Consider the following 57,671-nt stretch of genomic DNA (forward strand, 5'->3'; position numbering starts at 1 on the left):
CTCCTATTTATTCACTTACTTTTACTAAAGATGCACGAATAACGCGATCTTTTAATTTATATCCTTTTTGTAACTCTTCAACAATCATATTTGATTTAAAGTTATCATCTTTTACAGTCATTACTGCTTGATGGAAGTTGGGATCAAACTCTTCATCTTTGGTTTTTATCACTTCAACCCCCTGTGATTCTAAAACCTGCATTAACTGATTATAAATCATTTCATATCCTTTTAAGAAATTCTTTATTTCTTTACTAGGATTTTCAACTGCTAATGATCTTTCAAAATTATCTACTACTGGTAGTAATTGTTCAATAAAAGACTGCATCATAAATTTCATTGTATTAGCATGTTCATTTTGTAATCTTCGTTTAAGATTCTCCATGTCTGCAAATACTTTATAATAATCAGTTTTCCAAGTATTTACTTCTTCTTCTAGAGCTCTCAACTGCTCTTCAACAGTAACTTCTTCAGTTTCTTTTTTTTCATCTTTTTGATCAACTGTCTCATCTACTGACTCTTGATCCATTACTTTTTCTTCAGCCATTACATTCACCTCTATTCATCGTTTGAATCATCCGATTCATCAAAGAAAGCCTGTTCAATATTCTTTGAAATATACTCTACTAACGAAACTACTTTTTCATAAGGCATTCTAGTTGGCCCTATTACTGAAATAGATCCTTTGGTTGTTGCTCCTGTTTTAAACGAAGCAGATATTACCGAAACATCATCAATATCATTGATTGGTGAATCAGTTCCAATTCTCACCGTTACCCCTTCTTCATCAGATAAAGGCTGTAAGGCATTCCATACTTGAGAGTTTTCAAATGCACTAACGATTCTTCTTAATTTATTTACATCGTTATATTCAGGTTGATATAACATATTCTCTTTTCCAGAAAAATAAACATTGCTTGAAGCAAATCTCACAAAAGCTTCTAGAAAAGCATTAAATAATTCCTCATGCTCTTTAATCTTAGCTGATAAGACTGGTTTAACATCACGTTCAAGCCTAAAAGCTACTCGATCAATTGGCGTTCCAACTAATAAATCATTCATAACATTAACACAGCTTACCAAATCATCAATATTATGATGACGATTTAGATCAAAGACTTTATTTTCAACATACCCTTGATTAGTAATGATAATTGCAGTAACCCGATTTTCACTTAAAGGTACAATATTAATTTGTTGTAAAGTATCTTCACTAGAATCAGGACCTAAAACTACAGAAGTTAAATGTGTTAATTCACTTAACATCTGGCAGCTTTCATGAATTATTTCATCAAGTGTTCGATGGCGATCACTAAATATTTGTGCCACCTGATTTTTTAAGCTTTCATCTAAATCTCTTTTAGCAAGATTATTAACATAGAATCGATATCCTTCTACAGAAGGGATTCTTCCAGAAGAAGTATGGGTCTTTTCTAAATAACCATATTCCTCAAGAAAACTCATCTCATTACGGATGGTTGCACTAGAATAAGGCAATTGATAATTTGTCATCAGAGCTTTAGAACCAACTGGTTCAGCTGTTTCAATAAACTCATCAACTATACATTTGAAGATTAATAATTGCCTAGCTGTAAGCATCATTTTCACCACCCTTAGCACTCTTTTACCCTTTGTGCTAAATACATTATACATCAATTATTAGCACTGTCAACACCTTTGTGCTAAAAAAGCAAAAAAAAGACAACCGAAGTTGCCTAAATCTTTTCAAACATACTGCCAGGCTGCTTACAAATTGGACAAATATAATCATCCTGCTCTAAAGCATAGTCGCAAACACTACATCTCCAGCCATGTTTACTTATATCCGCCTGATACCTAGATGCATTCTTAGGGGTACTTCCCTTTTTTATATTATGATAATTAGTATAAGTTAAAACTTCACCACCATCATCAATAACCTTACAATCTATCACATCACCAGCAAACATAATATGACTGCCTACATCAAGCATCGAAATTACTTTAACACTAAACGATGCTGCAATCCCTTTAGTAATCTGCTTAACATTTTGCTCATCAACAAAATATTCTATACCATTAAATTTATTAATATCATTGCCAGATTGAAAACCAAACCTTCTAATAACATCCATTTTAACACTATCCAATAAAACTCCAACACTATACACACAGCTATCTTCAATTAATTTAGTTGTATAATTATTTTTATTTAATGTAATACAAACTCGGGCTGGATTTGATGTTATCTGGATAAATGTATTAGCAATACATGCACTATCCTTACCATTATAATTACTTGATACTACATACAATCCATAACTTAAATAATACTTTCTTATCCATTTTATCATCTTCCTTATTAATAATGATCTTTAATGAATAAAATCTAATAATATTGTATTTAATAATTTTATTGAATCATTTGTACAACGCAAATAACCATCTTCAATAACCAGTGTTTTTAAGCTAAGATGCTTATTTATAGCACGTGGATATAAATCTAATATTTTTATTCCATAACGTTTTTCAAACATATTTAAATCAAGTCCCTTAACCAGACGTAATGACATCATTAAATGATTAAACATAGTTTCTTCTTTAGAATTACATATTTCATTCGTAATATCTTTAAACCTTAGATAAGAATTTAAATTACGGTTATGTTCTATGATCCGATCATCAATTTTACTGCTGGCCCCTAAACCAACACCGTAGTAATTATCATATTGCCAGTACGCCAGATTATGAAGTGATTCAAAATCTGGTTTAGAATAATTACTGATTTCATATTTTACAAACCCCATTTGTAGCAATCTTTCATCAATCAAATCATTAATATTAGCTTCATCTTCTTCATTTAAAGGAAGATAATTTTGATTTTTTAAAACTGTATGATCCTCTAGAATCAAAGCATAGTATGATACATGTTGAATATTTAATAATTCTATCATCTCTAGATCTTTTTTTATATCTTCAAGTGTTTGTCCAGGTAGACCATACATTAAATCAATTGAAATATTATTGAAACCTAATCGTTGAGCATAATCAATAACTCTTTTAACTTGCATACAATTATGTTTACGATTTATAGCTTTCAACAAATCATCATTAAATGTTTCAACACCAATACTTAATCTTGTAATACCACCTTTTTTTAAGATATCAAGCTTATAATAATCAAGTGTTTCTGGGTTAACTTCGATCGTTACTTCTTGAGTATCATTGCTTATATACGGTTTAATAATATCCATTAACCATTCTAACTGCTCATCATCTAAACTAGTTGGTGTCCCACCGCCAATATAGATTGTTTTTAAAGGCGATTCAATTTGTAACAAAGCTAATTCTTTTTTTAAAACCGCTAAATAATCATCTACTTGTTTTTGCTGATAAAATACTTTACAAAAATCACAATATGAACAAATATGCTGACAAAAAGGGATATGAATATATAGAGCTCTAGTTTCCATCTTCAAATCCAAATTCTTTAGCCAATCCTCCTAAAGAAGTTTCCTTATAAGCACTATTTAAATCTTTACCAGTTTGTTTCATCACCCTTACTACCGCATCAAACGATACCTTATTTTTCCTTAGATATCCTAACTGTTTGGCATACATTGCAGCATCCATAGCCCTTAAAGCCCCAAAACCATTACGTTCAATACAAGGAATTTGAACATAACCACCTACTGGATCACAAGTTAATCCTAAATTGTGTTCCAATCCCATTTCAGCAGCATATTGAATTAGGTTATTATTCAATTCTAAAATCCAACCATATGCTGCCGCTGCCATTGCACAAGCACTTCCAATTTCAGCTTGACACCCTCCATCAGCTCCAGATATCGTAGCATTAGTCTTAATAACATTACCAAATATTCCCGCTACTGCAATGGCCTTAACTATTTCTTTTCTAGGTATATTTAGCTGTTTAAAACAATAATACATCACCGCTGGCAATACACCACTAGCTCCACAAGTTGGAGCTGTTACAATTTGATGACCAGAAGCATTTTCCTCACTAACTCCATAAGCATAACTGCTAACTAAAAGCCGATCTCGCTCACCACTACGATGAGTATTTATTGCTTGTTGATAAATTGATTTGGCCACTCTTTTTAATTTCAAACGTCCAGGAATAACTCCGGTTGTTGAAAGCCCTCTTTCAACACACTTAAACATCGTATCTAAAATTTCATATAAATAAATTTTGAAATCTTCATCTTCAAACTCCAATACATAATCATATAAATTTATTCCATTTTGATCACAATATTCTAATATCTCATTTAAATTATGATGCGGGTATACTTGGTTTGGTTGTTGCAGCTTATCGTCTTCATATAATAGTGCCCCACCTCCAACTGAATAAACTGTTATTTTATCAAGTAATTTATTCTCTTGATAAACCTCAAATACCATCCCATTAGGATGCTTTGGTAAAGCATCGCTAATAAAATGAATCTCAACATTTTCTTTACCAAAAGTTTCTTCAATAATTTGGTCAGTTAAATGACCTTTTCCAGTCAAAGCCAAAGATCCATGCAAATATACTACAAAATGATCTGCATTATTATATGCTTCCTTAATCTTCATAGCTGCCCTTTGAGGACCCATAGTATGTGATGATGATGGCCCAACACCAATTTTATACAATTCTCTCAACGATTCCATAAATTCTCCTATATTCTTACCATAAATAATTCTAGACCCATTTTTTTATCTATTTTACCTGTTTTTATTTGAACATCTAATTTTGATAATTCATCTAAACACTTCAAAAGCTCATTTAAATCAAAGTCTTTGCCTTCTTGTCTGATATATTTTAAACGATAAGGGTTTACACCTAAAAACTTTCCAATTTCCTTATCATTATACCCTTTTCGATCCAATAATTTCACTTGATAAATAAGACGCATTTGTCCTGCAATCAAAACAATCAATTTAATTGGTTCTTCATTTAAAATCATTAAATCTTGATAGATTGAAAACATTTTTTGTCTATTTTTTTGAAGAATTGCACTAGTAAGTGCAAAAACATTTTCATCCAAAGGTTTACTAACTAATTTGTCAACTACATCATATGTTATATGTTTATTATATAAACATAGCTTCTCTACCTCTAAAGCAACATTATTTAAACTATCACCCAAACGACTTAATAACAATTCTAAAGCATCATCATCAATCGTAGCCTCACGACGTTTCACTGCCTGACGAGTACTATCTGATAGTTTATAGTGATTGACTTTGTCTATTTCAAAAAATTTAGCTTCTTTTCGTAATCTTTTAACTAACTTTTTTCTCTCATCAAAATCCTTACCAACATTATAAATTATAAAAAGTGTTTCCTCATTATCATTATCTAGACACTTTTCAAAAAAAACTAGCTCATTATTATCTTTCTTCATTTTTTTGGTAGTTAAAAAAATCGGATTTTTTAAGATAACCATCTTTTTATCACTAAAAAAAGGTGGTGTAATTATATCTTCATATACCGTTTCAATACTATCTTCATCACCCCGATAAACAGATAGATTCATATTTTCTTCATTACAGCCATACTCTTTTTTTAGCGACTGTAACTTCTGCTCCATTAAAAAACTTTCTTCACCATAAATTACAATTATCATCAAACATCACTCCAATTGTAACTATTATAAACTACTTTGATAATAAAGTCATGGATAAATATAATTATCATCCCCATAATAAACAATCTTTACCATTCCCATTAAATCGCTTCGATAAATTTTAACATCATAATCCTCTAACCGCTCTAATACACCTTTATTAGGATGACCATAACGATTATTCTGCCCACAGCTTATTAAAGCTATTTTAGGTCTAATAGCTTCTAAAAACTCACTGCTAGTTCCTGTTATACTTCCATGATGGGATACTTTTAAAACATCGACTTTTAAATCAGGATAATTTTCTATTAATTTATGTTCAACTCTATTAGATGCATCACCCATAAACAAATAAACTAAATTATTAATCGTTGCTTTGATAATTAGAGATTTATCATTAATATCATCTGTTCCTATTCCGCTTTTAAGCATTTCTATTTTAACATTGCCTATTTCTATTTCTTCTTGATAAGTTGTAATTGTTTGTTTTATTTCAATCTGCTCAAAAAGCGAATCATAAGCACCACAATGATCAAAATCATTATGAGAAATAAAAACATAATCTAATCTATTAATTCCTTGCGATCTTAAATATGGAACTAATGTAAGTGAGGCTATATCTTTATTTTTCAACCCACCTGTATCAATTAAGATATTCCCCTGATTAAATGGCTGTTGAACTAAAAAACAATCTCCCTGTCCTACATCAATCATTACAACTTTTCCCTCAATACTATAATATGGTTTAAAATAAAACACTAATAACAAACTAGCTAACAGCAATATTTCTCTAGTAACTTTTTGCTTGATATTTATTTTTAAAATTATTTTAAAATAAATAAAATAATAACTAAGAATAAAAAATAATGTTGGTTTAGAAAAGTTAATAAAAATAGAAAAATCACTACAAAAAGTGATAATATTATTTAAAAAATAAATAATCCAATTTACTATTGGTTTTACTATATCCCCTAATATTACATAAATCCATATCATTTGATACAACAAGCTTATTAAGGGACCTAAGATAATTCCTAAAAATAATGATAAAATATTAATTCGATATTGAATCGTTAATATTATAGGAAAACTCCCAAAGTATACTAATAAATTAAAATACTGATTTCTATTTAACAGTAAAATAATAAAATAAATAAAATAAGAAAAAATAAATGATAAGCTAAAAATAACATACGGATTTATTAATAACATTAATACCGTTACAATCGATAAACAATCCAATTTATTTAAATATCTTTTAAACAAAACCGATAACAGCATAATTAAATACGATCTAATAAACGAAATATTAAATGGAATTATATAAATATATATACCAATTATAATTATTACAAAATAATCAATAAATTTATCTGGTAAAATAAATCTTAATACCTTTTTTAATAAATTATTTAAAATATGAATATGTAAACCAGAAAGAGCAAATAGATGAACTATTGAAAGATCTGTTAACTGTTGATAATAATCTTCGATCATTTCATCTTTTATTCCTAAAATAAACATTGAAGCATAGCTATCAACAAGATCATTATCTGCTATTCTTTTTTGTAATTTTTTAAATAAACTTTGAGTAGAATTAACATCTAATAATCGTTTGATCTTGGCATTATTAGTAATCCCTTGGCTATATAAATAATTACGGTAATTAAAGGCATTATCATTAGTTGGCTGCATAATATCAAAGTATGTTACTTCCATTTTTAAACTATCACCAATTTGATATCCAGTAAATTCTCCATACACTTTGACCTTTGTTTGGCCTGTTTTAATCACTATACTATTTTGATCTAAAGCCGCTATTTTACCTTTAATGATGGGATCATTAATTGGCGTAGGCCAATTAACAAATAAAGAAAAGAGAATTGTGAAAATAAAAATACTAATAAAACTTATCAAATTCATTCGATAAATTATAAAAGCCCCATAAGCTATTAAAAATACAAAAAAAATTGGATGCACCAATATGCTAATAATCAATAACAAACAACTTATACCATAATAAATGAAACAATTTCTTATAAACATAATAATCCTCTAATTCTTAAATATGTCTTTTGACCAATCCCTGATATTTTAGTAATATCTTCAATCGTACAAAATGGTGTTTTTTGACGATATTCGATTATTTTATCAGCAGTTTTAGGTCCAATTCCCTTTATCATCATCAATTGCTCTTTTGTTGCCTTATTTAGAGAAATTAAATTATCTCCTTCAGGAATAAAAAAAACTGTTCTTGCAGGTAGAACAGTTTTATTATCAAAGCCATATATATTCTTAATATCTAACTTTTTAAAAACAGCTTCAATAGTTGGAGCTTTATCAAAAGTAAGAGTCTGATTATATTTACCTTCAACAATAATCTTAATTTGAGGATCACTTGTAATTTGTTTTACTTCACTTTCAGGTAAGCTCAAAGAATAAATTGTAGATACAATCATTAATAATAATAATCCTATAACCTCATGCTTTTTCATTACATTACCTCACAAAAAAAGACTAGATAACTAGTCCTCCATTTGAATATCTAAATGTTTGTATGCTTCAAAAGTAGCAACTCTTCCTCTTGGTGTTCTTTTGATTAATCCGATTTGTAATAAATATGGTTCATATCCATCCTCTAATGTTTGAGGTTCTTCACCAATTGAAGCAGCTAGTGACTCTAACCCTACCGGTCCTCCTTTAAAACGATGAATAATTCCTAATAAATACTTATGATCAACATCATCTAAACCTAATTGATCAACTTTTAAACGATCAAGCGCTTCAATCGTTCTTTCTTTTGTAATAATATCTTCACCATTGAATTGAGCAAAATCACGAACCCTTCTGAATAATCTATTAGCAATTCGTGGAGTTCCTCTAGAACGCATGGCTAATGCTGTTTTTGCATCATCATCCATCGGCATTTGATAAACTCGACTAGTTCGATCAATTATCGTTTTTAAATCTGTTTCATCATAATATTCTAATTTAGAAACAATTCCAAAGCGATCACGTAATGGTGCAGACAGATCTCCCGCCCGTGTAGTAGCACCTACTAAAGTAAAAGGAGGCAGATCTATTCGCACTGACCTAGTTGAAGCTTCTTTACCAATTACAACATCAACACAAAAATCTTCCATAGCAGGATATAATATTTCCTCAACAACTTTATTTAAACGATGTATTTCATCAATAAATAATACATCTCCCGGTTCCAAAGCTGTTAGTATAGCAACTAAATCACCTGTCTTTTCAATACTTGGCCCAGTCGTAATCTTAATATTTGTTCCCATTTCATTAGCAATGATCATTGACATTGTTGTTTTTCCTAAACCTGGTGGTCCATATAACAAAACATGATCAAGTGATTCATCTCGTAACTTTGCTGCACCAACAAAAACTTTTAAATTTTCTTTTAAATTTGTCTGTCCAACATATTCATCAAACGATGAAGGCCTTAAGCTGCTTTCATCATCTTCACATATATTAGCATCAAGAATTTCATTTCTGCTCATATGCTACCTCCTTATTTCACTAATAAGCTAAGTGCTCTTTTTACATATCCATTAGTATCCAGCTTTTCATTTAATAAAACTGCCAAAACTTTATCTACCTCGGCTTTCTTATATCCTAATGCTATAAGCACCTCTGATGCTTCATCTAGATCATTATTGTTTATAATTGTAGTAGTCGTATTTTTAAATTTTCCTTGGAGATCTAATATAATCTGTTGAGCTGCTTTTGGTCCAATACCTGGTATTTTTTTCAAATAAGCTACATTACCTGTTTCAATTGCACTAATAATGCTCAACACATCACCAGTAGCTAAAATCCCAATCGCTGTTTTACACCCAATCCCTTTAACTAAGATCAATTTTAAAAACATTTCTTTTTCTTCACTATTTTTAAATCCATATAGAAGTAAACCATCTTCTTTAACATATTGATACAAATAAACCTTAACCTCTTTACCCTTAATAAATTCATAAGGATTACTTACATAAACCAAATATCCAATACCATTATTTTCAATTACAATATGATCAATATTAATCTCTACGACCTTTCCAATTATATAACTATACATGCCAGACTCCTTTACCCTAATATTATACTACAGATTTTTTATTTTCTAATCTCAACTTTATATCAAAAGTTTCTCATCAATTATAGCATTGAACATCAAAAATTCCAACTCAAATAAAATCGAGATAATAAAAAGTATAATAACATATCAAATTTAATTATATCTCAAATAAATCAGCTAAAAAATCGTATCATTTTACATGATACGATAATATAACAATATACAATCAACTAATTTCAGTCTGTAAACACCTTGCTGTAAGCGTATTAGAACTATTGACCATCTCTGTCGGTGTACCTTGAAACACTATTTTTCCGCCATTTTTACCACCCTCAGGACCCATATCTATAATCCAGTCAGCCTGTTTAATTACATCAAGATTATGTTCAATTATAATTACAGTATTTCCTTTATCTACTAATTTATTAAACAATTCCATTAATTTAGTTATATCTGAAGGATGTAGTCCTGTCGTTGGCTCATCCAAAATATATATTTTACCTTTTTTATTTAATGCCTGTGCTAATTTAATTCTTTGAATTTCTCCACCTGATAAAGTATTTAAAGATTGTCCTAAAGTCATATAAGATAAACCAACATCTACTAATTGTTTAAGTTTATTACTGATTTTTATATTTTCAAAAAAAATAACTGCCTCTTCAACTGTCATAGACAATACATCTAATATACTTTTATTATGATATCGTAGTGATAAAGCAAAGTCATTATAACGACTGCCATTACATGCCTCACAAGTTGATACTACCGGTGACATATGTACTAGTTCAGTAACGATAACACCCTTCCCCTTACATTCAGGACATGCACCCTTACTATTAAAACTCAAGTAACTTTTATCAATATTATTTGCCTTAGCAAATAAATTTCTAATCTCATCAAATATTCCTAAAAAAGTTACTGGTGTAGAACGACTCGATGTAAATATTGGCTTTTGATCAACGATTATTACCTCATCAGCATACTTTTTAGCAAACACCTTAGAAATCAACGTACTTTTGCCAGAACCCGCTACACCTGTTATTACATTGAGAATTCTTGCAGGAATCCGCACACTAACGTCTTGAAGATTATTCATCTTAGCATGTTCTATCATAAAGTAATCCGATACAGTTCGAACATTCTTTTTAATTGGAATTATTTTTTTAAGTGCCATCGCAGTTGGTGTCTTCACTTCAAGAAGCTTTTCATAGTTACCTTGAAATACGATCTGTCCCCCTTTTTTCCCCGCATACATTCCAACATCAATTATTTCATCTGCAATTTTAATTACATCTTTATCATGTTCAACTACTATAACTGTATTTCCACGTTCTTTTAAGTCAATAATCAATTGGTTAATTCTTTTTACATCATGAGTATGCATTCCCGTACTTGGTTCATCAAATATATATAACATATCTGTCAGACTGCTTCCCATGTATCGAACTAATTTTAATCGTTGTGCTTCTCCTCCCGATAAAGAATCAGTAGGACGATTTAAATTCAAATATGGCAACCCAATTTTAATCATCCTTGTTATCCCCGCTTTTAAAGACTCTAATAATGAAGTAACCGATCTATTTTCAATTTTATTGATTATAGCAAGCAATTCCGTTAATTCTAATTCACACATATCAGCAATTGAATAACCAGCGATTCGACATTCTAATACCTTTGTATTTAACCTTTTTCCATTACAATATGAACATGGTTTAAACTTAGTATATTTTTTAGCTTTAGCTTTCATCGTCTTACTCATAGCACTCATATCACGCTTTAAATAAATATGCTGATACTTATTTATTAGTCCCACCACTTTAGGATTTTCCAATTCACCATTTTTTGTTTTTGAACCATATAATAAAAGATTTAATTCTTCATCATTATAATCTTTTACCGGCTTATCTAAATCAAACAATTTAGATTCTGCTATTTGGCGCCAGTACCAGCTACCTGGAGTATACGCAGAATCCATAATACAGCCATCATTTAAAGATTTATTAAAATCAATAACAGCCTCTATATCTATTGTCATAATTTGCCCTAATCCCGAACATTCCGGACACATTCCTTTAGGGTCATTAAAAGAGAAATACGAAGCACTTCCAATCTGCGGCTTTCCAATACGTGAAAATAAGACTCGTAAATCTGTATAAAGGTCACTGATTGTACCAACTGTTGACCGGATATTACCGCCTAATGAAGATTGATCAATGACAACTGCAGGTGATAAATTTTCAATCTTTTGTAGATTAGGTTTTGCATATTGTGGTAGTTTTCCTTTAATGAACGCTGGAAAGGTTTCATTTAACTGACGACTTGACTCTGTGGCAATCGTATCAAAAACAATACTTGATTTTCCTGAACCAGATACCCCTGTAAAAATAACTATTTTATGCTTAGGAATATCTAAATCAATATTTCTTAAATTATTTTGGATTAATCCTCTTATTTTTATCTTATCCATTGAGTACCCCTTTTATTGTTCATTAAATAATGGTTCTATATAACTTTTAATAAACTCAACTCGATCATTTACATCAGGTTTAAAAAGTGCAGCGATTGCAACTACAAGATCTTTCTTTGGATTTACATAAATAACATTACCACCATCACCCATTGCCATATAGCACTCTTCATCAAGCCACCATAAATATCCATATGATAAATCCAATTCTTTCCAGCGACTTTGTTCCTTAGTACAATCTTCTACCCATTTTGCAGATACAATTTGATGTCCATTATAATCACCGTGATTTAAATATAACTGTCCGATTTTAGCCATATCCATTGCCTTGAGAGTCAATCCCCATCCTGCACTATTCGTTCCACACTTATCCATGACCCAGCCGCTAATATTTTTAGCATTTAAAAAATTCATTTGCTCTTCTTCGCTATTAAAAATTATTTTATTTTGCACCTTAATCCCAAGTGGCGTAAACAAATATTTTTCAGCAAAATCAAAAACTGACTGACCAGTAACTTTCATAAGAATCCCTGATAAAATATCTGGTCCAATAAGCGGGGCATAGCGAAATTCACCAATTTCATTTTTTCCACCTAATAAATCTAATGAGAAAGTAACCCAATCTTCACTTGTAAAATATTCAATATATGGTCCTTCTTGATACTTATAAGGAGCTGTCATTGTCATCATATCTTTAATCGTGATTTTTTGAAGTATTTCTTCGCTATCTTTGATTGTATACTCTGGAAAAAATTCTATCACTTTTTTTTCAAGACTTTCAATATCCCCTCGATCAATGGCAATTCCAAAAAGTATTGCAATTATACTCTTTGTTACTGAGGCAACATGTATAGTACTTGCAGCGGTACAATCATTAAAATAATTTTCATATTTTATTAAACCACCCTGTAATATTACTATTCCTGCTATATTAGTATAATCTTCATTAATTTTCTTTTCTAATACCTTTAAATTTACTTGCTTCATTGGATTCTCCTTTTTCTATTTTTAAACAGTTCTCTTTCTAACTGGATAATAAACCTCAGTAACTAGTTCACTTTCATCAGATACCTGTGTTGGGTCATTTACATATACTTCATATAAAGCATCAGTATTTTCGTAGCCTTTTTTCTCTGCCCATTCACGCTGTTTAGTATATACTGATGATAAATTTGAATAGGAACCATAAACAGTTGTCTTTAAACACAAACCAGGGGCAAACTTCCTTGTTCCTATATTCGTTTCTTCAACCACAATAGCAAATTCAGTGTCTAAACCAAGCGGAGTAAATTCAGAACTATGAAAAAGCACCATTGGTGGCATGAGAACTGTAAGTTTATTAGTCGTAATATCTCTGAATAATTTACCAAAACACTCGACATAGGCGGTTTCAAATTCATCTTCTTGAACCATTTTTCTAGTTTTCAAAATATTCATCGCTGGTACCTCGACAAGTTCTACTTCAATAGTATCTAAATATGACATAATTGATTTCCCTTGCTGTAATAATGATAAATCATCATTTAATTGTTTTAATGTTTCTTGAAAAAGCTGTACTTGACGAATCATTTCTTTTTTCTTATTTGTAAGAGCTAAAGATAATTTTTCATCTTGAGATTCCTCTGTCTCTAAAATCATCTTGATTTCATCTAAAGAAAAATTATATGATTTTAAACGATTAATAAATAACATAGTTTCTAATTGTTCAATAGAATAATATCTATATCCATTTTCAGGATTGATTTCTTCTGGTAGAATTAACCCAATTTCTGCATAATAACGAAGCGTTTTTGTAGAAACTTTGCAAATATTTGAAAATTCTCCAATTGTTAACATTAATCTATACCTCCTTCTAGTGTTTATCACCATCTTACACCTTGCCCTAAGGGAAGAGTCAAGATAATAATAAAAATTAATTCATAGATTCTAAAAATTATGACATATAAGTCTCATTTCCATACACATCTTTCAATTATCAAGTCTTCATCATAATTTCTACACCAACTAAAAAAAGCTAATCTCTAATTAGCTTTTTAATTATTCAAAATAATCAAATTCAAAATCAGCAATTGTTACATTATCTCCATCTTTAGCCCCAGCAACTCTTAAAGCCTCATCAACACCCATATTTCTTAGCTTGATTAATAGACGCTTTAATGAGTCATCACTAACTAATGAAGTCATAGCAACCATTCTTTCAATCCGTTTACCAGTAATTTTCCAGTTTCCATTACCTAAATTATGTAATTCAAATGGTTTTTCTTCTTCATCGTCCATTGTATAAAGAACAGTATTTTCTTCATTATCTTCTTCCAATGTAAATACCGGTGTAGTCGCCAAAGTATCTGCAATTGCATATAAAACCTGATCAACACCATCATGGATAATAGCACTAATTGGAAAAATCTTAACTTCCTCACCTGCTAATTCTTTGAAACGAGCCAGATTTTCCTCAGCTCCTTCTTCATCCATTTTGTTAGCAACAACAATTTGAGGACGTTCTAATAAACGATATTGATATTCACCTAACTCTTTATTTATCGTTACATAATCTTCATAAGGATCTCGACCATCAACTGCACCCATATCTATAATATGGACAATTACTCGACATCTTTCAATATGTCTTAAAAACTGATGACCTAATCCTTTACCTTGAGCAGCCCCCTCTATCAATCCAGGTAAATCTGCCATAACAAAACTACGACCATCCTTTACCTGAACAACTCCTAGATTAGGAACAATAGTAGTAAAATGATAATCAGCTATTTCTGGACGAGCTCTAGATACTACTGAAAGTAGTGTTGATTTACCAACTGAAGGAAATCCGACTAACCCTACATCAGCTAATAGCTTTAATTCACATTGTAAATCAAATTTTTCACCTGGTTCACCACGTTCACAAATTTGCGGTGCTGGATTTCTAGAAGTTGCAAAGCGAGCATTCCCGCGACCTCCACGGCCACCTTTAGCAATTACCACACGCTGTTTATCTTCTGTTAAATCTGCCATGATCTTATTTGTTTCTTCATTGATTATTACTGTTCCAACTGGTACTTTGATCAATGTATCGATAGCATCTTTACCATGCATCTTTTTAGCCATCCCGTTTTGTCCTGCAGGAGCTTTATATAAACGATTATATTTTAAATCTAATAATGTTGAAAGCGATGTTGTTGCTTCAAAAATAACACTACCACCTTTTCCACCATCACCACCAGCTGGTCCACCTTTAGGGACATGAGCTTCTCGTCTAAATGCAACAGTTCCATCTCCACCTTTACCAGCTTCTACTCTAATTTTTGCTTTATCAATAAATTGCATAAATCCACCTCTTTTCTTATTATTCTCCAATTGACACAAAAAAATCCCTTTTCAGGGATTAAATTATGCAGCTGGATAAACTGAAACTTGTTTTCTATCTCTACCAAGTCTTTCGAATTTTACAACTCCATCAACAGTAGCGAATAAAGTATCATCTCCACCTTTACCTACGTTAGTACCTGGATGAACTTTAGTTCCTCTTTGTCTATAAATAATAGACCCTGCAGTACAAAATTGCCCGTCAGATAATTTAGCTCCTAATCTTTTTGATTTAGAATCACGACCATTTTTAGTTGACCCTACCCCTTTTTTAGAAGCGAATAATTGTAAATCTAATTTGAACATCATATGTTACACCTCCACTTTAGATATCTTAATAAATCGACCATAGCTTTCAACCATCGTTTCTAAAGTTACAACAAGTGTCTCTAGCACCACTTGACAAACTTCATCAGTATGATTGACAACTACATTTATATATCCTTCATTAATCTCAATCGTTCCTAAGCCTTTAGCTAAGAATCCTTTTTTTGCAAGCATATTCATTGCTCCAATACCAACAGTAGAAACACCAGCACAAACTAAATCTTTACCATATTCTCCACTGTCAGCGTGACCTGTAATACTAAGATTAACAATTTGATTATTATTTTGTTTTACTAAAACCTTAATCATTTGATTAAGCTTCTGCAGTTTCTTCAGCAGCTTTTTTAGCAGTTTTATTAATTGTATTGATTACTAATTTTGTATAAGGTTGTCTATGACCTTGTTTTTTGTGGTAATGTTTTTTAGCGTTATATTTATAAATAACAACTTTCTTTTCTTTACCTTGTTTTTCAACAGTAGCTTCTACAGTAGCACCTTCAACATAAGGAGCACCTAATTTAGTAGTTTTATCACCAACTAATAATACTTTATCAAAAACCACTTTTTCTCCTGCTTCAACATCTAATTTTTCTACAAAAATAGTATCACCAGCTTCAACTTTAATTTGTTTTCCACCTGTTTCAATAATTGCGTACATATCGCACCTCCTATTAATATTCTAAGACTCGCCAACCAAGGCAGCATTGCTTTAATACCTTTTATGTGCGGTTGTAGCTAGAGGTCTACAACATTAGTCATTATATTAAATTTATCTAATAAAGTCAATCTGTTTTAAGTTTTTTTATTAAAAATTGTAGAACTTGTTCTTCTTTATAAGTCTTACCATCAATTATATAAATATTATTATAGGGTCGATAAAAACTATACTTGTGATTTATTTTATAAAGTTTATATTTATTTTGATGTAATCGGTTTAAATAAAGACGAATGATCATATACCGAAATTCTTTTATATACTCATAATTTGCATATAATAAATAAAAATATACAAGTAAATAACCAATTTCATTATATAAAACTATTAATACTGATAAAGATAGTAATGATAGTTTTATTTGCATCTTAATTGCCTGATAGTAATCTTTAACCAACGATAATAAAAGCAATAATATTTTAGAACCATCTAAAGGATAAATAGGTAAAAGATTAAAAATAAATACTAAACGATTTACCTCCAATAAATATTGGCTTCCAATAAATATTTCAATAATAAAATAAACAGGTAAATGAACAGCTAAACCCGCCATCAACATGATCAATTCTTCACATATATGATGAACCCCATAATCATTTACACTCAAAAAAGCTCCAAAAGGAAAGATTTCAACTTTATCAATTTCAAAATCAAATTTTTTAGCAAAATAATAATGACCATATTCATGAACACAAACAATAGTCAATGCACTGATATAATTAAAAAAATTATTATTTAAAACACTAATTAAAAGATAAATCAAAGTAAAAGGATGGATATACCAGTTATTCCATCCTTTGATACTCTTCATAACTTATCTCTTTACCAAGATGCTCAAATTGTAAAATAAATTTTTTATCATAACTCCCTAGTACCATCCCTTGATCAACCTCATCATACAATGCCACCATTATATTATTAATTTCACTATAAGTAATTGATACATCATTTTTACCCAAAATAACTACATAACCACCTAAACTTTCATCTGTTCCTGTTTCAATAACACGCCCCGCTTCCATACTTAATACCTCATTACTATTATTTTTATAATAATCACCTTCTACATGCTGATAGCTTATTTCACTTGACACATTTACATCATCTGAAGGTAGAAAGGAAAACAATGTATCCGATATCCAGCTTGTAACCATCTTATAATTAGCATCATTTAAAATCATTTTTTTTAAATTTGAATCTGGGTTTAATTTAACATATGACATCGAAACTAAAACCACTAAAATTACAACCATAAATTTAACCATAAAATTATAAAAACGTTTAAAATTATCATCATTCAATGGTTGTTTAGTTTGACGTCTTTTTTGCATTCGTTTCCTTACATCATCAAGATCATTCATCATATCACCTAATTCATTATATGAAAACAATTAAATTAAAGACTTGATTTATGAGTAAAAAAATCGACGAATTAAACTCTTCTTTTTATATTTTAAATACGGCACCTGATGTCCTAACAAACGTTTAGATATATTAATAAAACAATTATGTAACAAATGATGTTCATCCAAAAAAATCGGTACACCACGATTATTAGCTTCAATCATATCATGGCTATCATATACGATCCCAAGTAATGGTAATGATAATATTTCTTTAGCATCATTAATTGTTAGTGAACGTGAACTTTCAATATCATCAACATTTACCTTGTTAATAATCATATTAATCGTATTAATTCCTTTTTTCATCAATAATCCAACTACACGATCTGCATCTCGCAAAGATGAAACATCAAGATTTACTACTACAATTGCTTCACTAGCTAATGAAGCAGAATATTCAAATCCTTTTTCGACTCCAGCAGGACTATCCACAATAATAAAATCAAAATCTTTGTTTAATCTTTCGATTAAGGAATTCATTATTTCAGTATCTAAATTTTCAAATGATAATGACTTACAAGATGGCAATAAACTCAAACCAGCTATCCTCTTATCTTTTACCAATACTTGTTCAATCGTACAACGACCCTCAACAACATCATTTAAATCATAAACGACCCTGTTTTCCAAACCCATCATGACATCAAGATTTTTAAGACCAAAATCACCATCAATTAAACAAACCTTAAACTTAGAAAATGCTAGGGCACTAGCTAAATTAACACTTATACTACTTTTACCTACCCCGCCTTTACCAGAAGTAACTACAATAACTCTAGACATAAATCATGTCCCCCTTATCTAAGAATATTTCATTGTCTTTATAATAAAGCATTGTAAGCTCAGAACTTGTATAACTTTGTCGAGAAACTCCATTAATTCTAATATGAGCATTTTTAAAACACTGACCACTAATTCTTGATCTTGCGTTAACCCCCTCAACAAAGCCACTTACACGACCCATCACATATAATTTTCCACTAAATCGTACAATCGCGCCTGGATTTATCTGTCCAATTATTAATGTATCTTGATCTATCTCTAATACTTCACCTGAATGAATTGTCTTTTTAATGACTTTAATATCATTTTTTTGTTCTTTTTTTATCATATTAATACCATCAAATAATAAAACTTGTTTTTCAAATAATAAATCTAATAATTTTGATAGTTCATGAACACTCAAAATTCGACTTTTAAAGTCAAAAAAAGCCCTTGGAAAATAACCATCACTTTTAAGTAATGGAGACTCTAAAAGGCTTTCTAACTCACTCATTAAACTATTAAATTCTTGACTATCATCAAAAACAAAAACTAGATGACCACTAACCCCTTTTACTTTGATATGCATTGACTTTTCCCTCGAATCCTAATTTCTTATGAATAAAATATATCGGAGCAATCAAAAACATATTAACTGCTACTGTTGGTAGCAGACGATTTATTGCAAATGTCGCAATTGAAAGCTGCGTTATATTAGTTATCCACACCAACCAATATAACACAATCTCTTGCACGATTATTGTCACAATTACAGTAATAAACATTTCTAAAAGGGTAAAAGTAGCTAATTTTGTATATCTTTTCCCTAAAAAAGCATACAAACAATATAATAAAACATAAATTAATAAACTATTAGCATAAACAACTGCATAATACAATCCAGTAACTGTTGCAAAAATATAACGATGCTCATCACCAATCGTATTATTCAATAATGTAAACATCATTAAACCAATACAGGGAATAATTGTAATTCCTGATTTATCAAAATTAAACGGGATATAATAATTGATTACACTATCAACCATAAAACTTAAAGCCATCACCAAATAATATCGATATAATTTCTTATTCATCGACATTTCCTCTAAATACTACTGATACATAACTTAAATCACTAAAATCTTCCGCCGGCTTAACCTTAAGTGTTTTTGTCATTCCATCACTAGAAGAATCAATTCCCTCAAAAGTACCAATATATATTCCTTTTGGTGCTTTTTGATCACCACCTAATCCAGAAGTAATAACTTTAGCATTATCTTCTAATTTATCAACATTGCTTAACAATGTAACCTCATAACATTTACTTTCAACATCATAACGCTTTAACAAACCATAAATATTCTGATCACCATTTATAATTTGAACAGGTAAATCAGATACCGGTTTTTCAGTTGTCAATAATTGTACAGTAGCACTAACTTCAGTAACTGATGTTACCTTTCCTACCATTCCTTTAGAAGCAACAACAACCATATCTTTACTTACTCCTGCCATACTTCCTAAATCAATTGTTATCTCATTAGTCCAGCTGCTAGCATCACGAGCAATTACTGTAGCTGTCTTTACATTATATTCGGTAGGTAAGTGATCTAGCTTTGTGATTTTTTTCAAGTCTTCAATTTCGTTAGATAATACATCTGTATTAACCTCTACACTTGCATATGCTGCTAATTTAGCTCTTAAGATCTTGTTTTCATTATATACATCTTTTAATTCATTATATTCACTAAACAAATTACTCACAAATTCTATAGGTTTTTTTATTACATAATACTCTACCACGGCTATTGAATCACTGATCATTCTTTCAATTCCCCATTGTGTTCTAGAAAATATTAAGGAAATACTTGAAAAAACAATGATAGCAACCGTAATTATCAAAATAATTCTTCTATTTCGTTGTTTTTTTCGATTATTCAAATTATCACCTCACACGTCCATTCCATTATAAGGCATTAATATAAAATAATCAATTAACTTTAAACTTCAATGATCTCTTTTGATGCAAAACTATAAAATTTATTTCTCCCAATTATCAAATGATCAACTATTTCTATCTCTAATTCATCTGCCATTTTGTATAACTTTTCAGTCGTTTCAATATCCTGTAATGAAGGAGCTGGATTACCAGAATGATGATTATGAATGATCATGATTCGACTGCTGCCACAAATCAAAGCTTCTTTAAATATCTCCCGCCCACTAATAATAGAGATATTATTACTGCCTATAAATACTGTCTTTTCCTTCATTACTTCTAATCTTGAATTTAAACAAAGAATAATTACACGTTCTTGTTGTTCAAACATTAATTTATCTTTAACCAACATATAACCATCTTTAGGTTCTTTAATAACCGTCATCATTATTTGAGTATTTTTTAATCTTTTAGTAAGTTCAATTACTGCTAATATTTCAATTGCTTTAGCTTTTTTAATTCCATTAATTAAAACAAGCTGATGATAAGTAATATCCTTTAAATAATTCAGACCACCAACTTCATTAATAATTCGTTGAGCCAATTCCAAAACTGACTCTTGTCTACTACCAGTTCTTAAAATCAAAGCTAACAGTTCAACATTATTTAAACTTTCTATTCCAAAATGATAAGCCTTTTCACGTGGTCGTTCTTCTTGAGGATAATTTTTTATCTTCATGAACTTAACTCTTTTATTATTGCTTCATAGTTTTGCTGTTCAATAACTTCTTTAAAGTCATTAGCAAATTTAACTTGTTTAATAACACAAGTTATTCCCTTTTCACTAATACTATTTCCCATTTTTTTAGCCTCCTCTTCATTTAAAAACACACCTGTAATAACAACAAAATTATTATCTTTTTGATATTTATAATTCGGTTGTTGTAAATCAGTTAATTTTTTAATCATCTCATTTGCGTTTTCTTCCTGTTTATAAATTCCAATCTGTACTATGTAAGCATTAATATTACTTCCAATTGATGAAAAAAACTTTAAATAGAATCCCCCAAACAATATTGATAACGCTACAGCTAACACTACAATAAATCTAATTATCTTCATATTCTACCTCCAATAAAGAATATGCAAATAATTATAAAATATGAAAGGCTTTTAGCCTTTCATATTAACGATGTCGTGTAATTGAATAATGTCCTTTAAATAATCTTGCAACATTAACCGCTGTTGCAACAGCTATTACTGAAACAACAAACGGAATCACAAAACCACCACCAACTTGCATTTGTGATGAAACAGGCAACTCCCTCATTCTATCGCCACTCAATTGAAATAATCCTTGGAATAGATAGCCGTCCAGCCGTTGACTTAACCATCTTATAAACCGCTGCCCCCATAACTACACAAAAGAATACTGTCGTAAATCCACCACCAGAAATTTGCATCTGACTACATAATTGTAATTCATTCATCTTTCATTTCCTCCTCTTATATTTTAGGCCACACATCCACTAAACCTCTCACTATTATTTACTATATAATTATTAATTTTACTTGATAAAACATTAATTTTAATTTAAATAACTCTATATAACTAATTACATATTATATATAAAAAGCTATTGATAATATCAATAGCTTAATTATTACATCAATTCAATTTTTTCTTTTACAGCATCATATTTAGATTGATAATCAATCAGTTTATTCTTTTCTAATTCAACCTTTTCTTTAGGGGCTTTAGATGTGAATTTTTCATTAGAAAGCATATTTTGACAACGTTTGATTTCACCTTCAAGTTTTTTCAACTGTGCCAATAATTTTTCTTTTTCAGCATCTTTATCAATATAATCACCTAATTCTACAAGTAACGAATTACCACCTTTAATCGTAATATTTGCCACTTCACCATCAGCAGTAAGATTATAACCTGAGCATATAGCATTACATAATTTCTTTATGTATGGTAAACATTTATCTAATAATCCCTCAAGCTCATTGTTTTTAGTATTGATTAGATATGGTACTTCAATTGCATTCTTAATCGTATACTGTGTTCTAATTTCACGAATTCCTTTTACAATATCAATTAAATATATAAATTGATCATTAATCTCTTCATCTGTAAAATCAGCATTAACTTCTGGCCAAGAAGCAATACATATAGATTCTTCTAAATGAGGGATTGCCTGAAAAATTTCTTCTGTTACAAATGGCATGAATGGATGCAGCATTTTAACAATTGCATTCAAAACATAAACTAAAGTATTTAAACTAGCTTGTTTTTCTTCATCATTATCACTATTTAAATGAACCTTTGTAAGCTCGATATACCAAGAACAGAAATCATCCCAAATAAATTTATATAATTCGCTACCTACATTAACAAACTCAAATTTATCCATATTAATATCAACTTCACGAATAACTTCATTTAAACGATTTAAGATCCATTTATCACAAAGATTTAAATTTTCAAACGATAGATCTTCATATTTCATCTCATCATCAATATTCATTAAAACAAAACGAGCACTATTCCAAATTTTATTAATAAAATTCCATGAAGCTTCTAATTTTTCTGGGATATAACGAAGATCCATTCCTGGTGCTGAATTAGTTGTTAAAAAGAAACGTAAAGTATCTGCACCATATTTATCAATAACATCCATTGGATCGACACCGTTACCTAATGATTTAGACATCTTTCTACCTTGCTCATCACGAATTAACCCATGAATTAAAACATGTTCAAATGGTCTTTGATCAGTAAAATGTAATGATTGGAAAATCATTCTGCTTACCCAGAAGAAAATAATATCATATCCAGTTACAAGGGTATTAGTAGGAAAATATCGCTTGAATAACTCACTGTCGACATTAGGCCATCCTAAAGTTGAAAACGGCCAAAGAGCACTAGAAAACCAAGTATCTAAGACATCTTCATCTTGTTTCCAATTTTCAATATCTTCTGGAGCTGTTTTACCTACATAAACTTCTCCCGTAACTTTGTGATACCAGGCTGGTACTTGATGTCCCCACCATAATTGTCGTGATATACACCAGTCTTCAATATTTTCCATCCACTGATTAAATGTTTTTTCAAATCGTTCAGGTACAAAGTTTACTTTTGAATCTTTTAATTGATTTTCTAAAGCTGCTTTAGCAAGTGGTTCCATTTTAACAAACCATTGTTTTGATAAATACGGTTCAACGATTGCATTACTTCTTTCTGAATGACCTACTTGGTGTAGATGCTTTTCAATATGATCAACTACTCCAGCTGCTTCGAAATCAGCTACTAATGCTTTACGACATTCAAAACGGTCCATTCCTTGATACTTATGAGCCATTTCATTCATTGTACCATCATCATTCATACAAATTGGCATTTCCAAGTTATATTTTTTTGCTAAAGCAAAGTCATTAGGATCATGAGCAGGTGTACATTTCATTACTGCTGTTCCAAACGACATATCGATATAACTATCAGCCATTATTGGTAAGGGTTCACCATTAGCTGGATTAATAGCTTTTTTTCCAATTAAATGTGTATATCTTTCATCATCAGGATGAACAAAAATCGCTTGATCGGCAAACATCGTTTCTGGACGAGTTGTTGCAATAATTAATTGTTCATCGCTATCGACGATTTGATATTTAAAATAATACATCGCTCCTTCAATTTCTTTATGTATTACTTCAATATTACTTAAAGCTGTTCTTTGAACTGGATCCCAGTTAATAATTCTTTTTCCTTGATAAATCAAACCTTCATTATATAACTTAACAAATACTTCCTTAACTGCATCACTCAAACCATCATCCAAAGTAAAACGCTCTTTAGAATAATCCAATGATAAGCCTAATTTTTCCCACTGGGAACGAATAATTGAAGCATATTCTTCCTTCCAAGACCAGGCTTTTTCTAAGAAACCTTCACGTCCCAGATCATAACGCGAAATACCTTCTTCGCGCATTCTAGCTTCTACTTTAGCCTGTGTTGCAATACCAGCATGATCCATTCCTGGTAACCATAACGCATCATATCCCTGCATTCTTTTATAACGAATGATCATATCTTGTAAAGTTGTATCCCAAGCATGTCCTAAATGTAATTTTCCAGTTACATTGGGAGGGGGAATTACTATTGCATAAGGTTTTTTACTAGTATCACCAGCTTCAAAATATTTTTTATCGATCCAATGCCGATATTTCCCTTCCTCAACCTTATGGTGATTATATTTTGGTTCTAATTGTTTACTCATCTGTCTTTACCTCCATATCAATAAAATCATTTTTATTCTCTCTAATATATTTTCCTGTTTTCGATACAATATCCAATGACTTAAACATCGGCATTAATTCATTAGTAAAATCAGCAAAATTGTATTTACCATAATCACTGTCATCATCTATTTCTGTATCCTCATCTTTTTCAATCATTACTGCTAACCTTTCAGCAGCTTCCATCAATTCTACAACATCATGACAACCAATAGCTTCAAACGCTTCTTTAACATAAGGACGATATGTACAATAAGGCTCTTGAATAAAAAAAGTATGGATTGAACCCTGGTTTCCTTTCATTGAAGCTTCAACCTGATAAATCGTATAAATCAATAACTCTCCATGAGTTAAAACATCTTTTAAACTACCTTTAATTTCTTCCCCTTCATACAATTTATCTTCTTTTGCCATAATATGAAACATTACCGCTTGTGTCAGTTTATCATCAGGGGTTTCATCAAACATCTTCCTTGTAAAATTACGATACTTGACTAAATTCTCCTCATATTCAATTCGTTGTTTCTGTTGGGTCTTCATTTTTCCATTAGCAAAATACAACCAGAAAATACAAGCTCCTGCAAAAAATATCCAAATAATTGAACCTTCCATATTTTCCTCCTTAAAATAAAAAAAGCACCGTCATAAGGACGAATGCTCGTGGTACCACCTTACTTTGCATAATAATCTATGCCTCAAAACTTTAACGCAGTTATACGTGTCTACCTACTACTTTCAATAAACATGCTCCTAGGCTACCTTCAATCTATTATCTTATCCCATTTCCACCTTAAGGGACTCTCTATCAAGCATCTAGATTTACTCCTCCTAATCATCGCTAAATTCATTCTAACAAAATCCTAACTACTAGTCAATTGAAAGCTTTTTATTTAACGAAGAAATAGAGTCTAAATAATATAACAGCCTTGACATCATAATAATATTATTTATTTCATCATGATCTAATTTAATAATTGGAACAACATGTAATAAACACTGTAACAATAATCTTTCTTCTTTTAATAACTTTAATTTACAAAAATAACTATCTAAAATCACATCAAAATCAAAAATAAGCTCTGGTATTTTTTGATACATATTATAAATATCATAAATACATAAATTAATTTTGATATAATCAATTGAAATCAATTTACTTTCTTTCATCATAATATGATTATAATTAAAATTATTATAAGTTAAACATAACCTTATTGTATCTAAATTACAGACATAATTCTGATAACAATCCAATAACTCTAAAGCATTATTTAAACAACATTCTATTCGATGATAGTTTAAAACAAACATCCATCCAGTAGGACTACGATATGATAACGTTTCAAAATTTTTCATCAATTCATCATAATATAATTTCCGTTCACAAATAATCTTTTCAATATCTTCAATTTGACGTTTAAAAAAACTTTTAGAAACACTATAATTAAAAAACGAAGTTGTATGAAGATAAGCAAGACATTCATAATAAAACTTTAACTTTAACTCTTTAATAATTACATTATCATTTGCTAACCAAGGACTGAGATAAAAAGTCTTACCTTCACTAGTTGTCAATATTTGTTGACGAGAATTTTTAATAATTGGTAAAAAACACTTTAAGTGTAAACTTTCAATATGATCCCATACAACAGTAATACTATTATCTTCTACAAACTTTAAGCAAAAAAAACCTTCTTTACATTTAACTTTATAAACTTTTTTAGATACCTTTATATAGCCTATAACCTCTAGTGAATAGGCTTCTTTAATTACCTTATTGACATACATATGGGATAATTAAAACACTGCCAGGTTCCAATACTTTATCCTGGTTATAGTCTCGAATTACATTTTCGTCCACACTGTAACGAGTAGCCACATCACTATAACTATCATTTTCTTTTACAATGTATAAATAATAAGTACCTACACTATCACTAGTATCTTGAAAGATTGGTCGTGATTTGCTTTGATAAACTTTTTCTTGCAACTGCTCACTGATTTCCTTAGCCACTGCTGCTTCTTTTGCCACCATTGCCTCCTTTGTTATTACTGTTTCTTTTGATGATACTGCCTTTGATGCAGTAACTTCTTTAGCCTTAACTTCAGGAACGATCGTTGCACTATTTTCAACTACGATTTCCTGATAAGCTGGTCGAGGTTTTTCAATAGCTTCTACTCTTTTTACTACCTCAGGCTGTTTAACTGGTTTTACTTCAACAACTGGTTTACTTTCTTCAACTGCTTCTACCTCTCTAACAGCTTCTTTTACTGGTGTTGCAACTGGTTTATCATCTCGAATTAGATTTTCAATTTCTTCTAAAGTATCCTCATTTGCAAAACTATCGTCTCTTACATAACGATCTTCACCTTCAACTACCCCATGAATCCCAACTTCAATTTTAATCTGTACATTTCCATCCTTAACAAAATAATCAAAATCTTCAACTTTAATATTAAAATCTCGTTGATCTACAATCTTATCAAAAGTAGCTAAAACATCCATTTCAATATTTTCTTCAAAATTCTTACCTTCGTTATACTCTCCTTTAACGATCAAACTTCCTATTGCTCTAACCCCAACACTTTCGATCTTGTAATTAATCGACTCATCAACTGATAAAGATAATAGCTCTTTTAACTGATGATTTAAATCAACCCACTTTTCAAAATATATCTTTTGCATAATTACCTCCCACCAAACTATATGCAAAAAAAACTAAAATATGAAAAAAGACAGTCAAGCTGTCTAATTAAAATCAATATCACATAATTCATAAATAAAATTCCAAGCATCTTCTATTCCTGTTTTCTTTAAACTTGAAAAACGAATAAATTTATCTTCAGGATGAAATCCTAATGTATCTTTAATTATCTTTTCATTTTTCTTTAGATCATTTCTTTTAAGCTTATCTTCCTTAGTTGCCACTACCAAAACAGGAACATCATGATGTTTAACAAATTCATACATCAGCACATCATCTTTAGTTGGTTTATGACGATAATCCATTAATAAGATAAAACCTCTCAATGTTGAACGTAATGTAATATATTCATCCATTGTTTTACCAAATTGTTTTGTAATATTATCATTTACCTTTGCATATCCATAACCAGGAACATCTACAAAATATAAAGCATCATTAACATTAAAGAAATTTAATGTTCTTGTTTTCCCTGGAGTACCAGAAACCTTAGCTAAACCATTACGATTTAACATTGCATTTATAAAACTACTTTTCCCTACATTACTCCGACCCGCAAGACACATCTCAGGATAATTTTCTTCAGGCCATTGACTTTTCCAAGCTGCAGAAAGTACATATTCTGCTTTTTTGATTTTTACCATTTTTATCACCTCTTTCATTGTACCACAAGATATGAAAAAAGGGTTGTTTTTTAACCCTTTTATTTAACTAATGCATGTTCTAAAACTGTATCAATATGATCAGCTAAAACAATTTCCAAATCATCTTGTACTGATTTTGGGATATCATCAATATCTTTTGCATTATCTTTAGGAATAATAATCTTTTTAATTCCTGAACGGTGGGCAGATATAGATTTTTCTTTTAACCCTCCGATTGGAAGCACATTACCTCTTAATGTAATTTCACCTGTCATTGCAACATCATTGCGTACAGGTTTATTTTTAAATGCTGAATAGATTGCTGTTGTTAAGGTTACCCCCGCACTAGGACCATCTTTTTTAACTGCTCCTTCAGGTACATGAATATGAATATCTTCTTTATCAAAAGCAATTTTATCAAGACCATATTTATCTTTATTTGCTTTCATATAATCAAGGGCAATAGAAGCTGATTCTTTCATTACATCACCTAATTGACCTGTAATTATAAATTTACCTGAACCTTGGAAATGATTTACCTCAATCGGTAAAATGTCTCCACCAAATTGTGTATAAGCCATTCCTGTTACAACTCCAATTTGACTATGATCCAATTTCTTAGTATGTTCAAATGGTGCCTTACCAAGATACTGTTCAAGTTCTGGAGTCACAACGATTTTCTTTTCTTTTCCTTTTAAAATAACTAAAACTGCTTTACGACACACTTTAGCAATTAACCTTTCTAAATCACGTACCCCAGCTTCACGAGTATAATGACGAATAATAGTCATTATTGCATCATCTTCAAAAATTAACTGCTCAGAATTTAAACCATGTAACTCTAATTGTTTTTTTATTAAATGATTTTTAGCAATCATTAGTTTCTCTTGTTCTGTATATGAAGAAAGTTCAATTATTTCTAAACGATCTCTTAGTGGTGCTGGAATATTTCCTAAATCATTAGCTGTTGCAATAAACAGTACTTTAGATAAATCATAAGGTTCTTCTAAATAGTTATCAGAAAATTGACTATTTTGCTCAGGATCAAGCACTTCTAACATTGCACTAGTCGGATCACCTTTATAATCACTTGACATCTTATCAATTTCATCTAACAAGAAGACTGGATTAACAACCCCAGCTTTTTTCATACTTTGGATAATTCTCCCTGGCATAGACCCTAAATAAGTACGACGATGTCCTCTAACTTCAGCTTCGTCTTTAACGCCTCCTAATGACGCTTTAACAAATTTACGATCTAATGCTCTAGCAATGCTTTTAGCAAGAGAAGTTTTCCCAACCCCTGGTGGCCCAGCTAAACAAATAATTGGAGCTTTAAGATTTTTAGTCATTTGTTTTACAGCTAAATGTTCTACAATTCTTTCTTTAACTTTTTCTAAACCATAATGATCAGTATTTAAAACATCCTCAACTTTCTGGATATTCTCTACATCTTTAGTTTCTTGATACCAAGGTACTTTTAACATCCAATCAATATATGTTCTAACAACATTCGCTTCTGATGAAGCCGCAGGCATTGTTTCAAAACGTCTTAATTCTTCTTCAATCTTATCTCTGACATATTGAGGATAAGGATTATTTTCTAACTCCTCACGAATAGATTCAGCATCATCCTCTTTAGGCACACTATCACCTAGTTCTTCTTTTATCGCTCTTAATTTTTCGCGTAAATAATACTCACGTTGATTTTCATCAATACTTTCACGTACTTTACGATTTATCGTCTCTTCAATCTCACCGATTACTTTTTCAGATTCAATTGAACTAGCAACTAATAATAATCGTTCATTAATATTTACTGTCTCTAAAATTTGTTGTTTTTGTTTAAAATCAATCGGTAGATACTGCCCAATCGTATCAGCTAAAATACTCGCAGACACTCCGCTAGTTAGGCGATTGATAGAATCTAATGGCATGTTAGGCATACTTCTTTTTGCCTGCTCAAAATATGAAGTAGTTTTACGAACTAAAGCTATTTCTTCATTACGATCACCAGATTCATCTTCAAGAACTGTGGCTGTAGAATAAATAGTACCTTCTTTTTCAATAAAATTTTCTAATTTAATTCTTTTTGCACCTATTACAGTTAATTTAATTGTACCAGAACTATCACGGCGTACTTTACGATCAATTTTACAAATCGTACCAATATGATACACATCATCAAAAGAAGGATTATCCACTAAGGGATTGATTTGAGAGACAAAGATTATATTGTTATCATGCTCTCTAGTACTTAACTCAAGTGCTTTTAAACTCACAGGACGTCCAACATCTAATGTCAATTTGTTTTCCGGGAAAACAATCATGCCCCTAGTACAAACTACCGGTAAAGTTAATACAGTTTGTTCGTTCACTTTAATTCCTCCTATTTTCTATTTTACTAAAAAGACGCATGAGCGCCTTTTATTATTTCTTTAAGTTATCTTTTACTAATTCAATAGCTTTACGAGTTAATAAATCATTTTCGATTCGGCTCATATTTCCTTCGAAAATTTTCTTAACTTCATCTAACTCTTTTTTATAATACTCTGCAATTGTTTGTAATTCAGCTTCTAATTCTTCATCACTAACAACTAATTTTTCTTCTTCGATAATGGCAGTAAGAATAGCATTTATCTTAACTCGTTGTTCAGCTTGAGGTTTAATATCCTCCTTAATTGCATCTTTATTCTTACCAGTAAATTGTTCATATACTTCAAAGTTCAAACCTTGTCTTTGTAAATTTTGTTCAATTTCTTGTAACATCATTTCTTGTTCTTCTTTTAATAAAGCTTCACTAGTTTCAACCTTTGAATTTGCAATCAATGCACTATAGATATCATCCATGAATTTTTGTTCATTTTCATTTTCTTTACGAGTTTTGATATTAGCTTTGATATGATCCTTTAATTGTTCTAAAGTTTCTACACCATCAATATTAACATCTTTAGCTAATTCATCATCGATTTCAGGTAAATGTTTTTCTTTGATTTCATGTACAGTTACTTTAAAAACAGCTTCTTTTCCAGCTAAATCTGCAGCTCCATAATCTTCTGGGAATGTAACTTTAATTTCTTCTTCTTTATCAACACCCATACCAACTAATTGCTCTTCAAAACCTGGGATAAATGATCCACTACCAATTTCTAATGGATAATTTTCACCCTTTCCACCTTCAAAAGCAACACCATCAACAAATCCTTCAAAATCGATCACAGCAGTGTCACCATTAGCAACTTTTCCATCTTCTTTTACTGATAATTCAGCAAATTGACTTTGATAATTTGTTAATTGTTCTTCGATTTCTTTTTTTGTTACTGTTACACGTGTTTTCTTAACTTCTAATCCTTTATATTCACCAAGCTCAACTTCAGGTTTTACAGGAACTAAGATTCTTACTTCTAATTCTTCTTCACTTACTTTATTAACACTTAAAGCTGGTTGTGCTAATGGTTCAACTTCAGCATCATTTAAGATTTTAACAAAGTTTGCTTGTAAGATCATATCAGTAGCTTCTTCTAAGATACTACCTTTAGACACTCTTGCTTTAACCATAGCAATAGGTGCCTTACCTGGTCTAAAACCATCAATTTTAACTTTTTTAGCTAATTTGTTTAATGCTTTTTTTTGAGTTTCTTTCCATTCATCTACATCAAATGCTACTGTTAATTCAACAATGGCATTTTCTAATTTTTTATTATCAATTTTCATACTATTCTCCTTCTTTAGTTTCATCACGTATTATATACTAACAATATCATTAATTCAACTTTTTTGAACATTAATATCCCAATTTTTGTGAGTTTAATATTCAATTTGTTTAATTTCATTTAATTTTTCTAAAATTTCTTCTTTATCACAATTATAAAGCAGTTCTATATCATCTATCTCTAAATCAATATACTGCATTGAAGCCAAATGATAATGTATAGCTGCTGCAAGTGAACGATAATCATATTCATCTATATATTTAGGATAGATTAAATATAGATAATAATTTAAAAACTGTTCACAAAGACAAAATAGAGACGGGTTTTCATCTTCAATTCCTTCACTCAACAATTCTAAAAGAGTCCCACCAACTTCTTGATTTAATACTAACGGTGCATAACTAGGATTAATATCATATTCAATCCCATTTTTAACTAATATCATATCCTCATCGATTTCTTGATCGATCATCAATTCAATTAGTAAGCTTTTTGCAAAACTTGGTTTACTACTATCTTTTAAAAAGATTCTAATCGCTGGTAAAAGGCGACGAATATTAATTCCTTCCATTTGTTCAATTGCCATATATAAAAGATCTTCATTTAAAATATCTTTCATCAAGATATTTTCCATATCTTCTAAGCTAAATGCATTATTATGTCGTTCCATCCCTTCATTAGCTTCTCTTTTAGCTAATAATAATTCATCATGAGCTGCATTAAAGACTGTTTCATATTCATAAGGAATATATGGCATTGATAATTCTTCAACTACAATATCAATTGCTTCTTCAAATTCCTCTAATTCTTTTAATGTCGCTACATAAATACTTACAACGTCATAATATGTATTACTAGCCTTTACTTTAGCCAGTATTCCTTCTGCTTTAGCTCTATGGTATTCACCCAAACCATATAAACAAACCAGTCTTTGATATCGAACTGTTTCATCCTCTAAATCAGTAAGCAAATCTAAAGCATCTTGAAATTGACTATTTGTAATATATTCTTCAATCATACATTCTCCTTAAAAATGATGTATCAATGATACATCATTTACTTTTCATCTTCTTCTAAATCAAATTGATAATCAATATCATCATCACTATCTTCTTGAGCATGTAAACTTTCAATTACTTCGTTATAAAGCTCTAATTTACTATCTTTAAAAAAATCATCATCTGTTAAAGGCATAATCATCACTCCTCAACACACTATTATAACAATCCTATATTATTTTGCAATTGAAAATAACTATATTTTTAAGATTGTCTAAATTCAAAATACTGATTAAATAATTGTCGATAATAATCTGCAAAAACACTATTTTTCCGCCATACAAAATTAATATCATGTTTAATTGACAAACCAGCAATTTTTATTTCTTTTAATAACCCTGCCTTTAATTCCTCTTCAACCGCAACACGATACATAAAAGTAATTCCATGATTATTACTAACCAATTGTTTTATTGTATTAATATTACTTATCTCAATTAAATTATTAAAATCATTAATACTTAGATTCTGGTCACTTAAATATTGTTCTATTATTTCCCTAGAGCCTGATCCCTCTTCACGAATAATCAAATTATAATTAAATAACACAGACATGTCATCAACAGCATCGATTTCAAATTGATTTGAACCAACACAAATAAATAACTCTTGACAATAATATAAATAATCATACTCCAACTTATTAAAATATCCTTCTACTAAAGCAAAATCAATCTTTCCTTCATTCATATAATTCAATAACTCTTTAGTATTTGCAACTTTCATCTTTATAATTACATTATTTTCCTTATTTAAAAAATGATCAATTACATTTGGCATCATATATTCACCTACTGTCAAAGTAGCTCCGAAAATCAATTCCTGTTTCATCTTCATATCCTGAAATCTCTTTTTTAAAAATATATCATCATGTTTTAATGTAGTTGCATATTCTAATAATATTTTTGCCTCATTTGTCAATTGCATCTTTTTTCCTAAATAATAAAATAATTTAATATTATAATAATTTTCAAGATAACGAATATGATTAGAGACAGCTGGCTGGGTAATATTTAAATATTGACTAGCTTTAGTAAAATTCATAAATTTACAAACAGCTAAAAAAGTATCAACTCGAAAATCTAACATTTTATCACCCTCATCAATCATAACATAATTTTATCATTATATAAATATATATAATTTTTATTTATTGTTTTAATCATGTATAATAACATCGATTAGAAGGGGGATACATATGAATAAAATTAAAACTAATGCTTTAGGCATCATTTTATGTTTAGCAATTTCTTTACCAGCTTATTATCTAGGGAAATTATTCCCATTGATTGGAGGACCCGTTTTTGCAATCATCATGGGAATGATTATCACTCATTTTCTCAAGGACAAAAGTAAGATTCAAAATGGAATAACTTATACTTCAAAAAAAATCTTACAATATGCTGTAATCTTATTAGGTTTTGGGATGAATTTAAAAGATATTTTAAAAATCGGCAGCTCATCGCTACCAATTATTATATCTACTATTACAACATCTCTAGTTGTCGCTTATGTTTTGTGTAAGCTTTTAAAAATTCCTTCAAAAATAGCTACCCTAATTGGAGTTGGTTCTTCTATCTGTGGTGGTTCAGCTATTGCAGCTACAGCACCAGTTATTGAAGCTGATGATGAAGAAATCGCCCAAGCTATTTCAGTAATTTTTCTTTTTAATATTTTAGCAGCTTTGATTTTCCCTACCTTAGGTGGTGTTCTAGGTTTATCAAATGATGGTTTTGGTTTATTTGCTGGAAGTGCTGTTAATGATACATCTTCAGTTACTGCTACAGCTACTGCCTGGGACGGAATTCATGGCAGCAATACGTTAGATCAAGCTACTATTGTCAAACTTACAAGAACTTTAGCAATTATTCCAATTACCTTAGTTTTAGCATTCAAACGAACTCGTGATGAAGAAAAAAGTAATAGTAAAGTAAATTTAAAAAAGATTTTTCCATATTTTATTTTATTCTTTGTTTTAGCATCTATAATTACAACTGTTTTTAATTTATCAAGTACTATTACCGCTCCAATCAAAGATTTAAGTAAATTCTTTATTATAATGGCAATGAGCGCAATTGGATTAAATACCAATATCGTTAAATTAGTAAAGAGTGGTGGTAAACCTATTTTATTAGGATTTAGCTGCTGGGTAGCAATCACTGGAGTATGTTTGTTAATGCAGGTTTTATTAGGCTTATTTTAATGACGGTCATGCCGTCATTTTATTTATATAAGTTTTTTTTATTATTTTGTTTTATTTTTATTAGTGTTTGTTATAAAATACAACTATATCATTAAAAGGAGTGGACATATGCTTTGCAAAACAACAAATATACAATTTCAAAAATACGGTTCAGTTTATAACGAAGCTTTCAATCATAAAAGTAAATATATTTATAAAGAGATTTCTATTTCTAGTCATCTATTAACAACAATGTTTTACTGTGATAAAGAGATACGAGTTGAATCAGCTGACTTCGCAAATATTGTCGTTAGTAAAGATCTGCATCAATTTGATTTATTTTCTATTCGTCTTAACTTAATTATCAAACCATTTCAATATTTTAATATCGTCCCTCAAAATAAGAAACAAACAGTCAAATTAATCATTCCTCATGATGCTAAATTTATTGCTTTAAATCTTATGAAACCCTATATTTATCGACCAATCGTCCCAGTTTTATCAATTCCTCAGATTGTTGGATGTTATTACAATATTAAAAAACCAGATTATTATTTTAGAGGCGAACAACATAATTTTTATGAACTTACATACATTGATCATGGCAGTTTAGAATGTTATGTTGAAGATACCTGGTATACTTTACGTGCTGATGATCTAATGATTTATGGACCGAATCAATTTCATCAACAAAAAGTTGGTGATAATCAAACTTGTTCATATCTAACAATTCTTTTCGAAATGGATATCAATGATGATTCAAAATTATTAAATACAGTATTTCATCTAAATGATAACCTTCATAATCTATTAAATAAATTATCATTAACAAGTGATAAACAAAATATTTATTCACAAACATTGATGCTATGTTATCTCCAAGAAAGCATAATTCATTTATTACAAGATAGTCAGCTTCAAAAAGATGCACCTAAAACACCAAATATCCAAGAATATCGTTATGATTTATTTAAACAAATCGCAAAATATATTGATGAAAATATCAATATGCCTTTATCAATTGAAGATATAACCCATAATTTTTCAATTTCCCGCAGTTCATTACAAACTCTTTTTAAGACCAATGTTAACAAAACTCCAAAACACTATATAACTGATTTAAAATTAAATCGTAGTAAAGAATTACTGCTTGAAAATAAATACACTGTTACTGAAATTGCATATATGCTTGGTTTTAGTTCTATCCACTATTTTTCAAGAGCTTTTAAACAACGCTTTAATCTTACTCCAAGTGAATATTCTAAACTTGTATATCATCAACAAGAATCTTTATCACGACAAAATGGCGAAAAATAATTCGCCATTTTTAATTTATTAATCTTATTTCACATGTTATTCACAATTAGAAGCTCTATTTAACAAAGATTTATTATTAAAAATTATTTAATTGCTCTACACTTTTAATCGAGAAATTATTATTACTTTTAATTCTGGATATATATATTGTATTCCAGCCATAGTTATTGCTCCATCAAGAAGAGGAATCATTTCTCTAATAAAATTATAAGAAATATTCCATTTTAACTAGACACTTAACATTTTTATAATCATTTATTCTAAATACAATAATACTCTTGCAAATAAGATCGCAATTATTCTATAAATTCAACTCCATATTTTTATCTAAATAAAAAACCTTGACAATATCAAGGTTGTTTTTTTAATGGCGTCCACGAAGGGATTCGAACCCCTGACCGCACGCTTAGAAGGCGTGTGCTCTATCCAGCTGAGCTACGTAGACCTCTCTTTCGACTGCCTATATAGAATAACATATCCAAAAGAGATGTGCAAGTATTTTTATATTATTTCTTTAAATTCAGCCCTGATTTGCCCTTGGTCAACAAAAATAACACAATAAGACTTCTTACTCCCCCGTCGTGGTAACGTTGTTGAGCCAGGATTAATTAAATAGAAACCGTCAATTTCATCACATTGAGGAACATGTGTATGCCCAGATAATAAAACATCACAACCATGTCTCAATAAATCATTAATCATTATCTCCTCACGATTTATATACCCATAACGATGACCATGAGTAACTAAAAAATTCACACCTTCAACTTCAAAAACTATTTCATCTTGCAATCGCGCAATCCAGTCATTGTTACCTCGAACACAGATCCACCCTTTTAACCGTTCTTCTAAAGCTTCACTATCACCACAATGAACAAAATAATCACCATCTGATTCAATTTTTCTAATTTTATCAAGCATACTTTGCTGCCCATGATTATCCGATATTACCACTATTTTTTTCATTTCTATCACCAATAACTATTATACACAATTATTGATTAAATTGAAATTATATTTTAATACGATTATCAACCTCACCATTTACATCTTCAACAGGAGCTATTTCTTGATCATCAATAAATAATGAAACCTTTTCAACATCCTCTAAATGACTTGCAGATTTTACAATCCGATTATAAAGAGTATTATCTATTGATTCATTATCATTTAAGATATTACTTGCTAAATGAATCTGTAAAGTTCCTTCATTTAAAGAACACTGTTGTACTAATGATAATGGCTGTTCATACTCCATCTGTTTTAGCATGATTGAAACCTTAGTATCAATATCACTATCTGTAGTTTCTACACGCTTTGTTACTGGAACATAATATTCTTGATTATTAATTGTCTGAGTATTATAAACAACTACTGGAGTTGTTTTATACAAATAATTAGTTGAAGATTCAAAATTATTAATTCCTAAACGATTTGTAATACAACTAACGGGTACAGTACTATTAGGTAATTCACTAATATCATTACCATCAATTTTTATATTTACTTTTTCAATCTCACCTACACAAAAAACATAAGATAACATTTCAAAAATATCTAATGCTTCTTGATTATTATTCACATATAAATTATCACTAAAATCAAATGTCAACGATTTATCATTGATTGCCATTGCATTAACTTGAAGATTTGAATCTAAAATCGGATGTAATCCTAAATATTCATAGTCTTTTGACTTCATAACCTCGATCATATTACGATACTTTGTATCATCTTCTAATTCTTGGCTCAAATCTACTTCAATTGGTATTAATGTATCATTGTCATCTCTAAAAACAACTGTCTGATAATTTGTTTTAACTTGTGGCTGTTTAGTATCTTTTTTATTATTGTCTTGTTTTATACAAATAAAACAAATAACTAAACTAGCACAAATCAAAATTCCTGTTAGTAATTTCTTTTTCATTAAATCACCCCAGTATTATTATATGAGATAAAAAACCGAAAATACCAAAATAAAAGATATTTACAACTGCAAATATCTTTTATTTTATAACTATATGTTCTACTTTTAATCCTGTATAATCAAAAAAACCTGAAGAAGAATATCTAAATTCTTCCGTTTCTCCAGTTGTATAGATTTTTATATAATTATTAGGATTAACATTTAAAAGATTATTATTAACTAAAAAATCTTTAACATTTTTACTAATTGCTTCACTACTAGAGATATATTCTATATTAGGCAAAACACGTTTAATTTGTTCTTTTAAAATTGGATAGTGCGTACATCCTAAAATGATAGATTGAACTTTATCAAGATAATTATCAAGGTATTCATGCAGAACTTCATAAATTCCCTCTTTATGCATTCCTGATTCTATTAGAGGAACTAATTTAGGTGTAGCTAATGAATATGTTTTAATCTTTGGATTGATTTGTTTGATTGTATCTGGATATTTTTTTGATTTAATAGTTGCGGAAGTTGCAATAACTAATGTATTATCTACCTTTCGGGTTATAAAATCTTCTACAGTTGCATCTATTACACCAACAATAATTATTTGAGGATATACTAATTGCAACTTTTCTAGTACTGTTGAACTTGTAGTATTACATGCCAGAACAATCATTTTAACATTTTGTTCAATAAAATATTCAACTATACCACTTGCATATTCAAATAACTGCTCTGGGGTTTTCTCACCATATGGACAATGATAGTTATCCCCGATATAAATTATATTTTCATTAGGTAATAATGACCTAATCGAATTTAACACTGTTAAGCCACCTACACCTGAATCAAATATCCCTATCGCTCTTTCCATCTAATTACTCCTTATCTGCCTTATATTCTTCCAAAGCTAAATTCTGTTCATGTAATTTTGCAGCAATATCTTTACCAACATATCTAAATGTTGTTGGACTATACTCATGCCCTGTTACCATTACTTTATCAGCTGGATATCGTAAAATAAAACCATACTCATGACAATGATTGATCAACCATTGATAAATATCTGTTTGATTAAAATCTGCAATACTTATTTCACTTTTTTGAAGATTTACAGTGGTACCTAACTGATATTCATTATACCCAGGAACAACTCCTCTATCTTCTAATGAAGCAACATCATAACTAACAAACGCTGCTGTCAAGATCATATTTGGATAACCTGCATCATAACATGCCCGATACATATCCATTAAATTATTATATGTTTCTTCTTCAAGATACATCGAATGCCTAACTCTAGGCATCCCTACTGCAACAACTTGATTTTTTGGCTCATAACCACCGATATACGTCTCATTATTAACAACTAGTGACAATTCACTAGGATTATAAATTCTTTTAGCATTTGGTTGTAATTCATGATTAAAAAGTGTTGCTAATGAAGTTTTGGTGAAATTACTACTTAACTGCTTAAATGCAGGATACAGTTTTTTCTCACCTAAACCATCATATTCTTTCATTATCTCTAAATAATTATTAGTATCACTGACATATGTATAATCACCATCATCATACATTGAGCGAAGCAATTGATAATATTCAATGTTATCAAAATTAAAATCTCCCTGGTTAATATACGCACTAACCAAATCATTTTTTATTAATGTATTACATTTAGATAAAGCAGTACCTGCAAACGACTCATCTAATTTACTTACTAATTGATTACCTACATTGATCAACTCATTATAATCAGGATATTTCTTTGTTCTATCCAAAGCATTATAAAATTCATAATATTCTAACTTAAATTCAGGGTATTCAATATATTTAATAAATTTATCTACTGCTATTGCATTTTCAACTAAATAATCCTGTTCATCATCATCTAAATACATTTCAATCAATGCTCGATTATCATTATTTATTCCATTAACTCGATAAAAACGATCATATTTACGATTGATTGCAACAAACGCCATAATAAAACACAAAGTTACAATAAAATATAAATGCCATCTTTTTAATTTCATAGTATCACCTTGTTCCATTATATACTAACTATCAATAAAAAACCATAATAAAAAGTAACCCCATGAAATATCTAAATACTTAATTCCACATAAATCTTTAATAAATATTTCTTCTAAAAGAAATTATAATATACTTAAACTCCTATCATTTAACTAACAAACTTACTGTTTTTTATTTGGATAAAATTCTTTAAATAAAGATATATAATCTGGGATATTTTCTATTTGTGGATCATAAAATTCAAAAGTTGTACCATTACACTTTTCATATTTTATACCATCAATTTCATAATCTTTACGAAATTTACAGTTATCTCCTTTACAGTGTTTACATGTCCCATAATCATTAATAAATACTTCTTTAATTATTCTTGGTGCTTTACCAATATAAGATGCATGTTTAGTTACATCATTAAAAAACAATCTAAGCACTATAGAATCTTCTCTTATATAAATACGAGCAAATACATTTTTTGATTTCACATTCGCTTTTCTAAATATAAGCATATATTTCCCCCAGCAATATCCATCTCCTATTACATCACTATATGTATATCCTATATTTTCAAGCTCTTTTGTAATCATAATTATAAATTGTTTATCTTTATCATTTATAAATTCAAATTTTTTATCAGTCAACTCTTTTTCTATCATATTCTTTCATCCTTATTTTTTTAATGAATAATTAGAAATCAAGCTGTACGTCTTTTAAATCATTATCTAAATTTTTAAGATAACTAAAATAATTTAAATGTTCTTCTAAAAGACTGCACATATGTTCTTGATCCTATATATTACCTGTAAATTCATATTTTTCATGATTACTCACCCGCCAGCCCATTTAACATAATCACTAAAATTGATCATATATAACCCATACTGCAAATCTTCTCTGTTTAAGTGGTGCTAGTCTTCAGGAATCGTTTACCCAATACCTTAGATCAGGTTTGATTTTATTTATATTATTTTTAAATCCAAATTCATCAATCATTTTTGGATAATTATATCGTTTAACGATAATTTTGTAACCTTGATCAATTCTTTGATTGTCGAAAGTGCTACACCCTCCTTATCTAGCTCATATATATTTTGACAAAAAACATTAATAATATCAATTGCCTTTTATTCTCTAAGATTATTTGAATGTGACAAACAGAAATTCTTAGCTTACATAAAAATGTAATTTGTTCTATTCTAGAAATTACATCCTCATCATAAACTCTATCTTCACGACGATGACTTTTAATCAAGCGAATTTGTTGATATTAGTATAGCATTCAAGTATAACATTTTATCTTTTTAGATACCTAATTGATTGTCATTTTACATATTTTAAAGGACTAGGTTCTTAATCCTAGTCCTCTATCCCCTACTATTACAACTCTAATTCCTTAAATTTAATCAACTCAAAAACCGCTTGTATTCTTGAATCAACCCCTAACTTTTGGATAACATTAGAAATGTGATTACGTACCGTCTTTTCACTTATTCCTAGTGTTTGTGCAATTTCTCTGGTTGATTGATTTTTAATTAAAAGATTAAAAATTTCTTTCTCCCTTGGCGTTAGGATAATATTCATCTTCTGCTTCACCTCATAATGTAATATATGAAAACATCTATTTTTCGGTGTCACTTTTTAAGATATTAAAAAGATTTAATGCTACTTCTTTAGGTAAAACTTTCTCTAATTGTTCTAAATTCGCTTCTTTTAACTGTTTAACACTACCAAATTCCTTTAATAACAATTTTTTACGTTTTGGACCAATTCCTTCAACATTATCTAAAATTGATTGAAACAAAGATTTAGAACGCACATTTTTATGAAAACTAATTGCATAGCGATGAACCTCATCTTGCATCCTTGTAAGTAAGAAAAATAACTCACTTTTTTTATTAATCTCCACAATTTCACCATTACTGTCTAATAATAGAGACGTAGAATGTTTATCATCTTTAGCCAGACCACAAACCATAATTCCCATATTTAAGCCATCAATTACTTCTTTTGCAACCTTTATTTGACCTTTACCACCATCAACAATAATTAAATCCGGTCTCTCTAACCCTTCCATTAAAACTCGAAAATAGCGACGATAAATAACTTCTTTCATACTAGCATAATCATCAGGACCCTCAACTGTTTTAATTTTGAATTTCCGATAATCCTTTTTAGAAGGTACCCCATCTTTAAAACAAACCATTCCTGCAACTGCATAAGCTCCTTGAATATTAGAGTTATCAAACAATTCAATTCTTCGTGGTAATTTAATATTTAATAAATCTCCTAATTGTTTAATTGCCCCAATTGTTGCCGCCTCATTTTTTTGAATTAATAAAAACTTTTTCTCTAACTGTTCTTTAGCATTATCATTAGCCATAGAAACAAGATCAGCTTTATTACCTTTTTGAGGCTTGATAATTTTACAACTAATTATTTCTTCCAATAATGTAACATCAAGTTCTTTAGGAACCAATAACTCTTTTGGCTCAGTATTTTCTTGATAAAACTGTACTAGAAAAGTAATTATCTGATCTTGAAAATCATCTTGTAAAGGTACCAAGTTCAAATCTCGTGCCAAAAGTTTTCCATTTCGCATAAAAAATAATTGCAAACACAAATATCCTTTATCATGATAATATCCAACAATATCCCGATCTACTAAATCATTAAACTGTACATGCTGCTTACTTGTCACATGTTGAATATGTGTAATTAAATCTCGACATTCTTTTGCTAACTCATAGTTCTGTAACTCACTTGCAGTAAACATCTTTTCCTGTAATTCTTTAATTATCTGCTTTGTATCCCCTTGAATAAATTTAGTAATACTAGAAGTGATTTCCTTATATTGTTGTTCATCTACTTCTTTAATACAAGGTGCTACACATTGATTTAAGGAATAATATAAACATGGCTTTTTTGGAACATGATTACATTTTCTTAATGGATATAGGCGGTTTAAAAGTTTAAATGTTTCTCTTGCTGCCGTTCCATCAGGAAACGGACCAAAATGGCGATGTTTTTTATTTTGGGCGTTTCTAACTATTTTTAAACGAGGGTGTTTTTCTTTTGTTAATTGGATATATGGATAATATTTATTATCCATAAAAAAGATATTGTACTTAGGAGAATAATCTTTAATCAAATTAATTTCTAATAACAACGCTTCTTTTTCAGAATCGGTAACTATATAATCAAAATCAACAATTTCCTGAACTAGTTTAGTCGTTTTATAATTATGAGCTCCAACAAAATATGAAGAAACACGATTTTTTAGTTTCTTAGCTTTTCCTACATATATTACTGTTCCCTCTTTATCCTTCATTAAATAACAACCCGGTTGTAATGGCAATAGCGAAAGTTTATCTTTTATCATTTTACGATTCATTATTCAAAATAAACCAAGGTCGCCCCTAGTCCTCCTTCATTTGGTCCCCCATCACGATAACTAACAACATTTTTATTTTTCTCTAACATTTTTTTCACTCCATTTCTAAGTACTCCTGTACCCATTCCATGAATGATTCTAACCATTGAATAATTATTAACTAAAGCATCATCTAAAAATTTATCAACTAAAAGCATAGCTTCTTCATACCTCTTTCCAATGATATTTAATTCATAGCTTTGATTAGTTGATTTACGTAATGATTTAAGATTAGATTTAACTTTTTTAGGTTTAACCTTTTTAGAAATAAAACTTACTTCTTCAGGTTTAGCATTTAATTTTAATCCACTCATACTAATCGTTAAAATTCCCTTTTTATTTATCGAAAGAATTTCACCCTGACGATTTGCTGATAATACTTTAACGATATCTCCTACTTGATAAACATGCTTTTCTTCATTAATAATTTTCTTTTCCTCATGTTTTAATAAATCAAGATTACGTTTTGCTTCAATTACTACATGCTGTTTTAATTCCGCTTGTTTTTTTAATTCTTCAACAACTAAATCTATTTCTTGTTTAGAATCTTCTAATAATTGATTAGCTTGTTGTTTAGCTTTTTCCATTAAATCATCTTTTTGTTTTTCAAAACTACTAATTAGGCGCTCATATCGATTCATCTTATTTTTAGCTTCATTAGTCAATATTTCTAACTGGTCTCTTTCAAGTTGAACCTGAGTCAACTCATCCTGTAATTTTTCAAGTAATTTATCACTATCAGTCAAACTATTTTCTTTGATTTGATAAGCTAATGCTACTATCTCTTCTTTTAAACCTAATCGTGATGAAATTTCAATTGCATAAGAATTTCCAACGCTGCCTTCAATCAAACGATACGTCGGTATCATCTTCTCTTGGTCAAACTCAACTGCAGCTACTAAAATATATTCTTCATTTTTAGCAAATTCTTTCAATCCAGAATAATGGGTAGACGCTACAATCAACGGATTAACCTTATGTAAATAACGTAAAATGGCTTCAGCAATACTCTGACCTTCCTTTGGGTCGGTCCCTGAACCAATTTCATCTAATAATACTAATGATCTTTCACTAACATCATTAGTAATTTCAACTAATCTTTTCATATGACTAGAAAATGTTGATAATGATTGTTCTATAGATTGCTCATCACCCAGATCAACACAGATCTGATCAAACATTGGAACTGTAGCTTGATGACAAGGAACAGCCATTCCACATAAAGCCATTAAACTAAGTAATCCTGCAGTTTTTAAGACAACTGTCTTCCCTCCTGTATTAGAACCACTAATTAATAATATACGCTTAGGTTCATTTAAAACAATACTATTAGCAACTACCTTATCTTTATCAATTAATGGATGACGTGCTTTAATTAAATTAAAATTACTATAATCCTCACATACTGCTGGAACAACTCCATCTATTTGAACCCCATATCCAGCTTTAGCAAAGATAACATCTATTTCTACTATCAATTCCTGATTTTCATGTAATAAATCATAATTGTCTTTAACCATTCTTGATAATTCTGTCAAAATTCGATTTATTTCTCTTAATTCATCATCACGAGCATGAACTAGTTGATTATTCATTGAAACGATTATTTCGGGTTCAATAAACATCGTCTGTCCAGTAGCTGAAACAGCATGAACAATTCCCTTAACTGTATTTTTATTCCCAGCTTTAACAGGCAATACTAGATGATTATTTCGACTAGAAATAGCTTCTTGTGATAAATAGTCTTTATTTGCAGCTTTTACTTGTTCAATTTTTGTTCTAATATTAGCTTCAATTGATAATATTTGCCGTCTTATTTTACGAAGCTCTTTACTTGCACTATCTAAAATATTCCCACTGCTATCAATACAACGATTTATTTCATTTAAAAGTTGTTTTGGCAAAACCAATTGATTACATAGTTGAAATAATTCATTGTCTTCAAGTTCTTTTTCTGATAAATAATTTGTTATTTCTTTGACATTATTTAACAAATAAACAATTTGAACAAAATCCTCACCAAATAAAGTTCCATCTTTATTTGCTTTTAATAATAATGGTTCAACATCATCATAATGCCCCATTGGTAAACGACCATATTTATAAATCAAATGCATTGCCTGATCTAAATATTTTTGGTCTAATTTTAAATCTTCTAAGTCTTGATAAGGTTGTAAAGACTCTATTTTATCTTTAGCTAAAGAACTAACACAAAATGCTTCAACCTTATTTTTTATTTGATTAAATTCTAACGTATCATATATATTTTTCATTCTAATCACTCACTAATATCTTACTTAATATTTTATCTACATCTATTTTACTATGATCGATTTTTAATAGCAATTTTTCTACTTCATCATACTGCTGCTGATTTAATATGATTGGTGTTTCTATACTATCAATATCCTGATAATATTTTAATAATGAATTTTCTAAATCCTCTTGACTAAGCAAACCTTTATCATAGGCATTATTTAATGAAGCTGAAATTGTATAAATACTATCCGCATCAAAACTATTATAATTTATCCCATTATTAATTACCTTACTAATTGTATCTAAAGATTCGATTTCATCAGTAACAGCTGGTACAAGTTCTAATATTTTTTTTGCTACAACCGTCTTTTCTACATTTTCTTTACCTCCAGGTACAATTGGCATGATAATAAAAATTAATGCTACATAGATCATGATTATTCCCTCAATGAAACTAACAACAATTCCTAATAATCGATCTAATTGCTCAAATAACTTAAAACTATAAATAATCTTTTTTAATAAAGGTTTAATAACTTTCCCGATTAATAATAATACTACTTTTAAACCAATAAATAAAATAATAAAAATTATAAATCGATTAACTACTTTACCAACAGCCTCACCAAGTCCTGTGACTTCATATATCGTATAAAGACTAGATAACGGCGAAGAAGCATATAAAGCTGCTAGCAGAGATATAATTGTAGCCGCCAAATCATAAGCGCGATAAACGAATCCCTTAAAATATCCAAAAATCAACATTAATAACAAAACAAAAGTGATAATTGTGTCAATAAATAGCGAATTTATTACAAAATTCATAAAAACACCTCAATTTCTTTTAATATACATTGTAGCAAAACAAATTTATACTGTCAAAAAGTTTAAAAATATGTTATACTAAGTTAGTAGGACTAGGAGGACAAGTAATGAACATGAATGTAGTAAGAAATAATAGTTCAAAAAGAATGAATATTATTAATATGCATGCTTACGATAAACTTGTAGCTTTTAGCGACTCTAGTACAGCCAATGATAATGATATTCAAAGCAGCACTTATAATTACAAAAATATCAATCATATTGGTTGTGACGAAACAGGATCTGGTGATTTTTTTGGACCTTTGTGTGTTGTCGCCTGTTACATAGATGAACGTGATTTTGAATGGTTGCTTAGCATTGGGGTACGCGATCCAAAAGATATGGATAACCATGAGCTCGTTCGCATTGCTAGAGAAATAAAAGATCGACTTATTTATAGTTTGTTGATTCTTGATAATTCGCATTATAATGCTATGGTAAAGGCAGGAAACAATTTGGCTAATATCAAAGCAAAGCTATATAATCAAGCTGTAACTAATGTTATGCAAAAAGTAGGTATGCCTGTTAAAGACAAACTAGTTAATCAGTTTGTTTCCCCAAAAACTTATTATAACTATTTAAAAAATGAAGTTATTGTTGTCAAAGACTTAACCTTTGTTCAAAAAGGTGAAGAAAAGTATTTAGCCATAATTTGTTCAATGATTTTATCAAAATATGCCTATTTGCAATATTTTACCAATATGTCACGTAGTCTAAAAATGAAATTACCTCATGGTAATAGTAATAGTGTTGATACTACTGCTATTGAAATTGCAAAAAAATATGGACCTAAAATGTTATTCAAAGTTACAAAAACTAATATGACTAATTACAAACGGATTAAAGATTTAATCTAGGATAACATAGTTATCCTTTTTTTATTATGCAATTTTTTATTCTAAAATATACTAAAAGGTTGTCAAAGACAACCCAATGAAGTCAACTTAAGCTCTATATCTAAGAAGACTTCTTTTTTCATTTTATTTAACTTCAATTGTAAATGGCGCTACTTTAGTATATTTAACATTCGCTGCATCCAGCATCCTTTTAGCAGCTCGATCACTATCACTACCACTATATTTATCATCTTCATATACAATTTCATTAATACCACTTTGAATAATCGCTTTAACACATTCATGGCATGGAAATAACGAAACATAGATACGACATCCTTTTAAATTTCCTGTGCTATTTAAAATAGCATTTAATTCTGCATGAACCACATAGGGATATTTAGTCTCATATAACTCCCCTTCTCTAACTTGCCAAGGAAACTCATTATCTTCACAACCCCAAGGTAAACCATTATACCCAACACCAACTATTTTATTATCACTATTAACAATACAAGCCCCTACCTGAGTATTAGGATCTTTAGAACGATATGCAGATAGTTTAGCTACCCCCATAAAATATTGAGTCCAATTAATTACCTTACTCATTTTTCATTTCCTCCTCTAATTCATCTAATTTTGTTTTAAAATAATCTGGTAACTCACTTTCAAATTCCATATATTTTTGTGTTACGGGATGAATAAAGCCTAATTTTTTAGCATGTAAAAATTGTCCATAGGTAAAATCATCTTTACGTCGTCCATATTTTGGATCACCATAAACTGGATATCCAATATAGCTCATATGAACTCTAATTTGATGTGTTCGCCCTGTTTCAAGACGACACTCAATTAAACTCATACTTTTATAGCGTTTTATAACTGTAAAATTTGTAACTGCATTTTTACTATTATTTCTAGTGACTGTCATACTTTGACGATCATTTGGATTTCGTCCAATTGGAGCATCAATTTTCCCCTGTACATGAGGTATCACTCCATGTACAAGTGCTACATACCGTCTTGTAACACTATGTGTTTTTAATTGATTAGATAATGAACGATGCGCAGCATCATTTTTAGCAATCATCAACAGTCCACTTGTCTCTTTGTCAATTCGATGCACAATTCCTGGACGATTCACCCCATTAATACCTGAAAGATCTTTGCAATGATATAATAATGCATTAACTAAAGTACCTTTTATAATACCTGGTGAAGGATGAACGATCATTCCTGTTGGTTTATCAACGACAATTACATCTCTATCCTCATAAACGATCTTTAAAGGAATATTTTCAGGTTCAACATCTAATTCTGTATTATCCTCAATCGTAATTTCAATTTCATCATTTAGTTTAGTTTTATAGCTGGCTTTGGCCACCTTACCATTAACACTGACTAACCCCTTACTAATCATCTCTTGAATCATAGTCCTAGATAAATCTTTCATATTTAAAGAAATCACTTTATCCAGTCGAAAATTATCTTCATTATCAACTATTAAGTTATATTTTTCCATGTATGTGCTCCTCAAAAATTATTTCGATAATTATCAATGCTACTCCAATCACTACTGCCATATCAGCAATATTAAAAATCGGAAAATTATAATTGAAAATAATCACATCAATAAAATCACGAACATATCCTAATACCATTCGGTCAATCAAATTACCAATCATTCCTGCAAACGTAAGAACTAGACCAAATCGTGTCAATATTTCTTCTTTTTTAGTTCGTTTAAAAAAAATGATCATTAAAACAGCTGATACCAAAGCAACAATAATAAACAACCATAAATGTCCTGCTAACATTCCCCAGGCTACCCCAGTATTATGTGCATATGTAAAGTAAAAAAGGTTATTAATAATTTCTTGCGATTGCCCTAATTGCATTGATGATGATACTAGATGTTTTGTAAACTGATCACCACCAATCAATACTATTAATGTAATTAGATATAGTAATTTATTTCTTTTTGTTAAATTCATTTTTATCACCCATCGCCATTATACAATAATCTTTGGATAACCACAATAAAATAAAGAGCTAAGGCTCTTTATAAAATATAAATTATAACAGCTAAAAAATGAAAAGCAGAACCAACCATTACAAAAATATGAAACAATTCATGAAAACCAAAACTTTTAAACCAATTAGGTTTTTCAAAAATATAAATAACCGCACCTATCGAATAACTAATCCCTCCTGCAGCAATTAGCCCCAGACATCCTAGTGGCACATTAGCAAACGCCGGCAGATCAAAAATCAATGCCCACCCCATTAATAGATAAAATACTGTTGATATAAATCTCGGTGCATTCATCCAAAATAATTTTACAATAATTCCAATAATTGCAATTAACCAGATAGCTGTTAAAAAATACAAACTATGAGGATAATCTAGATAAGTCAAACATACAGGTGTATATGTTCCTGCAATTAACACATAAATCATTGAATGATCTAACTTTCTTAAAATTAATTTTATATTATTATCCTCATCAGCATTGTAATAATGATAAATAAAACTTGCACTATACAAAGAAATTGACGACAAACCAAAAACTGTAATCCCGACTACTGTTTGTTGATTTGAACCTTCTTTAACCGCTATAACCATCATTATAATTAATGTCACTAACGATAAGACAGCTCCAATAAAATGTGTTTCACTACTTACTGGATCCATTGCCTTTCTAAATATTTTCATACCATAACCTCCTTATATAGTTTTAATAACTATATTATACATTTATAATATCATCTATCAAGTATATGTCAACCATATCTTGATATATTTATTAAAATAAGATAAGATATTAATGAGGTGATTCTATGGAAAAATTAGAATTAATAGAGATTATTGATAAAGTTGTAAATAAAAGTGATTTAAAAGCATCAGATATACCATCATTAGATTTATATATGGATCAAATCATGACCTTGTTTGAAGAACATCTTCAAGATAATAAGCGTTATGCCAAAGATAAACTTTTGACTAAAACAATGATCAATAATTACACTAAAGCTGGTGTAATCAAGCCTGTAAAAGGAAAGAAATATACAAAAGAACAAATAATTGGTATGTTATTGATCTATAATTTAAAAAATACTATTACAATCCAGGAAATTAAACATATTCTAGAACCTATTTATAATAATGATGATTCACTAGAAGATATCTATAAACAATTTATTGAAATAAAAAAAGTTCAAGATAATGAATTAAAACCATTAGTTTTAAAAACAATTAATAATTTTAATTTAGATATCAATAACGATGATCAAAGATTAATTATAATAATGGCACTAGCATCATTGTCCAATCAATTAACAAATATTATCCAAGGAATTATTGATAACTATTGTAATACGACCAAGTAACAAGAGTTTTAGTTGACTAAAACCCTTGTTTTTTTTATAATTAACATAATTTATTTAAGGAGAATATACACATGAAAATTATTGATTTGTTACATCAGCGACCTACTTTGTCGTTTGAAATCTTCCCCCCTAAAAAACATGATGGGGATATCAGTTCTATCTATAGTACAATTGATGAATTATCGAAACTTAAGCCAGATTTTATTTCAGTTACATATGGAGCTGGAGGATCTACTACTGAAAATACAGTAGAAATTGCTTCTAAAATAAAAAATGAATATGGTATTGAGGCTGTTGCCCATTTAAGCTGCATTGATGCTACACCAGAGCAGCTGATTCGTATCATCGATTCATTAAAAGCAAATAATATTGAAAATATCTTAGCATTACGAGGTGATTATCCCAAAGGATATGACCCAATAAATGCTCCTCACTATTATAAATATGCAAGTGAATTGAATGAATTCATCAGTAAAAATTATCCTGATACATTTTGTTTAAGCGGGGCCTGCTATCCTGAAGTACATCAAGACGCTGTTTCTTTAGAAAAAGACTTGCAGGCACTAAAGAAAAAAGTTGATGCTGGTGCTAAATATTTAATTACTCAAATCTTTTTTGACAATAATTATTACTATCGTTTAGTACGTGAAGCGCGTATTAGAGGAATCAATGTACCAATCATTGCTGGAATCATGCCTGCAACTAATTCAAAATCATTATTAAATATCGCAAAATTAAGTGGATGTAATATTCCTTACAATTTATCTGCTTCAATTGAACGTTTTAAAAACAATCCTCAAGCAATGAAAGAAGTAGGAATGAACTATGCAACTAATCAGATTATTGATTTAATTACTAATGGGGTTGATGGAATCCATCTTTATACTATGAATAAACCAGAAATAGTTCATGAGATTCTAAAAAGAACTAATAATATTTTAGCTGAGTTTAAAAATGATTAAAGAAAACGCTCTAAAATATCTAGGTTATCAAAATAATAAAGTCGATGACAATACTAACGCTCTTTTAGATGAGTGTCTAAAAGAGTTAGAGCAAGTCACCCCTAAATTCATGTATCAAACTTATACACTTACTCATCATCCTTTAAAGATCAATGAATTGAATTTATTAATTAATTACCCTGATTTAATTGATCTATTTAACAATTGTAATAAAATTGTTATTATTGCTTGTACTTTGGGATTAGAAGTTGATCAAAAATTACGTTATTATTCAAAAATCAATTTAACTAAAATGACTATAATGGATGCCCTAGCAAGCAGTTACATTGAAATTAAATGCGATGAATTTGAAGCTAAGCAAAATTTTAGTGCTCGAACTTTTCGTTTTTGCCCTGGTTATGGTACTGTACCTCTTGAATTAAACCAGGCTTTAGCCCAAGCATTATCCTGTGACAAACATATTGGCTTAACTGTTCAGGAAAACAATTTACTCTTACCCCAAAAATCGATGATTGGATTAATTGGCTTAGGTGAAGAAAAATTAATCAAGCACTGCTTTTCATGTGTCAATAAAGAAAACTGTATATACCGGAAAAGAGGACAAAGATGTTACAAGAAAGACTAAAAAATGAAATATTGATTTTTGATGGAGCTATGGGAACACAACTTCAAGATGCCGGATTAAAAGCCGGTGATATTCCTGAATGTTTAAATATCACTGATCCTAAATTAATTCAAGATATTCATTTAAATTATTTAAAAGCTGGTGCTGATTTCATTACAACAAATACATTTGGCGCTAACCCTATAAAAATGAAAGATGCACCATATAATTATAAAGAAATTATTAGTGCTGCTATTGACAATGCTATTACAGCCAGAAAATTAGCTAATCGTGAAAATGACAGTTATATTGTTTTAGATATTGGACCGATTGGTCAATTATTAGAACCAATGGGCACATTAACATTTGATGAAGCTTACGATATTATCAAAAAACAGGTTCTTTTAGCAAAAGACCTAGTTGATGTAGTTCTTTTAGAAACAATGACAGATATATATGAAGTCAAAGCTGGTATTTTAGCAGTTAAGGAAAATAGTGATTTACCAGTATTTGTAACTATGACTTATGAAAGTAATCTACGTACCCTTTCAGGTTGCGACCCATTAACGATGGTAAATGTCCTTGAAGGGCTAAATGTTGATGTTTTAGGAGTTAATTGTTCTTTAGGACCAATTGAACTAACACCGATTATTAATCAGATCCTATCAGTAGCTACTGTTCCTGTCATGTTACAACCAAATGCTGGATTACCATGTCTAATTGAAGGAAAAACATGCTATAACATGGACAAGGATACCTTTATAACTGAAAGTCTCAAACATGTTAATAATGGTGTAGCAATCATTGGGGGGTGTTGTGGAACAACTCCAGCATTTATAAAATCATTAAAAGAGAACATTCCTGTTACAAGAGTTGAAACTAATCCAACTATCGTTACACGCGTTTCTAGCGGAAGTAAAACGATTGAATTTGGACATCATGTTGTTGTTTGTGGAGAACGCTTAAATCCAACTGGTAAGAAAAAGTTGAAATTAGCATTAAAAGAAGAACGTTATGATGAATTGGTCATCGAGGCAATTAAACAAGATCAAGCTGGGGCCCATGTTCTTGATGTAAATGTTGGTCTACCAGGAATCGATGAAATCTCAACTATGAAACATGTTATAAAATTATTACAAGAAGTTATTTCATTGCCATTACAAATTGATAGTTCAGTACCTGAAGCAATTGAACAAGCATGTCGTTATTATAATGGTAAACCACTTATTAATTCTGTAAATGGTAAAGATGAAACAATGGATGCAATTTTTCCAATTGTTAAAAAATATGGTGGTGTAGTAATTGGTTTAACCCTTGATGAAAATGGAATTCCCCCAAAAGCTAAGGAGCGCTATGAAATCGCTAAAAAGATTATTAAAAAAGCTGAAACATATGGTATCAATAAAGAAAATATTATTATTGATTGTTTAGTTTTAACCGTTTCAGCTCAACAAAAAGAAGTAATGGAGACAATCAAAGCTGTAGCTATGGTTAAAGAACTCGGTGTCCATACAGTATTAGGAGTAAGCAATGTATCTTTTGGCTTACCAAACCGTCCTTTACTTAACAAAACCTTTTTAGCTATGGCAATGTCTGCAGGTCTAGATTTACCAATCATTAATCCACTTGATCAAGAATTAATGGCAACAATCGATGCCTTTAATGTCTTATATAATTATGATAAAGATGCATCAATATATATTGAACATCAAGCAAATCAAGAAACTAATATAAAAAAAGATACTTCAACGTTTACTCTGAATGAAATTGTTTTACACGGTCTAAAAGACGAGGTAACAAAAGCTACAAAGGAATTATTAAAAACAACTCCAGGTCTAGAGATCATCAATAATATTCTAATCCCTGCACTAGATACTGTTGGTAAAAATTATGAACAAAATATAATTTTTTTACCACAATTAATTCAATCAGCTGAGACATCAAAAATGGCTTTTAGTATAATAAAAGATACATTTATAGAATCAACCGCTACTAAAGGACCAATTATTATGGCCACTGTTCATGGTGATATTCATGATATTGGTAAGAATATCGTGAAAGTTGTTCTTGAAAGCTATGGCTATAAAGTAATTGACTTAGGTAAAGATGTTCCTCCTGAAACAGTTGTCGATGCTTTTTACAAGCATCAACCTAAAGCAATTGGTCTTAGTGCTTTAATGACAACAACTGTTGTCTCAATGGAAAAAACAATTAGTCTATTAAAGAAAATTGATAACATGTGCCCAATCTTTGTTGGTGGTGCCGTTTTAACAGCTGATTATGCCAAAGAGATAAATGCTGATTATTATTCTAAAGACGCAATGGAAGCAGTAGAATTAATGAATAAAATTATAATTGACTAAAATAAAAAGAGCTGTGAACAAATTTTTCTTTGTTTACAGTCTCTTTTTTTATTATATAAGATTACCCTTTATTTTCATTACACTTACGAATTAATTCAATAACATCTGGTGGGATAACCGGTGGAATATATTGCGGTTTAGAAAGTAGATAACCTTGTAAATAATCAACATTTAACTCAATTACTTGTTTTAATTCAGCAATAGTTTCAATTCCTTCCGCTATAATTTTCATATCCCGTTCATGAGCATAATTAACAATATTTTCTACAATCTTACATTTATCAAGATTTGAATCAATATCTCTAATTATTTCCATATCAATTTTTATATACTTTGGAGATATAGACAATAATGTTATTTCACCATTATAACCACTACCATAGTCATCTAAAGCTAGTGCTCCACCCCATTTCTTAATATATTTTTCTTTTTGTAACTGATATTTCTCATCTACTAATTCAACTTCTGAAACTTCCAAAACAATATTTTTCAAATATCTTTGATATTTAGATTCCAATGATAACATTGCTTCTTTACTAAGCATTTGATTTGAAAGAGAATTAATAAAAATTTTAGTTTGAGTACTAACTAGATTATTTTCAATATGCATATCATATACATTTAATGCACCAAACCATGTTAAAGCTTCTATTTCACCAAGGCGTCCCTCTTCTTTAGCCACCTTTAAAATATCCATTGGAGACTTTAATATTGGCATAAAAGAACGCATTAAAGCTTCATAAGCAAAAATTGTTCCATCACAACTATCTACGATTGGCTGCAAGAAAAACTGAAGTGCATTATCATTAATTATCACATTTAATTCCTTTTTTGCCTGATTAAAATATGCATCATGAGCATACTCATCACTATTAAAATTCGTTAAATTCCCTTTACTAGAATGTTTAACTTTATACATAGCATAATCCGCATACTGTTGTAATAATTCAAAAGATTTTGTATCTCTAGGATACCAGGCAATCCCTCCAGAAGCTTTGATATTATATTTTTTATCACCAGTAACCATGATATATGCTTGTAAAATTGCTTGTTTTAATTGGTCTAAATATAATTGAATTTCACTTTCTTCATCATAACCATAGAAAAATACAAAAAATTCATCTCCAGATATTCTTGAAATAATAGTATTCTCAGGTACATTTTTTCTAAATGTATCAGCTGCAACAGAGATATAACGATCACCAGTTTCATGTCCATAAGTATCATTGATATATTTTAAATCATCTAAATCCAGCATCATTAACGCCGCTATCTTTAACTCCTCCATACGATTATTAAATAAATCGCTTGTTAAACGTACAAAAGCCCTTCTGTTTAATAGACCAGTTAAAGCATCATGATCTCGTTCATATTCAATAACTCTTTTTTCAAGAATACTGCTAGTAATATCTTCAATAACTCCCAAATATACTTTTCCATTAACTACTAATTTTAAATTCACAAATATATAATCATCAAAACTAGGTATTTTTAATAAATATTCAGTGGGATTATATGTCTTAGAAATAATATATTTCCGATATTTTAAAATCTTTCTAATAAATTTTTTTGCTGATAAATGATATGTATCAATCTCATTATCTAATAATACTTCAAAAAAGTTATCAGATATAAATAATTCTTTTGTTAAAGAATTATATTCAAAACCAGCCAATTTTACACTTGCCATTTTCAAAATCATTGAAAACTTCATTGATGTATTCTGTATATTTTTATTAAGCTGTTTCATTGTATCTGCTAGATGATCAATTTCAGAAATATTAGTTTTTACAAAATTAACTGGTTTATCTTTTGTTACTTCGACTTCTTCAGACAATCTCTTGATTGGTTTTGAAATAAAATAACTTGCCAATAAACTACCAATGATCCCTACTAGCAATATTAATAATATTATTATAATTATAGTGAAAATGATTTTATTAGTAAAAGCAAACAATTGATCCGCTCCAACTATTCCTACTAATACCCATCTTTGATTACTATATGGTGTATTAGTGTTATAAATATCTAAATAACTAGTTGCACTATACAATTTTTTTCCATTTTTCTTAATATAATAATCACCTGTACTCCCCTCCAACAATGTAGTTTTATCAGTTAATGAATAAGTATTCCCATTTGCAAACACATTGTTAATAGTAGAGCTATCATCATGGTTAATAGCTAATAAATAACTCCCCATTCCACCTTCAAATAATTCATTACTAGGTAATAACTTATTTAAATAATCCAAGGTAATGTCAATTCCTACCACTCCATAAACTAACCCACTATCATTAATAAGAGGCAATGAATAAGTTATTACTTTTTTATCATCACCATTTAAAATATAACTATGACCCCAGTAACCAAGATCAGTTACTGTAAAATCTTTAGCAT

58 protein-coding genes, 1 tRNA gene and 2 other annotated features (1 of these 61 running past the window's edge) are annotated in these 57,671 nt (G+C 29.6%); of the genes, 7 read left to right on the forward strand and 52 right to left on the reverse strand.

From position 1 onward, the window contains the following. Window positions 1–7: 7 nt before the first annotated feature. The 37 genes from grpE to ACLR9T_RS04835 all read right to left on the reverse strand — a co-directional run bounded on the left by grpE (window position 8) and on the right by ACLR9T_RS04835 (window position 34,201). A complete protein-coding gene (grpE, locus tag ACLR9T_RS04655; protein WP_413108371.1) occupies window positions 8–547 on the reverse strand; it encodes a nucleotide exchange factor GrpE in 540 nt (179 codons plus the stop codon). A gap of 11 nt (window positions 548–558) precedes the next feature. Then, the gene (hrcA, locus tag ACLR9T_RS04660) at window positions 559–1,599 is read right to left on the reverse strand and encodes a heat-inducible transcriptional repressor HrcA (RefSeq protein ID WP_413108372.1); all 1,041 of its coding nucleotides are present in this window, start codon (window positions 1,597–1,599) and stop codon (window positions 559–561) included. Window positions 1,600–1,715: 116 nt separating this feature from the next. Then, window positions 1,716–2,333: a flavin reductase gene (locus ACLR9T_RS04665; RefSeq protein ID WP_413108373.1), complete on the reverse strand. Its 618-nt coding sequence runs from the start codon at window positions 2,331–2,333 to the stop codon at window positions 1,716–1,718. 21 nt (window positions 2,334–2,354) lie between these two features. Further along, window positions 2,355–3,452 carry a radical SAM family heme chaperone HemW gene (hemW, locus tag ACLR9T_RS04670; protein ID WP_413108374.1) on the reverse strand — a complete coding sequence of 366 codons (1,098 nt, stop codon included), beginning with the start codon at window positions 3,450–3,452 and terminating at the stop codon, window positions 2,355–2,357. Then, window positions 3,442–4,656 carry an L-serine ammonia-lyase, iron-sulfur-dependent, subunit alpha gene (locus tag ACLR9T_RS04675; protein WP_413108375.1) on the reverse strand — a complete coding sequence of 405 codons (1,215 nt, stop codon included), beginning with the start codon at window positions 4,654–4,656 and terminating at the stop codon, window positions 3,442–3,444. Before ACLR9T_RS04675 ends, hemW begins: the two co-directional genes overlap by 11 nt. A gap of 8 nt (window positions 4,657–4,664) precedes the next feature. After that, on the reverse strand, window positions 4,665–5,615 hold the full coding sequence (holA, locus tag ACLR9T_RS04680) for a DNA polymerase III subunit delta (protein WP_413108376.1): 951 nt from the start codon (window positions 5,613–5,615) through the stop codon (window positions 4,665–4,667). A 48-nt stretch (window positions 5,616–5,663) separates the two neighbouring features. Beyond that, window positions 5,664–7,538, reverse strand: coding sequence for a DNA internalization-related competence protein ComEC/Rec2 (locus ACLR9T_RS04685; RefSeq protein WP_413108377.1), 1,875 nt, complete (start codon window positions 7,536–7,538; stop codon window positions 5,664–5,666). A gap of 113 nt (window positions 7,539–7,651) precedes the next feature. Further along, window positions 7,652–8,110: a ComEA family DNA-binding protein gene (locus ACLR9T_RS04690; RefSeq protein WP_413108378.1), complete on the reverse strand. Its 459-nt coding sequence runs from the start codon at window positions 8,108–8,110 to the stop codon at window positions 7,652–7,654. 30 nt (window positions 8,111–8,140) lie between these two features. Continuing rightward, on the reverse strand, window positions 8,141–9,133 hold the full coding sequence (gene ruvB / locus ACLR9T_RS04695; RefSeq protein WP_413108379.1) for a Holliday junction branch migration DNA helicase RuvB: 993 nt from the start codon (window positions 9,131–9,133) through the stop codon (window positions 8,141–8,143). An 11-nt stretch (window positions 9,134–9,144) separates the two neighbouring features. Continuing rightward, window positions 9,145–9,705: a Holliday junction branch migration protein RuvA gene (gene ruvA / locus ACLR9T_RS04700; RefSeq protein ID WP_413108380.1), complete on the reverse strand. Its 561-nt coding sequence runs from the start codon at window positions 9,703–9,705 to the stop codon at window positions 9,145–9,147. A gap of 226 nt (window positions 9,706–9,931) precedes the next feature. Further along, window positions 9,932–12,172 (reverse strand): ATP-binding cassette domain-containing protein, encoded by a 2,241-nt coding sequence (locus tag ACLR9T_RS04705; protein WP_413108381.1) that lies wholly within the window; start codon window positions 12,170–12,172, stop codon window positions 9,932–9,934. A gap of 12 nt (window positions 12,173–12,184) precedes the next feature. Next, the gene (locus ACLR9T_RS04710; protein WP_413108382.1) at window positions 12,185–13,159 is read right to left on the reverse strand and encodes a serine hydrolase domain-containing protein; all 975 of its coding nucleotides are present in this window, start codon (window positions 13,157–13,159) and stop codon (window positions 12,185–12,187) included. Window positions 13,160–13,180: 21 nt separating this feature from the next. After that, window positions 13,181–14,008: a MerR family transcriptional regulator gene (locus tag ACLR9T_RS04715; RefSeq protein WP_413108383.1), complete on the reverse strand. Its 828-nt coding sequence runs from the start codon at window positions 14,006–14,008 to the stop codon at window positions 13,181–13,183. A 201-nt stretch (window positions 14,009–14,209) separates the two neighbouring features. After that, the gene (gene obgE, locus ACLR9T_RS04720; protein WP_413108384.1) at window positions 14,210–15,496 is read right to left on the reverse strand and encodes a GTPase ObgE; all 1,287 of its coding nucleotides are present in this window, start codon (window positions 15,494–15,496) and stop codon (window positions 14,210–14,212) included. 63 nt (window positions 15,497–15,559) lie between these two features. Further along, the gene (gene rpmA / locus ACLR9T_RS04725; protein ID WP_008791486.1) at window positions 15,560–15,844 is read right to left on the reverse strand and encodes a 50S ribosomal protein L27; all 285 of its coding nucleotides are present in this window, start codon (window positions 15,842–15,844) and stop codon (window positions 15,560–15,562) included. 3 nt (window positions 15,845–15,847) lie between these two features. Next, window positions 15,848–16,171, reverse strand: a complete 324-nt coding sequence (locus ACLR9T_RS04730) for a ribosomal-processing cysteine protease Prp (RefSeq protein ID WP_003536709.1) — start codon at window positions 16,169–16,171, stop codon at window positions 15,848–15,850. 4 nt (window positions 16,172–16,175) lie between these two features. After that, a complete protein-coding gene (rplU, locus tag ACLR9T_RS04735) occupies window positions 16,176–16,520 on the reverse strand; it encodes a 50S ribosomal protein L21 (RefSeq protein WP_413108385.1) in 345 nt (114 codons plus the stop codon). Between the two features lie 14 nt (window positions 16,521–16,534). Next, window positions 16,535–16,603: a sequence feature (ribosomal protein L21 leader region), on the reverse strand. A 41-nt stretch (window positions 16,604–16,644) separates the two neighbouring features. Continuing rightward, complete coding sequence (locus tag ACLR9T_RS04740; RefSeq protein WP_413108386.1) at window positions 16,645–17,388, reverse strand: stage IV sporulation protein; 744 nt, start codon at window positions 17,386–17,388, stop codon at window positions 16,645–16,647. Beyond that, the gene (locus tag ACLR9T_RS04745) at window positions 17,363–17,938 is read right to left on the reverse strand and encodes a peptidoglycan DD-metalloendopeptidase family protein (protein WP_413108387.1); all 576 of its coding nucleotides are present in this window, start codon (window positions 17,936–17,938) and stop codon (window positions 17,363–17,365) included. The genes ACLR9T_RS04740 and ACLR9T_RS04745 overlap by 26 nt, the downstream gene beginning before the upstream one ends. 48 nt (window positions 17,939–17,986) lie before the next feature. After that, window positions 17,987–18,766, reverse strand: a complete 780-nt coding sequence (gene minD, locus ACLR9T_RS04750; RefSeq protein WP_413108388.1) for a septum site-determining protein MinD — start codon at window positions 18,764–18,766, stop codon at window positions 17,987–17,989. After that, a complete protein-coding gene (locus ACLR9T_RS04755) occupies window positions 18,759–19,334 on the reverse strand; it encodes a septum site-determining protein MinC (protein ID WP_413108389.1) in 576 nt (191 codons plus the stop codon). Before ACLR9T_RS04755 ends, minD begins: the two co-directional genes overlap by 8 nt. Further along, window positions 19,309–19,842, reverse strand: a complete 534-nt coding sequence (locus ACLR9T_RS04760) for a hypothetical protein (RefSeq protein ID WP_413108390.1) — start codon at window positions 19,840–19,842, stop codon at window positions 19,309–19,311. Before ACLR9T_RS04760 ends, ACLR9T_RS04755 begins: the two co-directional genes overlap by 26 nt. After that, window positions 19,835–20,689: a rod shape-determining protein MreC gene (gene mreC, locus ACLR9T_RS04765; RefSeq protein WP_413108391.1), complete on the reverse strand. Its 855-nt coding sequence runs from the start codon at window positions 20,687–20,689 to the stop codon at window positions 19,835–19,837. Before mreC ends, ACLR9T_RS04760 begins: the two co-directional genes overlap by 8 nt. Window positions 20,690–20,748: 59 nt before the next feature. After that, the gene (radC, locus tag ACLR9T_RS04770; protein ID WP_413108392.1) at window positions 20,749–21,426 is read right to left on the reverse strand and encodes a RadC family protein; all 678 of its coding nucleotides are present in this window, start codon (window positions 21,424–21,426) and stop codon (window positions 20,749–20,751) included. Beyond that, window positions 21,423–21,809 (reverse strand): SPOR domain-containing protein, encoded by a 387-nt coding sequence (locus ACLR9T_RS04775; protein ID WP_413108393.1) that lies wholly within the window; start codon window positions 21,807–21,809, stop codon window positions 21,423–21,425. The genes radC and ACLR9T_RS04775 overlap by 4 nt, the downstream gene beginning before the upstream one ends. Window positions 21,810–21,873: 64 nt before the next feature. Further along, a complete protein-coding gene (locus tag ACLR9T_RS04780) occupies window positions 21,874–22,017 on the reverse strand; it encodes a hypothetical protein (protein WP_413108394.1) in 144 nt (47 codons plus the stop codon). Window position 22,018: 1 nt separating this feature from the next. Continuing rightward, window positions 22,019–22,177 carry a hypothetical protein gene (locus ACLR9T_RS04785; RefSeq protein WP_413108395.1) on the reverse strand — a complete coding sequence of 53 codons (159 nt, stop codon included), beginning with the start codon at window positions 22,175–22,177 and terminating at the stop codon, window positions 22,019–22,021. Between the two features lie 174 nt (window positions 22,178–22,351). Then, entirely contained in the window at window positions 22,352–24,973 is a 2,622-nt protein-coding gene (locus tag ACLR9T_RS04790) for a valine--tRNA ligase (protein WP_413108396.1), read from the reverse strand. Beyond that, the gene (locus ACLR9T_RS04795; protein ID WP_413108397.1) at window positions 24,966–25,604 is read right to left on the reverse strand and encodes a hypothetical protein; all 639 of its coding nucleotides are present in this window, start codon (window positions 25,602–25,604) and stop codon (window positions 24,966–24,968) included. The genes ACLR9T_RS04790 and ACLR9T_RS04795 overlap by 8 nt, the downstream gene beginning before the upstream one ends. Before the next feature lie 31 nt (window positions 25,605–25,635). After that, window positions 25,636–25,837: a binding site (T-box leader), on the reverse strand. A gap of 22 nt (window positions 25,838–25,859) precedes the next feature. Next, a complete protein-coding gene (locus ACLR9T_RS04800) occupies window positions 25,860–26,780 on the reverse strand; it encodes a hypothetical protein (protein WP_413108398.1) in 921 nt (306 codons plus the stop codon). Next, the gene (locus ACLR9T_RS04805) at window positions 26,767–27,678 is read right to left on the reverse strand and encodes a LysM peptidoglycan-binding domain-containing protein (protein ID WP_413108399.1); all 912 of its coding nucleotides are present in this window, start codon (window positions 27,676–27,678) and stop codon (window positions 26,767–26,769) included. The genes ACLR9T_RS04800 and ACLR9T_RS04805 overlap by 14 nt, the downstream gene beginning before the upstream one ends. 63 nt (window positions 27,679–27,741) lie before the next feature. Further along, window positions 27,742–28,341, reverse strand: a complete 600-nt coding sequence (yihA, locus tag ACLR9T_RS04810) for a ribosome biogenesis GTP-binding protein YihA/YsxC (RefSeq protein WP_413108400.1) — start codon at window positions 28,339–28,341, stop codon at window positions 27,742–27,744. Between the two features lie 59 nt (window positions 28,342–28,400). Further along, on the reverse strand, window positions 28,401–30,719 hold the full coding sequence (lon, locus tag ACLR9T_RS04815) for an endopeptidase La (RefSeq protein WP_413108401.1): 2,319 nt from the start codon (window positions 30,717–30,719) through the stop codon (window positions 28,401–28,403). Between the two features lie 52 nt (window positions 30,720–30,771). Then, window positions 30,772–32,055, reverse strand: coding sequence for a trigger factor (gene tig, locus ACLR9T_RS04820; protein ID WP_413108402.1), 1,284 nt, complete (start codon window positions 32,053–32,055; stop codon window positions 30,772–30,774). Window positions 32,056–32,148: 93 nt separating this feature from the next. After that, entirely contained in the window at window positions 32,149–33,072 is a 924-nt protein-coding gene (locus tag ACLR9T_RS04825) for a hypothetical protein (protein WP_413108403.1), read from the reverse strand. A 38-nt stretch (window positions 33,073–33,110) separates the two neighbouring features. Then, window positions 33,111–33,248 carry a hypothetical protein gene (locus ACLR9T_RS04830; protein WP_413108404.1) on the reverse strand — a complete coding sequence of 46 codons (138 nt, stop codon included), beginning with the start codon at window positions 33,246–33,248 and terminating at the stop codon, window positions 33,111–33,113. Between the two features lie 68 nt (window positions 33,249–33,316). After that, a complete protein-coding gene (locus tag ACLR9T_RS04835; protein ID WP_413108405.1) occupies window positions 33,317–34,201 on the reverse strand; it encodes a LysR substrate-binding domain-containing protein in 885 nt (294 codons plus the stop codon). Window positions 34,202–34,310: 109 nt separating this feature from the next. On the opposite strand from ACLR9T_RS04835, the gene ACLR9T_RS04840 reads away from it, so the two are divergent. Together ACLR9T_RS04840 and ACLR9T_RS04845 are read left to right on the forward strand one after the other, a co-directional pair. Then, window positions 34,311–35,315: a YeiH family protein gene (locus ACLR9T_RS04840; protein WP_413108406.1), complete on the forward strand. Its 1,005-nt coding sequence runs from the start codon at window positions 34,311–34,313 to the stop codon at window positions 35,313–35,315. A 108-nt stretch (window positions 35,316–35,423) separates the two neighbouring features. Then, complete coding sequence (locus ACLR9T_RS04845) at window positions 35,424–36,611, forward strand: AraC family transcriptional regulator (RefSeq protein ID WP_413108407.1); 1,188 nt, start codon at window positions 35,424–35,426, stop codon at window positions 36,609–36,611. Window positions 36,612–36,979: 368 nt separating this feature from the next. Here the strand turns inward: ACLR9T_RS04845 and ACLR9T_RS04850 are convergent. The 10 genes from ACLR9T_RS04850 to ACLR9T_RS04895 form a co-directional block, all read right to left on the reverse strand. Continuing rightward, a tRNA-Arg gene (locus ACLR9T_RS04850) sits at window positions 36,980–37,056 on the reverse strand. Window positions 37,057–37,112: 56 nt separating this feature from the next. Further along, window positions 37,113–37,577, reverse strand: coding sequence for a metallophosphoesterase family protein (locus tag ACLR9T_RS04855; RefSeq protein ID WP_413108408.1), 465 nt, complete (start codon window positions 37,575–37,577; stop codon window positions 37,113–37,115). A gap of 46 nt (window positions 37,578–37,623) precedes the next feature. Then, on the reverse strand, window positions 37,624–38,538 hold the full coding sequence (locus ACLR9T_RS04860) for a hypothetical protein (protein WP_413108409.1): 915 nt from the start codon (window positions 38,536–38,538) through the stop codon (window positions 37,624–37,626). A 79-nt stretch (window positions 38,539–38,617) separates the two neighbouring features. Then, window positions 38,618–39,403, reverse strand: a complete 786-nt coding sequence (murI, locus tag ACLR9T_RS04865; RefSeq protein WP_413108410.1) for a glutamate racemase — start codon at window positions 39,401–39,403, stop codon at window positions 38,618–38,620. A gap of 4 nt (window positions 39,404–39,407) precedes the next feature. Next, window positions 39,408–40,565: a M15 family metallopeptidase gene (locus ACLR9T_RS04870; protein ID WP_413108411.1), complete on the reverse strand. Its 1,158-nt coding sequence runs from the start codon at window positions 40,563–40,565 to the stop codon at window positions 39,408–39,410. Window positions 40,566–40,727: 162 nt separating this feature from the next. Next, a complete protein-coding gene (locus ACLR9T_RS04875; protein ID WP_413108412.1) occupies window positions 40,728–41,219 on the reverse strand; it encodes a hypothetical protein in 492 nt (163 codons plus the stop codon). Between the two features lie 721 nt (window positions 41,220–41,940). After that, window positions 41,941–42,144 carry a helix-turn-helix domain-containing protein gene (locus ACLR9T_RS04880; RefSeq protein ID WP_092354182.1) on the reverse strand — a complete coding sequence of 68 codons (204 nt, stop codon included), beginning with the start codon at window positions 42,142–42,144 and terminating at the stop codon, window positions 41,941–41,943. A gap of 37 nt (window positions 42,145–42,181) precedes the next feature. Then, complete coding sequence (gene uvrC / locus ACLR9T_RS04885; protein ID WP_413108413.1) at window positions 42,182–43,954, reverse strand: excinuclease ABC subunit UvrC; 1,773 nt, start codon at window positions 43,952–43,954, stop codon at window positions 42,182–42,184. After that, window positions 43,954–46,266, reverse strand: coding sequence for an endonuclease MutS2 (locus ACLR9T_RS04890; protein WP_413108414.1), 2,313 nt, complete (start codon window positions 46,264–46,266; stop codon window positions 43,954–43,956). The genes uvrC and ACLR9T_RS04890 overlap by 1 nt, the downstream gene beginning before the upstream one ends. 1 nt (window position 46,267) lies before the next feature. Continuing rightward, entirely contained in the window at window positions 46,268–47,077 is an 810-nt protein-coding gene (locus tag ACLR9T_RS04895) for a CvpA family protein (protein ID WP_413108415.1), read from the reverse strand. A 107-nt stretch (window positions 47,078–47,184) separates the two neighbouring features. Here ACLR9T_RS04895 and rnhC point away from each other — a divergent pair, with 107 nt between their 5' ends. After that, window positions 47,185–47,973 (forward strand): ribonuclease HIII, encoded by a 789-nt coding sequence (gene rnhC / locus ACLR9T_RS04900; protein ID WP_413108416.1) that lies wholly within the window; start codon window positions 47,185–47,187, stop codon window positions 47,971–47,973. Between the two features lie 123 nt (window positions 47,974–48,096). Here rnhC and ACLR9T_RS04905 read toward each other — a convergent pair whose 3' ends face one another. The 4 genes from ACLR9T_RS04905 to trhA form a co-directional block, all read right to left on the reverse strand. After that, complete coding sequence (locus ACLR9T_RS04905; RefSeq protein WP_413108417.1) at window positions 48,097–48,561, reverse strand: deoxycytidylate deaminase; 465 nt, start codon at window positions 48,559–48,561, stop codon at window positions 48,097–48,099. After that, the gene (locus ACLR9T_RS04910) at window positions 48,554–49,474 is read right to left on the reverse strand and encodes an RluA family pseudouridine synthase (RefSeq protein WP_413108418.1); all 921 of its coding nucleotides are present in this window, start codon (window positions 49,472–49,474) and stop codon (window positions 48,554–48,556) included. The genes ACLR9T_RS04905 and ACLR9T_RS04910 overlap by 8 nt, the downstream gene beginning before the upstream one ends. Further along, window positions 49,461–49,946 (reverse strand): signal peptidase II, encoded by a 486-nt coding sequence (lspA, locus tag ACLR9T_RS04915; RefSeq protein ID WP_413108419.1) that lies wholly within the window; start codon window positions 49,944–49,946, stop codon window positions 49,461–49,463. Before lspA ends, ACLR9T_RS04910 begins: the two co-directional genes overlap by 14 nt. A gap of 68 nt (window positions 49,947–50,014) precedes the next feature. Beyond that, window positions 50,015–50,668, reverse strand: coding sequence for a PAQR family membrane homeostasis protein TrhA (gene trhA / locus ACLR9T_RS04920; protein WP_413108420.1), 654 nt, complete (start codon window positions 50,666–50,668; stop codon window positions 50,015–50,017). Between the two features lie 125 nt (window positions 50,669–50,793). Here trhA and ACLR9T_RS04925 point away from each other — a divergent pair, with 125 nt between their 5' ends. From ACLR9T_RS04925 to ACLR9T_RS04940, 4 genes are all read left to right on the forward strand, one after another. Next, window positions 50,794–51,342 carry a DUF1836 domain-containing protein gene (locus ACLR9T_RS04925; RefSeq protein ID WP_413108421.1) on the forward strand — a complete coding sequence of 183 codons (549 nt, stop codon included), beginning with the start codon at window positions 50,794–50,796 and terminating at the stop codon, window positions 51,340–51,342. Window positions 51,343–51,413: 71 nt separating this feature from the next. Next, window positions 51,414–52,304, forward strand: a complete 891-nt coding sequence (gene metF / locus ACLR9T_RS04930) for a methylenetetrahydrofolate reductase [NAD(P)H] (protein WP_413108422.1) — start codon at window positions 51,414–51,416, stop codon at window positions 52,302–52,304. Next, window positions 52,297–52,929 (forward strand): vitamin B12 dependent methionine synthase, encoded by a 633-nt coding sequence (locus ACLR9T_RS04935; RefSeq protein WP_413108423.1) that lies wholly within the window; start codon window positions 52,297–52,299, stop codon window positions 52,927–52,929. Before metF ends, ACLR9T_RS04935 begins: the two co-directional genes overlap by 8 nt. Further along, on the forward strand, window positions 52,911–55,271 hold the full coding sequence (locus ACLR9T_RS04940; RefSeq protein WP_413108424.1) for a homocysteine S-methyltransferase family protein: 2,361 nt from the start codon (window positions 52,911–52,913) through the stop codon (window positions 55,269–55,271). The genes ACLR9T_RS04935 and ACLR9T_RS04940 overlap by 19 nt, the downstream gene beginning before the upstream one ends. 61 nt (window positions 55,272–55,332) lie before the next feature. On the opposite strand, the gene ACLR9T_RS04945 is transcribed toward ACLR9T_RS04940, so the two are convergent. After that, window positions 55,333–57,671, reverse strand: partial view of an EAL domain-containing protein gene (locus ACLR9T_RS04945; RefSeq protein ID WP_413108425.1) — the 3' portion only. Its footprint extends 640 nt past the window's final position; the window shows 2,339 of its 2,979 coding nt (coding positions 641–2,979); its start codon lies beyond the right edge, outside the window; it ends in the stop codon at window positions 55,333–55,335.

Origin of the sequence: Thomasclavelia sp. (assembly GCF_047249845.1) — a bacterium.
Taxonomy (GTDB): Bacteria; Bacillota_I; Bacilli_A; order Erysipelotrichales; family Coprobacillaceae; genus Thomasclavelia.

Coding starts and splice junctions, on each gene's coding strand:
- ACLR9T_RS04935 (WP_413108423.1), top strand. CDS start 52,297: ATGATTAAAGAAAACGCTCTAAAATATCTAGGTTATCAAAATAATAAA.
- trhA (WP_413108420.1), bottom strand. CDS start 50,668: ATGAAAATATTTAGAAAGGCAATGGATCCAGTAAGTAGTGAAACACAT.
- ACLR9T_RS04785 (WP_413108395.1), bottom strand. CDS start 22,177: ATGAATGAATTACAATTATGTAGTCAGATGCAAATTTCTGGTGGTGGA.
- grpE (WP_413108371.1), bottom strand. CDS start 547: ATGGCTGAAGAAAAAGTAATGGATCAAGAGTCAGTAGATGAGACAGTT.
- ruvB (WP_413108379.1), bottom strand. CDS start 9,133: ATGAGCAGAAATGAAATTCTTGATGCTAATATATGTGAAGATGATGAA.
- ACLR9T_RS04910 (WP_413108418.1), bottom strand. CDS start 49,474: ATGGAAAAATATAACTTAATAGTTGATAATGAAGATAATTTTCGACTG.
- radC (WP_413108392.1), bottom strand. CDS start 21,426: ATGAAGATAAAAAATTATCCTCAAGAAGAACGACCACGTGAAAAGGCT.
- murI (WP_413108410.1), bottom strand. CDS start 39,403: ATGGAAAGAGCGATAGGGATATTTGATTCAGGTGTAGGTGGCTTAACA.
- yihA (WP_413108400.1), bottom strand. CDS start 28,341: ATGGTAAAAATCAAAAAAGCAGAATATGTACTTTCTGCAGCTTGGAAA.
- ACLR9T_RS04780 (WP_413108394.1), bottom strand. CDS start 22,017: ATGAGGGAGTTGCCTGTTTCATCACAAATGCAAGTTGGTGGTGGTTTT.
- ACLR9T_RS04875 (WP_413108412.1), bottom strand. CDS start 41,219: ATGATAGAAAAAGAGTTGACTGATAAAAAATTTGAATTTATAAATGAT.
- ACLR9T_RS04825 (WP_413108403.1), bottom strand. CDS start 33,072: ATGATTGAAGAATATATTACAAATAGTCAATTTCAAGATGCTTTAGAT.
- tig (WP_413108402.1), bottom strand. CDS start 32,055: ATGAAAATTGATAATAAAAAATTAGAAAATGCCATTGTTGAATTAACA.
- ACLR9T_RS04705 (WP_413108381.1), bottom strand. CDS start 12,172: ATGGATAAGATAAAAATAAGAGGATTAATCCAAAATAATTTAAGAAAT.
- ACLR9T_RS04940 (WP_413108424.1), top strand. CDS start 52,911: ATGTTACAAGAAAGACTAAAAAATGAAATATTGATTTTTGATGGAGCT.
- ACLR9T_RS04665 (WP_413108373.1), bottom strand. CDS start 2,333: ATGATAAAATGGATAAGAAAGTATTATTTAAGTTATGGATTGTATGTA.
- holA (WP_413108376.1), bottom strand. CDS start 5,615: ATGATAATTGTAATTTATGGTGAAGAAAGTTTTTTAATGGAGCAGAAG.
- ACLR9T_RS04835 (WP_413108405.1), bottom strand. CDS start 34,201: ATGTTAGATTTTCGAGTTGATACTTTTTTAGCTGTTTGTAAATTTATG.
- lspA (WP_413108419.1), bottom strand. CDS start 49,946: ATGAATTTAACAAAAAGAAATAAATTACTATATCTAATTACATTAATA.
- obgE (WP_413108384.1), bottom strand. CDS start 15,496: ATGCAATTTATTGATAAAGCAAAAATTAGAGTAGAAGCTGGTAAAGGT.
- uvrC (WP_413108413.1), bottom strand. CDS start 43,954: ATGAATCGTAAAATGATAAAAGATAAACTTTCGCTATTGCCATTACAA.
- hrcA (WP_413108372.1), bottom strand. CDS start 1,599: ATGCTTACAGCTAGGCAATTATTAATCTTCAAATGTATAGTTGATGAG.
- ACLR9T_RS04710 (WP_413108382.1), bottom strand. CDS start 13,159: ATGAAGCAAGTAAATTTAAAGGTATTAGAAAAGAAAATTAATGAAGAT.
- rnhC (WP_413108416.1), top strand. CDS start 47,185: ATGAACATGAATGTAGTAAGAAATAATAGTTCAAAAAGAATGAATATT.
- ACLR9T_RS04905 (WP_413108417.1), bottom strand. CDS start 48,561: ATGAGTAAGGTAATTAATTGGACTCAATATTTTATGGGGGTAGCTAAA.
- ACLR9T_RS04800 (WP_413108398.1), bottom strand. CDS start 26,780: ATGTATGTCAATAAGGTAATTAAAGAAGCCTATTCACTAGAGGTTATA.
- ACLR9T_RS04755 (WP_413108389.1), bottom strand. CDS start 19,334: ATGCATATCAAAGTAAAAGGGGTTAGTGGTCATCTAGTTTTTGTTTTT.
- ACLR9T_RS04895 (WP_413108415.1), bottom strand. CDS start 47,077: ATGAATTTTGTAATAAATTCGCTATTTATTGACACAATTATCACTTTT.
- rpmA (WP_008791486.1), bottom strand. CDS start 15,844: ATGATGTTCAAATTAGATTTACAATTATTCGCTTCTAAAAAAGGGGTA.
- metF (WP_413108422.1), top strand. CDS start 51,414: ATGAAAATTATTGATTTGTTACATCAGCGACCTACTTTGTCGTTTGAA.
- minD (WP_413108388.1), bottom strand. CDS start 18,766: ATGTCTAGAGTTATTGTAGTTACTTCTGGTAAAGGCGGGGTAGGTAAA.
- ACLR9T_RS04685 (WP_413108377.1), bottom strand. CDS start 7,538: ATGAATTTGATAAGTTTTATTAGTATTTTTATTTTCACAATTCTCTTT.
- ACLR9T_RS04840 (WP_413108406.1), top strand. CDS start 34,311: ATGAATAAAATTAAAACTAATGCTTTAGGCATCATTTTATGTTTAGCA.
- ACLR9T_RS04805 (WP_413108399.1), bottom strand. CDS start 27,678: ATGCAAAAGATATATTTTGAAAAGTGGGTTGATTTAAATCATCAGTTA.
- ACLR9T_RS04870 (WP_413108411.1), bottom strand. CDS start 40,565: ATGAAATTAAAAAGATGGCATTTATATTTTATTGTAACTTTGTGTTTT.
- ruvA (WP_413108380.1), bottom strand. CDS start 9,705: ATGTATAGTTATATAATTGGAAAGGTCGTAGAGATTAATATTGATCAT.
- ACLR9T_RS04775 (WP_413108393.1), bottom strand. CDS start 21,809: ATGAAGATAATTAGATTTATTGTAGTGTTAGCTGTAGCGTTATCAATA.
- rplU (WP_413108385.1), bottom strand. CDS start 16,520: ATGTACGCAATTATTGAAACAGGTGGAAAACAAATTAAAGTTGAAGCT.
- ACLR9T_RS04880 (WP_092354182.1), bottom strand. CDS start 42,144: ATGAATATTATCCTAACGCCAAGGGAGAAAGAAATTTTTAATCTTTTA.
- ACLR9T_RS04760 (WP_413108390.1), bottom strand. CDS start 19,842: ATGAATAAGAAATTATATCGATATTATTTGGTGATGGCTTTAAGTTTT.
- ACLR9T_RS04715 (WP_413108383.1), bottom strand. CDS start 14,008: ATGTTAACAATTGGAGAATTTTCAAATATTTGCAAAGTTTCTACAAAA.
- ACLR9T_RS04690 (WP_413108378.1), bottom strand. CDS start 8,110: ATGAAAAAGCATGAGGTTATAGGATTATTATTATTAATGATTGTATCT.
- ACLR9T_RS04675 (WP_413108375.1), bottom strand. CDS start 4,656: ATGGAATCGTTGAGAGAATTGTATAAAATTGGTGTTGGGCCATCATCA.
- ACLR9T_RS04925 (WP_413108421.1), top strand. CDS start 50,794: ATGGAAAAATTAGAATTAATAGAGATTATTGATAAAGTTGTAAATAAA.
- ACLR9T_RS04860 (WP_413108409.1), bottom strand. CDS start 38,538: ATGAAAAAGAAATTACTAACAGGAATTTTGATTTGTGCTAGTTTAGTT.
- ACLR9T_RS04845 (WP_413108407.1), top strand. CDS start 35,424: ATGCTTTGCAAAACAACAAATATACAATTTCAAAAATACGGTTCAGTT.
- ACLR9T_RS04830 (WP_413108404.1), bottom strand. CDS start 33,248: ATGCCTTTAACAGATGATGATTTTTTTAAAGATAGTAAATTAGAGCTT.
- ACLR9T_RS04730 (WP_003536709.1), bottom strand. CDS start 16,171: ATGATTAAGGTTTTAGTAAAACAAAATAATAATCAAATTGTTAATCTT.
- hemW (WP_413108374.1), bottom strand. CDS start 3,452: ATGGAAACTAGAGCTCTATATATTCATATCCCTTTTTGTCAGCATATT.
- ACLR9T_RS04790 (WP_413108396.1), bottom strand. CDS start 24,973: ATGAGTAAACAATTAGAACCAAAATATAATCACCATAAGGTTGAGGAA.
- ACLR9T_RS04740 (WP_413108386.1), bottom strand. CDS start 17,388: ATGAAGAGTATCAAAGGATGGAATAACTGGTATATCCATCCTTTTACT.
- ACLR9T_RS04795 (WP_413108397.1), bottom strand. CDS start 25,604: ATGGAAGGTTCAATTATTTGGATATTTTTTGCAGGAGCTTGTATTTTC.
- ACLR9T_RS04890 (WP_413108414.1), bottom strand. CDS start 46,266: ATGAAAAATATATATGATACGTTAGAATTTAATCAAATAAAAAATAAG.
- ACLR9T_RS04855 (WP_413108408.1), bottom strand. CDS start 37,577: ATGAAAAAAATAGTGGTAATATCGGATAATCATGGGCAGCAAAGTATG.
- ACLR9T_RS04745 (WP_413108387.1), bottom strand. CDS start 17,938: ATGAATGATCTTGATGATGTAAGGAAACGAATGCAAAAAAGACGTCAA.